At 63.4% G+C, this 57,671-nt stretch carries 43 protein-coding genes (1 of these 43 cut by a window edge); 34 read left to right on the top strand and 9 right to left on the bottom strand.

All coding sequences use genetic code 11. The annotated features are described in order from the left end of the window. From DH08_RS29715 to DH08_RS29705, 3 genes are all read left to right on the top strand, one after another. The coding region annotated (locus DH08_RS29715; RefSeq protein ID WP_192182819.1) for a VCBS domain-containing protein crosses the window boundary (this coding region is incomplete at its 5' end): on the top strand, positions 1 to 773 show 773 of its 1,946 nt. The annotated region extends 1,173 nt beyond the left edge of the window. 193 nt (positions 774 to 966) lie between these two features. After that, positions 967 to 2,640 (top strand): type I secretion system permease/ATPase, encoded by a 1,674-nt coding sequence (locus tag DH08_RS29710; RefSeq protein ID WP_345892461.1) that lies wholly within the window; start codon positions 967 to 969, stop codon positions 2,638 to 2,640. 19 nt (positions 2,641 to 2,659) lie between these two features. Next, entirely contained in the window at positions 2,660 to 3,997 is a 1,338-nt protein-coding gene (locus DH08_RS29705) for an HlyD family type I secretion periplasmic adaptor subunit (protein WP_192182817.1), read from the top strand. Between the two features lie 101 nt (positions 3,998 to 4,098). On the opposite strand, the gene DH08_RS36675 is transcribed toward DH08_RS29705, so the two are convergent. Next, entirely contained in the window at positions 4,099 to 4,344 is a 246-nt protein-coding gene (locus DH08_RS36675; protein WP_246801045.1) for an invasion associated locus B family protein, read from the bottom strand. Here DH08_RS36675 and DH08_RS36670 point away from each other — a divergent pair. From DH08_RS36670 to DH08_RS29685, 4 genes are all read left to right on the top strand, one after another. Continuing rightward, on the top strand, positions 4,343 to 4,567 hold the full coding sequence (locus tag DH08_RS36670) for a hypothetical protein (RefSeq protein ID WP_246801044.1): 225 nt from the start codon (positions 4,343 to 4,345) through the stop codon (positions 4,565 to 4,567). The genes DH08_RS36675 and DH08_RS36670 overlap by 2 nt on opposite strands. A gap of 38 nt (positions 4,568 to 4,605) precedes the next feature. Further along, positions 4,606 to 5,412: a SapC family protein gene (locus DH08_RS29695; RefSeq protein WP_192182816.1), complete on the top strand. Its 807-nt coding sequence runs from the start codon at positions 4,606 to 4,608 to the stop codon at positions 5,410 to 5,412. 548 nt (positions 5,413 to 5,960) lie between these two features. Continuing rightward, entirely contained in the window at positions 5,961 to 6,641 is a 681-nt protein-coding gene (locus tag DH08_RS29690; RefSeq protein WP_210328942.1) for a WecB/TagA/CpsF family glycosyltransferase, read from the top strand. Further along, positions 6,638 to 7,870 (top strand): FAD-dependent oxidoreductase, encoded by a 1,233-nt coding sequence (locus DH08_RS29685; RefSeq protein WP_192182815.1) that lies wholly within the window; start codon positions 6,638 to 6,640, stop codon positions 7,868 to 7,870. Before DH08_RS29690 ends, DH08_RS29685 begins: the two co-directional genes overlap by 4 nt. Before the next feature lie 76 nt (positions 7,871 to 7,946). Here DH08_RS29685 and DH08_RS29680 read toward each other — a convergent pair whose 3' ends face one another. Next, complete coding sequence (locus DH08_RS29680; protein WP_192182814.1) at positions 7,947 to 9,101, bottom strand: GNAT family N-acetyltransferase; 1,155 nt, start codon at positions 9,099 to 9,101, stop codon at positions 7,947 to 7,949. A 291-nt stretch (positions 9,102 to 9,392) separates the two neighbouring features. On the opposite strand from DH08_RS29680, the gene DH08_RS29675 reads away from it, so the two are divergent. Next, the gene (locus tag DH08_RS29675) at positions 9,393 to 10,871 is read left to right on the top strand and encodes a glucosamine inositolphosphorylceramide transferase family protein (protein ID WP_192182813.1); all 1,479 of its coding nucleotides are present in this window, start codon (positions 9,393 to 9,395) and stop codon (positions 10,869 to 10,871) included. Here DH08_RS29675 and DH08_RS29670 read toward each other — a convergent pair. Continuing rightward, complete coding sequence (locus DH08_RS29670; RefSeq protein WP_192182812.1) at positions 10,857 to 11,951, bottom strand: glycosyltransferase; 1,095 nt, start codon at positions 11,949 to 11,951, stop codon at positions 10,857 to 10,859. The genes DH08_RS29675 and DH08_RS29670 overlap by 15 nt on opposite strands. Continuing rightward, positions 11,948 to 13,291 (bottom strand): lipopolysaccharide biosynthesis protein, encoded by a 1,344-nt coding sequence (locus DH08_RS29665; RefSeq protein ID WP_246801043.1) that lies wholly within the window; start codon positions 13,289 to 13,291, stop codon positions 11,948 to 11,950. Before DH08_RS29665 ends, DH08_RS29670 begins: the two co-directional genes overlap by 4 nt. Positions 13,292 to 13,603: 312 nt before the next feature. Between DH08_RS29665 and DH08_RS29660 the strand changes: the two genes are divergently transcribed. From DH08_RS29660 to DH08_RS29650, 3 genes are read left to right on the top strand one after another with little or no spacing between them, the layout of a single operon-like run. Then, positions 13,604 to 15,766 carry a GumC family protein gene (locus tag DH08_RS29660; protein ID WP_192182810.1) on the top strand — a complete coding sequence of 721 codons (2,163 nt, stop codon included), beginning with the start codon at positions 13,604 to 13,606 and terminating at the stop codon, positions 15,764 to 15,766. Positions 15,767 to 15,769: 3 nt separating this feature from the next. Next, positions 15,770 to 16,903: a glycoside hydrolase family 5 protein gene (locus tag DH08_RS29655; RefSeq protein WP_192182809.1), complete on the top strand. Its 1,134-nt coding sequence runs from the start codon at positions 15,770 to 15,772 to the stop codon at positions 16,901 to 16,903. Between the two features lie 60 nt (positions 16,904 to 16,963). Then, entirely contained in the window at positions 16,964 to 18,493 is a 1,530-nt protein-coding gene (locus tag DH08_RS29650) for a hypothetical protein (RefSeq protein WP_192182808.1), read from the top strand. A 3-nt stretch (positions 18,494 to 18,496) separates the two neighbouring features. On the opposite strand, the gene DH08_RS29645 is transcribed toward DH08_RS29650, so the two are convergent. After that, positions 18,497 to 19,372 (bottom strand): hypothetical protein, encoded by an 876-nt coding sequence (locus DH08_RS29645; RefSeq protein WP_246801041.1) that lies wholly within the window; start codon positions 19,370 to 19,372, stop codon positions 18,497 to 18,499. Positions 19,373 to 19,702: 330 nt separating this feature from the next. On the opposite strand from DH08_RS29645, the gene ftsZ reads away from it, so the two are divergent. Next, the gene (gene ftsZ / locus DH08_RS29640) at positions 19,703 to 20,710 is read left to right on the top strand and encodes a cell division protein FtsZ (protein WP_192182807.1); all 1,008 of its coding nucleotides are present in this window, start codon (positions 19,703 to 19,705) and stop codon (positions 20,708 to 20,710) included. Between the two features lie 68 nt (positions 20,711 to 20,778). Here the strand turns inward: ftsZ and tssH are convergent, their stop codons facing one another. Further along, positions 20,779 to 23,601 carry a type VI secretion system ATPase TssH gene (gene tssH / locus DH08_RS29635; RefSeq protein ID WP_192182806.1) on the bottom strand — a complete coding sequence of 941 codons (2,823 nt, stop codon included), beginning with the start codon at positions 23,599 to 23,601 and terminating at the stop codon, positions 20,779 to 20,781. A 334-nt stretch (positions 23,602 to 23,935) separates the two neighbouring features. Here tssH and tssA point away from each other — a divergent pair, with 334 nt between their 5' ends. The 17 genes from tssA to DH08_RS29550 all read left to right on the top strand — a co-directional run bounded on the left by tssA (position 23,936) and on the right by DH08_RS29550 (position 43,530). Continuing rightward, positions 23,936 to 25,108 (top strand): type VI secretion system protein TssA, encoded by a 1,173-nt coding sequence (tssA, locus tag DH08_RS29630; RefSeq protein ID WP_192182805.1) that lies wholly within the window; start codon positions 23,936 to 23,938, stop codon positions 25,106 to 25,108. A gap of 6 nt (positions 25,109 to 25,114) precedes the next feature. Beyond that, entirely contained in the window at positions 25,115 to 25,654 is a 540-nt protein-coding gene (tssB, locus tag DH08_RS29625) for a type VI secretion system contractile sheath small subunit (protein ID WP_192182804.1), read from the top strand. A gap of 3 nt (positions 25,655 to 25,657) precedes the next feature. After that, positions 25,658 to 27,163, top strand: coding sequence for a type VI secretion system contractile sheath large subunit (gene tssC, locus DH08_RS29620; protein WP_006204799.1), 1,506 nt, complete (start codon positions 25,658 to 25,660; stop codon positions 27,161 to 27,163). 47 nt (positions 27,164 to 27,210) lie between these two features. Then, complete coding sequence (locus DH08_RS29615) at positions 27,211 to 27,666, top strand: Hcp family type VI secretion system effector (protein ID WP_006204798.1); 456 nt, start codon at positions 27,211 to 27,213, stop codon at positions 27,664 to 27,666. Continuing rightward, positions 27,653 to 28,408: a type VI secretion system baseplate subunit TssE gene (gene tssE / locus DH08_RS29610; RefSeq protein WP_192182803.1), complete on the top strand. Its 756-nt coding sequence runs from the start codon at positions 27,653 to 27,655 to the stop codon at positions 28,406 to 28,408. The genes DH08_RS29615 and tssE overlap by 14 nt, the downstream gene beginning before the upstream one ends. Before the next feature lies 1 nt (position 28,409). After that, positions 28,410 to 30,284 (top strand): type VI secretion system baseplate subunit TssF, encoded by a 1,875-nt coding sequence (gene tssF, locus DH08_RS29605; RefSeq protein ID WP_192182802.1) that lies wholly within the window; start codon positions 28,410 to 28,412, stop codon positions 30,282 to 30,284. Next, the gene (gene tssG, locus DH08_RS29600; protein WP_192182801.1) at positions 30,248 to 31,315 is read left to right on the top strand and encodes a type VI secretion system baseplate subunit TssG; all 1,068 of its coding nucleotides are present in this window, start codon (positions 30,248 to 30,250) and stop codon (positions 31,313 to 31,315) included. Before tssF ends, tssG begins: the two co-directional genes overlap by 37 nt. Next, complete coding sequence (gene tagH / locus DH08_RS29595) at positions 31,312 to 32,697, top strand: type VI secretion system-associated FHA domain protein TagH (RefSeq protein ID WP_192182800.1); 1,386 nt, start codon at positions 31,312 to 31,314, stop codon at positions 32,695 to 32,697. The genes tssG and tagH (DH08_RS29595) overlap by 4 nt, the downstream gene beginning before the upstream one ends. A gap of 3 nt (positions 32,698 to 32,700) precedes the next feature. Next, positions 32,701 to 33,153, top strand: coding sequence for a type VI secretion system lipoprotein TssJ (gene tssJ / locus DH08_RS29590; protein WP_006204793.1), 453 nt, complete (start codon positions 32,701 to 32,703; stop codon positions 33,151 to 33,153). Positions 33,154 to 33,192: 39 nt separating this feature from the next. Then, positions 33,193 to 34,527, top strand: a complete 1,335-nt coding sequence (tssK, locus tag DH08_RS29585) for a type VI secretion system baseplate subunit TssK (protein WP_192182799.1) — start codon at positions 33,193 to 33,195, stop codon at positions 34,525 to 34,527. A gap of 4 nt (positions 34,528 to 34,531) precedes the next feature. Beyond that, positions 34,532 to 35,860 carry a type IVB secretion system protein IcmH/DotU gene (icmH, locus tag DH08_RS29580; RefSeq protein WP_192182798.1) on the top strand — a complete coding sequence of 443 codons (1,329 nt, stop codon included), beginning with the start codon at positions 34,532 to 34,534 and terminating at the stop codon, positions 35,858 to 35,860. A 1-nt stretch (position 35,861) separates the two neighbouring features. Further along, positions 35,862 to 39,401: a type VI secretion system membrane subunit TssM gene (gene tssM, locus DH08_RS29575; RefSeq protein WP_192182797.1), complete on the top strand. Its 3,540-nt coding sequence runs from the start codon at positions 35,862 to 35,864 to the stop codon at positions 39,399 to 39,401. Next, positions 39,398 to 39,925 (top strand): type VI secretion system-associated protein TagF, encoded by a 528-nt coding sequence (tagF, locus tag DH08_RS29570; protein WP_192182823.1) that lies wholly within the window; start codon positions 39,398 to 39,400, stop codon positions 39,923 to 39,925. Before tssM (DH08_RS29575) ends, tagF begins: the two co-directional genes overlap by 4 nt. A gap of 79 nt (positions 39,926 to 40,004) precedes the next feature. Then, a complete protein-coding gene (locus DH08_RS29565; RefSeq protein ID WP_192182796.1) occupies positions 40,005 to 41,051 on the top strand; it encodes a DUF2169 family type VI secretion system accessory protein in 1,047 nt (348 codons plus the stop codon). Continuing rightward, positions 41,048 to 42,097, top strand: a complete 1,050-nt coding sequence (locus DH08_RS29560) for a beta-ketoacyl synthase N-terminal-like domain-containing protein (protein WP_192182795.1) — start codon at positions 41,048 to 41,050, stop codon at positions 42,095 to 42,097. Before DH08_RS29565 ends, DH08_RS29560 begins: the two co-directional genes overlap by 4 nt. Positions 42,098 to 42,100: 3 nt before the next feature. Beyond that, positions 42,101 to 42,985 carry a DUF4150 domain-containing protein gene (locus tag DH08_RS29555; protein WP_192182794.1) on the top strand — a complete coding sequence of 295 codons (885 nt, stop codon included), beginning with the start codon at positions 42,101 to 42,103 and terminating at the stop codon, positions 42,983 to 42,985. Positions 42,986 to 42,987: 2 nt separating this feature from the next. After that, positions 42,988 to 43,530 carry an SMI1/KNR4 family protein gene (locus DH08_RS29550; RefSeq protein WP_192182793.1) on the top strand — a complete coding sequence of 181 codons (543 nt, stop codon included), beginning with the start codon at positions 42,988 to 42,990 and terminating at the stop codon, positions 43,528 to 43,530. A 29-nt stretch (positions 43,531 to 43,559) separates the two neighbouring features. On the opposite strand, the gene DH08_RS29545 is transcribed toward DH08_RS29550, so the two are convergent. The 3 genes from DH08_RS29545 to DH08_RS29535 form a co-directional block, all read right to left on the bottom strand. After that, a complete protein-coding gene (locus tag DH08_RS29545; RefSeq protein ID WP_192182792.1) occupies positions 43,560 to 44,543 on the bottom strand; it encodes a hypothetical protein in 984 nt (327 codons plus the stop codon). An 89-nt stretch (positions 44,544 to 44,632) separates the two neighbouring features. After that, entirely contained in the window at positions 44,633 to 45,052 is a 420-nt protein-coding gene (locus tag DH08_RS29540) for a DUF6484 domain-containing protein (protein WP_192182791.1), read from the bottom strand. A gap of 11 nt (positions 45,053 to 45,063) precedes the next feature. Further along, a complete protein-coding gene (locus DH08_RS29535) occupies positions 45,064 to 47,367 on the bottom strand; it encodes a type VI secretion system Vgr family protein (protein WP_192182790.1) in 2,304 nt (767 codons plus the stop codon). A gap of 290 nt (positions 47,368 to 47,657) precedes the next feature. On the opposite strand from DH08_RS29535, the gene tagH (DH08_RS29530) reads away from it, so the two are divergent. The 5 genes from tagH (DH08_RS29530) to DH08_RS29510 all read left to right on the top strand — a co-directional run bounded on the left by tagH (DH08_RS29530) (position 47,658) and on the right by DH08_RS29510 (position 57,519). After that, positions 47,658 to 48,701: a type VI secretion system-associated FHA domain protein TagH gene (tagH, locus tag DH08_RS29530; RefSeq protein WP_192182789.1), complete on the top strand. Its 1,044-nt coding sequence runs from the start codon at positions 47,658 to 47,660 to the stop codon at positions 48,699 to 48,701. Between the two features lie 315 nt (positions 48,702 to 49,016). Continuing rightward, positions 49,017 to 50,558, top strand: a complete 1,542-nt coding sequence (gene tssL, locus DH08_RS29525; RefSeq protein WP_192182788.1) for a type VI secretion system protein TssL, long form — start codon at positions 49,017 to 49,019, stop codon at positions 50,556 to 50,558. 25 nt (positions 50,559 to 50,583) lie between these two features. Further along, on the top strand, positions 50,584 to 54,132 hold the full coding sequence (gene tssM / locus DH08_RS29520) for a type VI secretion system membrane subunit TssM (protein WP_192182787.1): 3,549 nt from the start codon (positions 50,584 to 50,586) through the stop codon (positions 54,130 to 54,132). Between the two features lie 153 nt (positions 54,133 to 54,285). Continuing rightward, the gene (locus tag DH08_RS29515; protein WP_192182786.1) at positions 54,286 to 55,059 is read left to right on the top strand and encodes a PP2C family protein-serine/threonine phosphatase; all 774 of its coding nucleotides are present in this window, start codon (positions 54,286 to 54,288) and stop codon (positions 55,057 to 55,059) included. Between the two features lie 6 nt (positions 55,060 to 55,065). Further along, a complete protein-coding gene (locus DH08_RS29510; protein ID WP_192182785.1) occupies positions 55,066 to 57,519 on the top strand; it encodes a serine/threonine-protein kinase in 2,454 nt (817 codons plus the stop codon). The last annotated feature ends 152 nt before the right edge of the window (positions 57,520 to 57,671 follow it).

Here is a 57,671-nt window from a genome sequence, read left to right as displayed (position 1 = left end):
GCGCACCGTTGAACAGCACGGCCATCGGAACACTGAACTTCGAGAGAGTGGCCAACGATCTCGTTGTCAATGTCGGAACCACCGAGATCACAATCCGCGATCAATATATCGGAAGCGGCAACGTCGAGAGCATACAATTCACAAACGGCGGCACCGTGTACGGCTATGCGCTGAGCACGACTTCCTACAGACTGCAAACGACCTTGTCGGGCGGCGGCACCGATGACGTCATCGCCTCCACTTCGGCGGGGCAGACTCTGACCGGGGGAAACGGCAACGATCTCCTCTTCGGTAACGGCGGCGACGACAGCACGATCAACGGCGGAGCCGGCAACGACTTGGTTGTCGGCGGTACAGGCAACGATACGCTCTTGGGTGCCGGCGACAATGACACGCTCGTCGGCGGCGACGGCAACGACACGCTGACAGGCGGTGCCGGGGTCGACACGCTCACAGGCGGCATCGGATCCGACACCTTCAACTATGGCGCAGCCTCGGAATCCACGCCGGCAAGTTTCGACACCATCACCGACTTCGTGCACGGCACCGACAAGATCGATCTCTCCTCGATCGACGCCAGTGGAAGCCCCGGCGATCAGGCTTTCCTGTTCGGAGGGCAGAATGCAGCCACCGTCGCCAACAGCATCACCTGGTCGGAAGTCGGCGGCAACACGATCGTCCGTGCCGACGTGAACGGCAACGCAACTCCCGATTTGCAGATCACGCTGACGGGTACCGGGCTCGGACTGACAGCGAGCGACTTCGTGCTTTGAACCCCGGGAAGTGAGCCGCGTTGCGGCTCACTTCCCGTAGCAATTCCTGATCCAGCCTACGCGTTAAGGTTTACGACAAGAATATCGACGGGCTGCGTGGCCGGCTGAAGGATCGGGAGTAGTATCGGCATACAGGTGGACAGGGGGGCGGTTCTCCGCTGGGTATTTGAGTCTCGACAGAAAATCGCAGATCGTGAAGGACGCCCTGCTGGCGTGCCGCCACTATTTCCTGATCGCGGCGGGCTTCAGCCTGGCGATCAACCTGCTCTATCTCGCCTCCCCGCTCTATATGCTGCAGATCTACGACCGGGTGGTGACCAGCGGCAGCGCAACCACGCTGGTGATGCTGACCATCGCATTGCTGGCGGCCTTCCTTGCGCTTGCCGGCCTCGACCTCATGCGCGCCACGATCCTGACGCGCGCCAGCGTGCGCCTCGACCGGCTGCTGTCGGCGAAGATCGTGGCCGCGTCGGTCGAGACCGCGCAGTCGGGCTCCTCGCAGAGCCAGCCGGTGCGTGACTTCGACACGTTCCGGCAGGTCATCACCGGCATGGGCATCAATGCGCTGTTCGACCTGCCATGGTCGCCCATCTACATCGCCATCATCTTCCTGCTGCACCCCTGGCTCGGCTTCTTCGCGCTCGGCTCGTCCCTGCTGCTCGTCGCCATGGCGGTCATCAACGAGTATCTGGTGCGCGCGCCGCTGAAGCAGGCCAACGATCTGGCGACGGCCAACTACAATTTCACCGAGATGAGCCTCAGGAACTCGGAAGTCATTCGCGCCATGGGCATGATCGACGGCCTCATCCGCCGCTGGGGGCGCGACCGCAGCCTGGCGCTCCGGCGTCAGACGCAAGCCAGCGACCGCGCCGCCCTGATGTCGGGGGTGATCCGGTTCCTGCGCCTGACCATGCAGTCGCTGATCCTCGGCCTCGGCGCCTATCTGGTGATCGAACGGCAGACCACGGCCGGTTCTATGTTCGCGGCCAGCATATTGCTGGGCAAAGGCCTCCAGCCCGTCGAACAGATCGTCGGCCTCTGGCGCAACCTGGTCCTGGCGCGGGCGGCGCTGACCAGGGTTCACAAACTGATCGACGGCGGTGCACAGAGCGAAAGGTCGTTCAACCTGCCCAAGCCCACCGGCAAGATTTCGGTCGAGCAGGTCAGCTTTGCCATTCCCAGCCAGCAGAAGGTGCTTCTCAGGGACGTATCGTTCCGGCTGGAGGCAGGCGAGGCGCTGGGGATCGTCGGCCCCTCGGGCGCCGGCAAGTCGACGCTGGCCCGTCACCTCGCCGGCGTCATGCAGCCCAGCCGCGGCACCGTCAGGCTGGACGGCGCCGATCTGTCGCATTGGGGGCGCGACGCGCTCGGCGACCACATCGGCTACCTGCCACAGGACATCGAGCTGTTTTCCGACACCGTCGCCGCCAACATCGGGCGCTTCAAGACCAATGTCGACCAGGAAGTGATCGAGGCCGCGCGGCTCGCCGGCGTGCACGACATGATCATCCGCCTGCCGCAAGGCTACGAGACGCAGATCGGCGAAGGCGGCGCCGTGCTGTCGGGAGGATACCGCCAGCGGATCGCGCTTGCCCGGGCTGTGTTCGGCACGCCGAACCTCATCGTTCTCGATGAGCCGAGCTCCAATCTCGACGCCGATGGCGACCGTGCGCTGAGCGAGTGCGCGATCGAGCTCAAGCGTCGCGGCAGCACGGTGATCATCGTTTCGCATCGGCCGTCGACGCTGGCAAATGTCGACAAGATCCTGCTGTTGCGGGACGGCGCCGTCGAAGCTTTTGGCATGAGGAACGAGATCGTGGCACGGCTCAATCAGCGTGCGACTTCAATTGCGGTGGCAACCCAATGACCTGCCTGAGGAGTGACCGTTGAGCGACAGCGCCCTCATTTACAGAAGCCTGCCCGGCGAAGCCGGCATCCCGGCCCCGGATTCCATCCGGGTGCCGGCCAATATCGGCCTGTTGATCATCATCGCCTTCTTCGGCGTCTTCGGCGGCTGGGCCGCCTTTGCCCCGCTGAACGGCGCAGTGCTGGCCGATGCGGTCGTCAAGGTGGAAGGCAATCGCAAGAGCGTTCAGCACTTCGACGGTGGAACGGTAAAGGAAATCCGGGTCAAGGACGGCGACATCGTCAAGACAGGCCAGGTCATGCTGGTCCTCGACGACACCAGGATCCGTTCCGAGTTCAACCTCTACGCCCAGCAATATGCGCTCCTGCGCGCCACCGACGCCAGGATCAAGGCCGAGCTGGATGGCAGCGGGGCAGTTGCCTTTCCGCAGGACATCCTCAAGGAGCACGAATCCTATCTCAAGGATGCCATGGCAAACCAGATCGCCGATCTGGAAAGCCAGCGCGCCTCGATGGCCGGCGCCACGCAGATCCTGCAGCGGCGGATTGCCGAGCTTGATGAACAGATCCAGGGCAAGCAGGCCCGCGTCGAGTCCTACCGGGCCCAGCTGCAATCGACGATCGATGAAAAGGCCAGCCTGTCCAAGCTCCTCAAGGCCGGCTTGACGACACGGCCGCGCATTCTGGAACTGGACAGATCAGCCTCCGGTCTGCAGGGCCTGATCGACGAGAATCTGGGGGCAATCGCCGGCAGCCGTCAGTCGAAGGCCGAGCTGGAAAGCCAGATCGCCCAGTTGACCAACGAGCGCCGGGCCAAGCTTTCCGCCATGCTGATCGACACGCAATCGGGCCTGGCGGACCTTGTACCCAAGATGTTCGCCGCCCAGGCCGCCATGGACCGTGCCGAAGTTCGCTCGCCCTATGATGGCCAGGTGATGGATCTCAGCGTCTTTTCGATCGGTGCGATCGTCGCTCCGGGCCAGACGATTCTCGACATCGTGCCGACGCAGAATTCGCTGATCGTCCAGGCGCAGGTTCGCGTCGAGGACATATCAAACCTGCGCTCCGACATGACGGCCGAAGTTCGCTTCACCTCCTACAATCAGCGTTCGATACCGATCATCCATGGACGCGTCACCCGCATTTCGGCGGATCGCATCACCGACGCCAAGACCGGCTTCCCTTACTATGTCGCCGACATCGCGGTCGATCCGGCCGAACTGGCCGCGGCACCGCAGATCGCGCTTTATCCTGGCATGCCGGCTTCGGTGATGATCGTCACCGAGGAGCGCACCGCCCTCGACTACATATTGGGCCCGCTGCTCACCTCGTTTCACTCCGCTTTCCGTCAGAAATAGAACCTTGCCCGCGCTGTCGTTCGTGGAGGCCAAGCAATGGCCCTCCCCGGTCGGCTTGAGGCCAGCGGCACGTGACGCCCCGAAGCAGAGGCTCTTCGCAGCTATTTGATTGCTTCGAGCTTGTCGATCGCCCCCGTGAAGCCGGACAATGAAACCGGAATGGTCACCGGCTTGCGCGTCACCGATTTCATGCCGATGTTGAGATTGGTCCCCGCCTTCATCGCCGTGATGGGTTCCGGCGTCAGCGGGACGGCCGCGTAGGCGCCATTCCGGTCGCTGGTCTGGATGGCGACCGTAGTGTCCGGTGTCGATCTGGTAGGAGGCGCCGGAGGGCAGGAACAGGCCATGTGTCAGCGCCAGCAGCATGGCCAGGCCGCCATTGGTTTTCTCGCGACGGACGGTCACGGTGAGCACCCGCTGGCCCGTCTTGGATTCGGTGAGATTCTGCGAAACCTGGCACTGCAGATCGGTAAAACCCGCATTACTTCGATCTTTTTGCATGGTCCTTTGCCAACTGAAGTTTCAGCGAAACAAACGATTTTCGATTTTCGGTATCATGCGTTTAATTGAGCCAACGCGATCGGATGGCGGCAAAAGGGAGACGGACGATGGCTGACAGCGACACAAACACGGCACCGGCAGCGGAAAACGCAGCGGGCGCCGCCTTGCCGCTGTTCTACTCCAGGCCGGAAGCGCTCAACCCGATAAGGCACGGCTCGCTGGGGCTGGCCGCGCGGGCCGACTTTGGCTTCGCCCGCTCGGCGCACGCGATTCCGGTGGTGGCGTCGGAGATGCCGGCGGCGATGCGCTCCTATCCCATCGTCTTCATCGGCGCCGCCAAGGCACCGGTGATCATCACCGGCCTGCGCCAGAACGAGAACCTGTTCGTCGATGCCGACGGCAAATGGACCGAACCGCATTATGTTCCGGCCTATGTCCGCCGCTATCCTTTCGTTCTCGCAGACGAGACGACGACGACCGGTCGTCTGACACTGTGCGTCGACCGGGCGAGCGAGCGCGTCGTCGATCAACTGCTGGCGCCGTTCCGCGAGGACGGCGGCAAGATCGCTCCATTCTTCAACGGGACCGAGGCAGCGGACGCGACGAAACAGGCGCTGACCTTCTGCAACCAATTCCAGGTCGACTTCAACGCGACCCGCGCCATGATTGACAAGATCGATGCGCACGGTCTGTTCGCGCCACGCCAGAGCAAGGTGACGCTGGAGGGCGGCGAGGTGCTCAACCTCACCGATTTCCAGGTGATCGACGAGCCGGCCTTCAACAAATTAAGCGACGAGGCCTTTCTCGACCTCAGGAAATCAGGAGCGCTGGGGCTGGTCTACTGTCACCTCGCCTCCTCCAACAGCTGGACATCGTTGGTCTACCAGGCCTCGATACGCGGCCGGCGCCGCTGAAACTGGCTGATATCGAGTCAGGTGAGACGCACCGGACAGCTTGTTGTCCTTGTAGACATCACGGAAATAGCCGCAGCACACACAGTGCCGCTGCCACTTGGGGCGGTGGTCATTGGATAATTGGCCCAGATCTTCCCACCCATTTTTGATCCTTAAACTTTTAGACAAGATTTACATATTAACTAATTGTTAATCTATCGCTTAACTTTCCGATTTTTTTACTTATGGTGCCAAGCAAGGGGGTAGTTTGGATATACTGGGGATGGGGCAGTTTTTCTATGCGCATAATTTCAGAGACCTCTCCAAGGGATCTTGGAAGAGATGAGGCCACGATCAGTGGATCGGGGCCCCCCGGTTCCGCGCAAGCCGCGATGTCCGCAACCCAGTCTCCCCGTTCGCATCGTCAACTTTCAGCCGGGCTCGCAAGCGCGGCCGATATCGCTCAGCAGGAGGCCGTTGCTTTCCAGGCGAGCCTTCTCGCTCTTCCAACCGTGCAGCTTGGTGGGTTACCGATCACGGTGATCGATCGGCCAAATGCCGCGCGCTTGATGATCGCGGCGGCACGGGGGCACATCCGCAGTAGCCGTCCCTATTATTTCACCTCCGCCAATGGCGACGTCATCGCCCAAGCTCGCGCGAATGTGGACGTAGCCGTGCTTTTCAGCGAAGCCGACCAGATCTTCGCCGATGGTCAGCCGCTGGTCTTCGCCTCACGCTTGCTGTGCAGAACGCATCTGCCGGAGCGGGTAGCCACCACTGACCTCTTTCACGACGTGGCCAAGCTTGCCGAACAGCAAGGCACGACCTTCTACCTGCTCGGGTCGACAGAGGCCGAGAACAGCAAGGCCGTTGCGAGTGTCAAAGCCAGATACCCCGGCCTGCGCATCGTCGGGCATTGCCACGGCTTCCTTGCCGGCCAGGCGCTTGAAAAGAAGCTCGACGAGATCAACGCACTTGCGCCCGACATTTTGTGGCTGGGCCTCGGTGTTCCGCGCGAGCAGATCTTCGTCCGCGACTTTGCATCGCGACTCCAGAATGTCGGGGTGATCAAGACGTCGGGCGGGCTTTTCGACCATATCGCCGGCAAGGTCCGGCGCGCGCCCCTGTGGGTACAGAAGGCCGGATTCGAGTGGCTGTGGCGCGCGCTGATGGAGCCGCGCCGGCTTTTCTGGCGCTATTTCACCACAAGTCCCCAGGCCATCTACGCCATATTGAGGTATTCCAGATGACAGCCGAGCGTCCCCACCGTCCGCTGCCTGCCGGAACCGACACGGAGATCGTCATAGTCGGCGGCGGGCTTTCCGGCACTCTGGCGGCAAACGTGCTCGGGCGGTCCGGTTATCACGTCACGCTGATCGACCGCCATCAGGTCTTTCCGCGCGAATTCCGCGTCGAGAAGATCGCCGGCGACCAGATCGAAAAACTGCGCCGGATCGGCCTTCTGGACGGGCTTTCCGCAGCGGCCGTGGCATTCGACGAAATCGTCAACATTCGCAAGGGGCGCCTGCTCGACCGCACGCACGCCCGGCACTACGGCATTTTCTACGATGACCTCGTCGCCGCCATGCGGGCCGAACTGCCCGACACCGTGCGCTTCATCGCAGGTCGCGTGAGCGGACTGGAGGCAGGCCCGGAACGCCAGCGTGTGTCGATCCTCGGACACGGCGACGTGACGGCGCGGCTTCTCGTTTTGGCCACCGGCATGGGTGACATTCTGCGCCGCGACCTTGGCATCGAGCGCAAATTCGTCCACCAGCGGCAGTCGCTGACCTTCGGCTTCAATCTGCGCCCGGTGGGAGCAAGCGCCTTCCGGCATCCCGCCCTCACCTATTACGGCGAACGGGTTTCCGACGGCATCGACTATTTGAACCTGTTCCCCGCCGCCGAAGTCACCCGTGCCAATCTCTTCGTTTTCCGCGAGCATCGCGACCCTTGGGTCAAGGCGCTGCGCGACAATCCCAGGCAAACGCTCATCGAAACGCTCCCGGGTCTGGTCAAGGCATTCGGTGATTTCGAAGTGATCGACCGGGTCGAGAGCTGGCTCACCGACATCACCGTCGCCGAGAACTGCGTGCGCGACGGGGCCGTCCTGATCGGCGATGCCTACCAGACATCCTGTCCGGCCGCAGGGACAGGTGTCAGCCGGCTGCTCACCGATGTCGAGCGCCTGTGCACGGTGCATGTGCCGCAATGGCTGGCCTCACCCGGCATGGCCGCCGCAAAGATCGCGACCTTCTACGCCGATCCGGTAAAGCAGGCGATGGACGAGCATGGTCTCCAGCTGGCGCATTTTCGCCGCAGCCTGACCATCGACACCGACCTGCGCTGGCGCGCGCGCCGGCAAATTCACTTCAGCCGCCGCCGCATCATGCACGAGATCGACAATCTAAGCCCCGCTTTCGCCGCCAGGCTGCGCAACCTCAGAAAGCCCGCGGTCGAACCCGAACCCGTGGCGTGATCGCAGGCCAATCAGCCGATCTGTCGCCCAAACTGCGCAGTGGATTTGGGAGACGCGCCTTGGGCTCGTTCCGACCTCAAGGCCCAGCCACTTCGTCGGTCGAGGCTGGCGACGTCACCACATGACCAGCGGCGGCCTTCTTCCCGTGCGAACCGAGCACGCGCCGCGCCAACGCTTTGGCCGCCGGCAATTTCTCGACCGTCAGATGCGCCGCCAGGCCGAGCGGGCTGCCGGCTCGGAAGATCTGCCACATAGGTGATGGCCGGCCGCCGAAGATGCGCTTGTAGGGCTCGTCGCCGATGGTGAAATCGAGGGAATGGTCGCCGCGCTCGATACAGTCGCGGGCGATCTGTTCGAACATCAGGCTGCCGATCGACTGCTTCCTGTAGCCGGCCTCGTCGAAGCCGCCGAGAATGACAAGCAGCGAACCGCGATGCTCAAGGCCAAGCGCGCCGGCGATTGCCCGATCGTTCATCCAGAAAGTGTAGATGCGAGCGAAACCGCCGCACCCTTCGGTCGCCACAGCCAGATAGAAATCGAAATAGGACGGCAATTGCAGCAGGTCGGCGGGGCCGTTGCTGCCGTCGAAACGCTTGCCGCGATAGACTTTGAGCGCATCGAAAGTCGTGCGGATGGCAGCGACGTTGTCAGCGCATGCGAAGCGCGCCTCTCCTATTCGGCCAAGCTGCCGGGATTTCTTGTCGAGCTCCTTGCGGTAGGACTGGTCGAGCTGGTGCTCGCGCCAGGCGGCGAATGTCGGCTCCAGCTTGCTGGAGTAAGCGCTCATGCCCATGCTTTCGCGCTTGTCGATGCCAAGGAGCCGCTCGATCGCCAATGAGCGGTCCGCCAGTTTGCCGATGCGCAGGAGATCGTAAGGCTTCAGATGCCTTCGGATCGCGGCAACGGCTCGACTGTCCGCCACGATACGCGAGAAGGTCTCCTCGTCGGCGACTGGCGATACGTAGTCGGAAACGCGCATGTCGGCGAATTCGACCACTTTGAGCAATGTGTACCGGCGCCTGACCAGAGGCAAAACCATCGCGAGCTTTCCACCCGCGCCGTTTCGCACGACGATGACAAGTGGCGTGGCAGCGCCTTGCCGTACGACCCTCTCATAGAGCTGGCTCAGCCATATGGGATGTTGAAAAGCCGTCGCCGCCGAACTGGCGAAGAGTTCGGCATATTCCTTCGAACGGAAATCGAACGAATCCTCGGCAGTGACTTCAAACATGTGATCCGAACCGGCTGGGCCTGATCTATCGACGACGTCTTGCGTTCCGCGTCAAGGCGAATCGCAAGGATTGTTAGAAACTTGGTATATGCGAAAGATCGATCCATGGTTGCAAATCTGTCTTAGAATGTGCCCTCCGTGGCAGGTTCGAGATGGGTCGGTCGACAGTTTATTTTCTCGTGAATCACGCAGTCGGACTTTGAATGTAACTCCAATGTAAGTTTTTTCGGCCAAATCATTTCTTTTCAAGTGTCTAGAACCCGAGCACCATTACAGCCGGACGGGAATGACATGCTGTCGATCGAGGTGATTGTTCCGCAATCGAGCCCCCGCCTGTGGCAGAAGGTCGTCATAGAGCGGCTTCGGGCGGACGGCCATGATGTGGCTGTGCGCCATCAGCCCGGAGCAGCAAACTGGCCGATGGCGGCAAAAGCCGCCTTTGCCTTTGAACAGCGCCTGTTTCGACGGCGCCGCCCCAACCTTGCCGCCTCGCCGCATGAGATCGAGGCACGAAGCGGGCACCGGTCCGCCGCGCTAAGACTGGACCTCGCCGGCAACGCAGCCCCATCGGATGTCCCGACTGTTGGCCTCCTGTTCGACGGATCCCCATCTGATCTCTCGGCGGCAATCGCGGTCGCGGCCGGAAGGCTGCCTTTGATCGAAGCCGTCCTCGACAAGAAGACGCTGGTGGGCTGGGCACGGCCGATGGTGGACAAGCGGGAATCGGCGGCACTCGGCACCGAGGACGTGCTTGCCCGCGCCATCACCTTGCTCGTCTCGGTGGTTCGGGCATTTGCTGAAGGCCGGCTTCTCAATAACGAACGCATGTCTGAAGTCCGCGGTGGCGGCACGGCGATGCAGTTCGTGTCAGCCTATCTGGGCTCGGCGCTGCCGCGGCTTGGCCGGGAGATCATCCGGCGCATAGGTTTCCGTCATGCGCATTGGCGCGTCGGCTACCGCTTTACCGATGCGCCAGGCATCGCGAATACGGGCGGGCTTGGCCCCGGTTGGTCGGTCCTGCCCGACCCGGGCGACCACTTCTATGCCGATCCGTTCCCGTTCCAGTGGCAGGGCCGGTCGTTCCTCTTCGTCGAGGACTATCCCCATGCGACCGGCAAGGCCGTCATCTCCGTCGTTCCGTTTGACGCAGCCGGCGCTCCCGAGGCGCCACGCGTCGTTCTGGAAGAGCCGCACCACCTCTCCTATCCGCAGGTGTTCGAGCGCGACGGCGAGATCTGGATGCTTCCCGAGGCGAGCGCCAGCGGCAGGCTCACGCTCTACCGTGCCTCGGCCTTCCCGGACCGCTGGATCGCCGAGACCGTGCTGGTCGAAGGCGAGATTTCCGACGCGACGCTGCTCGAGCATGGCGGGCTGCTTTGGCTGTTCGCCACCGATCGCGATGGCTATGGCAGCACCTCCGACACGCTGGTGGTTTTCTGCGCTCCCGCACTCGCCGGTCCGTGGAAACCCCACCCTATGAACCCTGTCATGATCGACCATCGCATGGCTCGTCCAGGTGGTGCTTTCGTTCGCATCGATGAGGGCCATATGTTGCTCCCGGTCCAGGACGGAACGCTCGGCTATGGCGGCGGGCTCGGCCTATGCGAACTGTTGGAACTCGACCAGCAGACGGTGCGGCTTTCGGCGCCCCGGCCGATCGACACCGATGGCGACTGGCCCTATCCGAAAATCCACACGCTCAATCGATCGGGCGTGTTGGAAGCGATCGACGGCATAGCGGTGGTGCGAAGACGTTCAGGAAAGAAGTAGCGCCTCGTAGCCCGCGCACATCCTGGCCGGCGCGTACTTGTCCTTGAGCCGCCGCCCTGCCGCTGAAAGCCTGGCCATGATTTCCGGCCCGGCCATCAAGTCGGCCAGCCCCTTGGCCATGCCGGTGGCGTCGTCCTCGACGAAGATCGCCGCGGTCTCGCCATCCTCGGTAGCAAGCACCTCCCGCATGACGGCGAGGTCGTTCGCCACGACAGGCAAACCGGAAATTGCCGCTTCGACGCAGGCAAGACCGAAGGTCTCATTCAACGACGGAAACGCGTAGATGTCGCCTGCCGCCAGGAACTCGAAAATACGCGACGGGGGGACTTCGCCGACCAGATGCAGCCGGTCCGCCACATCCCGGCTTTTGGCCAAGGCGACAAGCGTGTCGCGCTCCGGCCCGACACCGGCAATCGCGACATGGATATCGGGCAGCTGATCGAGCGCCCCAACGAGCGCAATCTGGTTCTTCTGTTGCGTCAGCCGGCCGGACGAGACGGCAAGCCATGCATTCCGAGGCAAGCCAAAGGAAGCGCGTGCCGCCGCCTTGTCGAAGTCTTCATGCGGCGCGGCAACGCCATGATCGATGCGCCGCAAGCGCCGCCGATAGGCTTGCGGATAGTGACTGAATTGCGCTTCCGTCCAGGCCGAGTTGACGACATTCGTCCGGTAGAGGCCAACCACGCCCATCAGCCTGTCGATCTGGGACAGGACGCCCATCACCCCTTTGGTGTGCGGCGAACCGCTCTGGTTGGCGATGATCCGGCTTACGCCCGCCAGGCGGGCGCCGATCGTGCCGAAGATGTTGCCGTAGTGCTGATAGGTGATGACGGCGTCTGGCCGCGACTTGCGCAGATATGTCGCGAGACCAATGGCCGCCCGGATCTGCCCAGGCAATCCCTTTGGACTCTCGGTGAGGATGAAATCCGCATAAGGATCGGCATCGAAGGCGTCCGTCTTGCGGTACATGAAGACGGTGCGCACCTCGTGCCCGCGCGCCCGCAAGCCTTCGCCCACCATGTCGGAAATACGCTGCGCGCCCGCGGCCTCCGCCTGGGTCTGTACCTGAATGATCTTCACGTACGACCTTTCAGCATCACCCTGGGAACGGGCGCAACTCTTGCCATCGTGAAGCCGAAGACAGATGGATTTATGCCTATCCTGCGCCGTGCGATCGACACGGCAATGGCGGTCCAGGCGATGACCGTTCCGGCGATGCTGACTGCCGCGCCAATGGGTCCAAAGAAATACGTCGTCACCGCCGTCGCGCCGAGCCCCAGTATGTTGACGACAACCAGAACCTTGAACAGCGCATGCTGCAGGCCGGTCAACTGCAGGAGGATCTCGATCGGGCCACAAGCCGTGGCAAAGGTTGCGCCTATGCCGAAGATGACGAGTGTTGCCCGCATGGTGGGCGTGTCGTAGGTCGGATTGAACATGGACAGGATAAAGCCGCCGAAAATCCAGAACGCTGCAAGCACGCAGAGTGCAATGGCAAAGCTGCCAAGCGCGGCGAGATTGGTGATGCGCTGAACATGCGCCCTGTCGCCGCTGTAGAAGGCGCTCGAAATCTGTGGCGCGAGCGCCTGATTGATTCCATTGAGCGCAAGCGCCACGAACCGCGTGGTCCGATCGGCGACGAAGATCGCGCCGGCCGCCTCAGGTCCCAGGATCACCGCCACAAGCAGCGTGCTTACCTGGCCGAGCGCCGGCGGCAGCGAGGTGACGCCCCACAGGCCAAGCGTCACGGTCTTGAATTCCCTCTTTTGCCCCTCGGTGAGTGGGCCGCGCTTGGCGCGCGCCGTGTCGCGCACGAGAAGCAGCGTCTGCGGAACAACCGAAAGGATGAGCAGCAAGGCGGTCAGATGGGTCGCCGCAACCGCGCTCATCTCGATATGCATGAAGTGGCAAGCGGCAATGGCGGCAATCGTGCCCGCACGCCAGATGATGTCGCGCGGCAACAGGCCGGATATGAGCGCGTTCTTGGCGCGGAAAGCGCCGGACGTGAATTCCGACCAGCCGAGTGCGAACGACAGGACCGCAGCCGCCACGCACAACGAAAGCCATTCCGGCGTGCCTTTCCCGATGAACGGCAAGAATCCGACCATGAGAATGAGCAGGCTGGAGCCAACGAGCCCGGCAAGCGCGACGAGAATGGCGCGAGCCATCATGCCATGCGCCGAGCTATGGTCGCCGAGGCCGACATATTGCGGCCAGAACCTCAGCACGGTGCTTTGCTGACCCACCGAGGCGAAGAAAGAGACCAGACTGGCGCCGGCATAGGCTGCGCTATAGAGGCCGAACTGCCTTCCGTCCATGACCATCGCCACGGCCACGAACATCAGGAAGGACAGGCCGGCACTGGCGAGCTTGATCACGCCCGCCACGGCGCCGTTCCTGGCGAGCGTAGCGATGGACATGCGCATATCGTCGGCTGCAGGACGGGTGTCGGCGCCCGATATCGCGCTGCGATTGCTTATATTTTCATCCAACGTCGGCCCCTGTGGCGTTCGGCGATGCCCTACCCCCGCGGCAGGCGAGCCGACGCTGAAACCTGCCTCTCAATAGAGCAAAAGCCTGCGATCGCGCCAGCGCGAACGCTCCGCATGGTTACCGTCACCAGTTTGTTAATTTGAGCAGCGGGCGGGGTAACCTTAACGGAAGACTAACGATAATTCTGAATACTGGCGGTGTAGAGTAAGGCCGGAAGGCGCGCTCTGCAGAGGAAACCGATGACGCCAGCCAGAACCGACGATCGCACGCTTCCACCTTTGTTCGACATAGGACCGCTATGGGCAGTCCTGTGGGGGCGACGCGTCATGGTTCTTGCCATCGCCGGCGCGGCGCTGCTGCTTGCACTGCTTTATCTCGCCGTGACGAGCCCGAGCTATACGGCGACCGCCTCGATATTGATCGACCCGCGCGATTCGCGCGCGACCAATTTCAACGACGTTCTTCCCGGCATCGGCGCCGACAGCGCCGCCATCGCAAGCCAGGTCTTCGTCATCGAATCGCAGGACTTGCTGGGGGCAGTGTTCGACAAAGAGGGGCTTCAAAACGATCCGGAATTTTCAGGCAAAGGCCTGGTCTCGCGTGTCTTGTCGATGTTTGGAGCGGGCCGCGGCCCCTCACCGGACGCGGCCTTCAAGCGCTTTCAAAAAGCGGTATCGGTGGACCGTGAAGGACTGACCTATGTCATCAATGTCTCCTTCACGTCGCCATCGCCGGACAAGGCCGCGCGCATCGCCAACGCCATCGTCAATCGCTACAGAACAGGCCTCGCCGGAGAACGCGAAACCGCCAACAGCGACGTGAATTCTCTCCTCAACGACAGGATCAAGGGTCTTCAGAAGGACGTCAGCGACGCCGAGCGCGCGGTCGAGGATTTCAAGTCGGAGCACGAGATCCTGGGGTCGGCCGATGGCGGCACGTTGCAGTCGCAGCTCGACCAGCTCACGGCGCAGTTGATAACCGCACAGGGCGACGCCGATCAGGCGCGGGACCGATACAATCAGGCGCTGGCCGCGGGCACCTCGCCGGCCGGCCTGGCCAAGCTGGCGGAAATCCTTTTCTCCAATTCCGCCGTCAAATTGCGCGACGACTATAACCAGCGCGCGGCAGAGCTCGCCAATCTCGAAACCATGTATGGGCCTCGTCATCCGGCCATTGCGCGGCTCAGGTCGGAGCTCGATCGCATGAACCGGCTGATGGCCGCCGAGGCGGAGCGGATAAGACAGCAGCTGAAGGCCAGCTACGATCTCGCCGCCCAGAATGTGGCGAAGCTGCAGGCCAAGCTCGAGGCCCTGCGCCAGCAGTCCACGAACTCGAATATCGCACAGGTGCAACTGCGGCAACTGGACTCCAAGGCCCAGGCTGCCCGCACCGTGCTCGACGATTTCCTGAAACGCGCGCAGGAAACGTCGCAGATGCAGGGCGTCCAGACATCCGAGGCGCGCACGATCAGCGCCGCCTCCGCCCCGCTGCAGCCGACCTGGCCGAAGCCGGCCCTGCTCCTGCCGGTCAGCGCCTTTCTGGGCCTCATCGCCGGATGCGGTATCGCCCTCGCGCTGGGGCCGGTCCGCAAGCCCGAGGATGACCCGCGAAGCCCTCGCGAAGAGGTGCCGCAGGCGACCCAGCCAAAAGAGCCGAAAAAGGACGGCGCACCTGCCATGTCTCGTCCATTGCCAGCCAATTTCGGCGAGTACCGCCTGCCGGGGGTCGCCGGCGGTGCGGCGCATTCAAGCATCAAGGCGCTGAGGAAGTCACTGTTTCAAGCCGGCAGCGACGCGCTTTCGCTGGGCGTGCTGAAGCTTATGCGGCAAATACTCCTGCGCCTTAGCGACCACCCCAAACCCTTCGTGCTTCTGGTCTCCTCCACGCGCAGCAATGTTGACGCAAGGCTTGCGGGCGCGATGGTCGGGATTGGTCTCCAGCAAGCCGAGCAGAATGTGCTTGTGGTTGAAATCGGAGGCCAGCCGCACCGTGCTGGCTACGGACCCGGCCTGTTCATCGATGGCGCGAGCGGCCTGCGCACGGTCGTATGCAGTCCGGCCGTGGAGAAGGGGGCAGAATTCCGGGATCGCAACACCTTGCGCGGCATTCTGGCCGAAGCCGGGAGCGCATTCGATTTCGTGCTCGTGATTGCCCCATCCCTTGGTGAGAACGGTTGGGATCGGGAGATCTTTGCAAGCGTCGATCTGATGCTTTTCGCGCTAAGCCCATCCGAATCTGCGTCCGGGACCGCCGCCCTGCTGGAGCAGCATCTCGGCACCGGCCAGATCGAACGCAGCGCCACTCTTGTGATCGACAGCGCACAGCCCGCCGGGGCAAAGGCAATGCCCGATGTCGCGTCTGGGGCCGGCGGATTGCGCCGCAGTTCCCTCGCAAGGAGTTGATCCATGCGGGCGGTTGAGCTGGTATCGCCGCTGACAGTGTCACGGCGGCATGCGCTTGCACTTGCTGGCGGGGCTTTGCTTACGACCCTCCCCTTCTCCGTCTCGACCGCGCTGCCGGCAACGGCCGCTCGTCCCGTTCCTTCGCGTGGCTTCAATCTTCCCGGATGGTTCGAACGCGAGGAAGGTATTGCTCCCGCTGCGGCGACGCTGCAAAAGCTGCGGCAAGCCGGGTTCGAAACGATCCGCTTGCCAGTGAACGGCGATCTTGTCTCGGCAGGCGACCGGGCGGTGCTCCGCCGCATTCGCGACGGGATCGCAGAGCTTGTCGGGCTGGGCTTCGCCGTTCTGGTGGACATGCATCCGTCCGGCGATCTTCGTGCGGCTTTCGAGCATGATCCGGCAAATGCGGCCAGGCGGGTGGTCCTGGCCTGGACGGCCCTGCGCGCCGTCATCGCCGACCTGCCGACGAATTCGGTCTATCCGGAACTGTTGAACGAGCCGCTGATGGAGCGTGCCGCGTGGCTTGAACTTCGCCAACAGCTCGCCGAGACGTTGCGGGCCAAATGTCCGCTCCACACGCTGGTTTGGGGCCCGGCACGCTTCCAGGGCATATGGGAAATAGCCGACACGCCGCCCTTGGTCGACGACAGGCAGATTGCAGCCATCCACTACTACGCGCCCATGGCGTTCACCCATCAATGCGAGAACTGGGATACATCGCCGCTCGCCCGCATCGCCAACCTGCCCTTTCCCGCGACAAGGGACATGCCGCAGGTGCGCGCGCTTGTCTCCAGATTGCGGGCTGCGGGCGACGAAGAGGCTGCCTCCCTGGTGGAGAAGGAATTGTCAGATCCTTGGACAGAGGCGCGGATCGCTGCGGACTTTGCCAAGCTCGGACGCTGGTCCAGTGCCCATGACTGCCCGGTCATCCTGAACGAGTTCGGCGTGCTCAATTTCTGCGTGGATCCAGCAAGCCGCACGGCCTGGACCCGTGCCGTGCGCAAGGCGGCCGAGGCAAACCACATCGGCTGGGCTCATTGGGAGCTCGATCAGGGTTTTGGCATTATCGCCAGCAGGCAAAGCACCGAGGGGTTCGATCCTCAGATGATTGCCGCCCTGCTGGGAGACGGCGACTGAAATGGACAGCAGACGTCAAGGCTGCAGGCTGGCGCAGGCGAGGATCAAAGCGGACCGGCAATGAGCATCACAGGGACATATCCGCATGTCGGGCTAAGCGCGCGGGCTCCGGACGCATCGAGCGCCGAGGCCCTGCTGCATGTCTCGATGGCGCTCATCGTCGTTGCGCTCGGCGTTTCGGCCTTTGCGGTGTGGACGCCGTTCGGGATTGTCGCGACGTTCATACTGACGCTGATCGTTTCGAACGCGGTGCCGGCGGGCATTCCTGTCGTGATCATCTGCGCCTTTCTCTACCAGAACATGATGGTGGCGTGGTACACGCCTTACATACCCGACAACGATACGTTCGACGCGCTGCGCGGTACGAACTTCATCATCCTGATGACCGCCTTCTGCATCTTCCTGGCGGCGTCGTTTCAGCACCGCGTGCGCGCCTTGCCCGAATTGCGCGCCTGGCTGCTGCTGAGCATCGTGCTGTGCGGGACGATCTGTTTCTATTTCGCCCTGGGGGTCGTGCATGGCGGCCCCAAGGACGCGGTCGTCTACTTCCGCAACACGATCACGCCCCTCGCCTGCTTCCACATCGCGGTCCTGGCGGCCAGCCTCTATCCCATCGACCTGCGCAAGAGCATGCTCTGGCTAGGCACTGGCGCGGTCATCTACGGCTATGTGGAACTGACCTTCACGATGAACTTCCTCGGCCTCTTTCATGGCGACCTCTACATCGAACGCAACATCGCGCGGCAGATCGAGACCGGCGTGTGGGAGAAGGCGCTCAAGGAAACCGGCTTCGTTTTCCGCGGACTTGAGGACGTGATGACGACGACCTTCTTCAACACGCCGTTCTTCAACGACATCCTGCCCAGCGTCTTTCGCATAGGCGGTCCGAACTTTCATTCGATCAGCTATGCCTATGCGCTGAGCATCATATCGGCCTGGCTGCTCTTCAAGGGTCGCTGGCTGCTGCCCATCGCCGCTCTGCCGCTGCTGCTTGTCATCGGCTCCAAGGGCGCGACATTCATGCTGCTCGTCGCGCTCTGCGTACGGCTGTTCCATAGCCCTTCCCGCACCGGCCTGACGCTTTCCGGTGTCGTCGCCCTGGCCTTGGTCTGGACAACCGCGGCAATTGCCTATGGCGCCACGCATGGCGACTATCACGTGCTCGGCCTGGCGGCGGGCATACGCGACTTCATGGCCAACCCGCTTGGCCAGGGACTGGGGCTGGGCGGCAATCTGTCGAGCACCAGCATCAATCTCAGTTGGTCGACCGCCCAGGCGGAAGGCGCCGCGTCGATCCCGGTCGAAAGCGCCGTCGGCGTCATGCTGTACCAGATGGGAATTGGCAGCCTGGTTTTCTTCGGCTTCCTGGCGGCGCTCGCCGTGGCGACCAGGCGGCAGCTGATCGAAACCGGCGACCTGAATTTCCTGTTTGGTTTCGTCGGCATTGTCACCATCTCGGCCAATGCCGTGTTGCAGGAAGAGGCATTCTACTCGCCTCTCGCTCTCAGTTTCTGCCTGCTGCTCGTCGGTGTCTCGCTGGGAACGCGCTGGCGTGAGATGGCGGCGGCAAGGGCCGGGCTGCAAGGCTAACTTTCAGGGACCGAATATCACCAGTTCGGTGAACGTCAGGTCGCCGGGCGAAGGCGGTTTCGGCCCTTTGAAGTACTTCAGCCCCTTCCTCGGAAAATACCGGCCGAGCAGACCCGGGACAGGCTCATTGGCGTCGACGAGGCAAAGCAGGGTTCCGCGTCGCAGGATGAAGCGCCCCATCGCGCCGGCGCAGCGGCTCAGATCCGTGAGAGATCGGCAATAGACGATCTGGGAGCAAGGGACGAGACCGTGCAATATCCGGCGCGACCTCAGCACCAACGGAACGGCCATTCCGTCGCGAATGCAGATCAGCGAGAGACAACCCAGCGCGGCGTGCTCCAGGAGGATATATCTCTCGCTGTCGGACAGCATCACCATTTCGGCGAGGTCAGGGCGGACTTCGAGCACGCGGCATGTCGGTTGTGCCGGGCTCAAGGCGGGCAGGAAGGCGAACTGGCCGCTGGCAAACAGGCGAAATCCGAGCGCCTTGTTGGCGTTCAAGGTCGAGGGTGCCGGCGAAATGTTCGTGTAGGTCACATCCCTGCGTTTGAGAACCGGCCAGATCAGCTTCATGGCATAAGGACGGAATGCTGCGTCCACGGACCAGCTTGAAATGTTGCAGCGGATTTCGTCGCCTTGGTAGCGGGCATAGAGGGTGAGCACGACCCCCACGATCCGCTCGGACGTCTCCAGGGCAAAACCGTAGCGCGGGAAATCGTCAACCGCGGGCCGCTGCGACAAACGGGTCAGCGCTTGCTTCCAGTAATTTCGGCTGCGCATCGGAAAGCCCCTGCGCAGGCAATCGACCACTTTGTCCCAATCGCTTTCCTGGATTGGGCGACACTTAAGGTCGGGAGGGGGCGCGCCAAGTACGGCCATAATCAACTCAAGAATACTGCCAAGTTAATTAGATATATTTCACCCCGAAGCCATAATAGTATACAACCCTTAACAATCCCTGCCTCCCTTTCGGGAAAAAATCACCCATCCGCCCCTCAAACGCCGATCGGTCGCCCTGCCGGCCAACGGCCCGTCGGATCGATCAGGCCACATCGAGAGGCACATCGGACTTGCGGTGGTGTCCAGCCTCTGATTCCCTGTCTCATGGCCATCGGGTTCTGATTCGCCCACCAGCAAGTTTTCGTCCCCGTGCCGCCAATAGATATCTGTCGACCCCTGCGCCGGGTCCGTTCCAGGGAGAAACGGCAAATGAACACCGCGACAAGGCCCGTAATCTCCGAGATGCGGCCGAAGATAACCGTCGTCGGCGTCGGCGGTGGCGGCGGCAACGCGGTCAACAACATGATTGCCGAGGGCCTGCAGGGCGCGGAGTTCATCGTCGCCAACACCGACGCCCAGGCCCTCACCATGTCTAAGTCGTCGAGGTTGATCCAGTTGGGGGCCCATATCACCGAAGGCCTGGGCGCCGGCTCCCTGCCCGAGGTGGGCCGCGCGGCAGCCGAAGAATCGATCGACGAGATCATGGACCACCTTGCGGGAACGCATATGTGCTTCGTGACCGCGGGCATGGGCGGTGGAACCGGAACGGGTGCGGCGCCGATCATAGCGCATGCCGCGCGCAAGGCCGGCATCCTGACCGTCGCCGTCGTCACCAAGCCTTTCACCTTCGAGGGAAAGCGCCGCATGCAATCGGCAGAAGAAGGCATTGAGCGGCTTCGCGAGTGCGCCGACACGGTGATCGTCATTCCGAACCAGAACCTGTTCCGGATCGCCGATGCCAAGACGACCTTCGCCGACGCTTTCGCCATGGCCGATCGCGTCCTCTATGCGGGCGTCGGCTGCATCACCGACCTCATCGTCAAGGAAGGGCTGATCAACCTCGACTTCGCCGATGTGAAATCAGTGATGCGCGACATGGGCCGCGCCATGATGGGAACCGGCGAAGCCGCCGGAGAAGACCGCGCCAAGAAGGCCGCCGAAGCGGCAATCGCCAACCCGCTTCTCGACGAAGCCTCCATGATCGGCGCCAAGGGCGTTCTGGTCTCGATCTCGGGCGGCATGGACATGACGCTGTTCGAAGTCGACGAAGCCGCCACCCGCATCCGCGAGGAGGTCGACGCCGACGCCGACATCATCGTCGGCGCCATATTCGACCGGGCGCTCGCCGGAAAATTCCGGGTCTCGGTCGTCGCCACGGGCCTGCGCCACGGGCTTGAGATACCGTCCTTTGCGGGATCAGAAATCCATACGAACTGAACGTGGCTCGTAGTCTTTGGTGACAGCCACACCCATTTCCTACGGTAGGAAGATTCCAGAAGCAATGCCTACTCGAAAGAGTAAGTAAACCCTTCCGCTGAAGCGCCAACCGTCACTTTCGTCAGCTTCTCACCCTCGAGCGAGCGGTTCAGCACGCCGCGGCTCAGTTCCGGCAGCAGCGTGTTGGTCAGGATGGCATCGATCATCCGCCCGCCGGATTCGATCTCGGTGCAGCGCGCCTTGACCAGGTCCATGACGCCGTCGCCGATCACCAGTTCGGCATCGTTGGTGGCCCGCAGCCGGCGCGCGATCTTGGCGAACTGGTGGCGGGTGATCGCTTCGATCATCGCATCCGAGAGCGGGTAGTAGGGAATGGTCACCACACGGCCAAGGAAGGCCGCCGGAAACACCTTCAGCAGCGGGCTGCGCAGCGCCGTGTCCAGATCGTCGAGCCCAGCCCGCATCGTGCCGTTTTTGGTGCGGTCCATGATGACCTCGGAGCCGACATTGGAGGTGAGCAGGATCAGCGTGTTCTTGAAATCGATCCGCCGGCCTTCGCTGTCGTCCATCATGCCCTTGTCGAAGACCTGGAAGAAGATCTCGTGCACGTCCGGATGCGCCTTCTCGACCTCGTCGAGCAGGATCACCGAATAGGGTTTGCGCCGCACCGCCTCGGTCAGGATGCCACCCTTGCCGTAGCCGACATAGCCGGGCGGAGCGCCCTTGAGCGTCGAGACGGTATGCGCCTCCTGGAATTCGGACATGTTGATCGAGATCAGGTTCTGCTCGCCACCATAGAGCGTCTCGGCCAGCGCCAGCGCGGTTTCGGTCTTGCCGACGCCAGACGGGCCGCAGAGCAGGAACACGCCGACCGGCTTTTCCGGCGCGCCGAGGCCGGCGCGGCTGGTCTGCACGCGCTTGGCGATCATCTCCATGGCATGGTCCTGGCCGACCACGCGCTCGGACAAGGTGCCGGCCAGCCGCAGTGCCTTTTCGGTCTGACTGGACAGCATCCGTCCGGTCGGGATACCGGTCCAGTCCTGCACCACGGCAGCCACCGCATTGCGGTCGACCGACGGCAGGATCAGCGGTGTCTCGCCTTGCGCTTCGGCGAGTTCCGCCATCAGTTCGCGCAGCCGCGCGAGATCTGCAACCGGATCGGGCGCTGGCGACCCGGCTGTCGCCGTCGCCTCCGGCTCGGCCTCAGCCGTTTCGGTGTCGGACGCCTTGGCCTTGGATGCCTTAGCCCCGTCCGGCTTGGTCCCGGGTGCCTTGGCCTCGGACACCGCTGCTGAGTCCGCAGCCGCCATTTCGCCGGCGGCCTCCCCCGCCGCCACCGCATCGAGCGGCACGCCCTCGCCGCGCAGCCTGGCGCGCAGGTCGAGGATCTCGGCGACCAGCGCCTTTTCCCGATCCCAGCGTGCCTGCGCGGCGGCAAGCGTGCCTTCGGTCTCGGCCAGTCCGGCGTCGACCCGTGCCTGCCGCTCGGTCACCTCGATGCCGATCGCAGCCTCGCGGCCGATGATGCCGTTCTCGACCTCCAGCGCCTGACGGCGGCGCAGAATGTCCTCGACCTCGGCCGGCGTGGCGTGCTGCGATATCGCAACGCGGGCGCAGGCGGTGTCGAGCAGGCTCACTGCCTTGTCCGGCAGTTGCCTGGCCGGGATGTAGCGGTGCGACAGGCCGACCGCCGCCTCGATCGCCTCGTCCAGTATCTGCACCTTGTGGTGCTGCTCCAGAACGCCCGCCACGCCGCGCAGCATGAGAACCGCCACCGCCTCCGATGGTTCGTCGATCTTGACCACCTGGAAACGGCGCGTCAGCGCCGGATCCTTCTCGATGTGCTGCTTGTATTCGGCCCAGGTCGTTGCCGCGATGGTGCGAAGCTCGCCGCGCGCCAGCGCCGGCTTAAGCAGGTTGGCCGCGTCGCCGGTTCCGGCCGCACCACCCGCGCCGATCAACGTATGGGCTTCGTCGATGAACAGGATGATCGGCTTTTCGGAGGACTGCACCTCGTCGATGACCGCCTTCAGCCGTTTCTCGAATTCGCCCTTCACGCTGGCGCCCGCCTGCATCAGGCCGACGTCGAGCATATGCACGCTGACATTCTGCAGCGTTGGCGGCACATCGCCCTGGGAGATGCGCAGCGCAAAGCCCTCGACGACGGCCGTCTTGCCGACCCCTGCCTCGCCGGTGAGGATCGGGTTGTTCTGCCGACGCCGCATCAGGATGTCGACGATCTGTCTGATCTCCGGATCGCGGCCGACGACCGGGTCGATCTTGCCGTCGCCGGCACGCTGGGTCAGGTTGGTCGCATATTTGGCCAGCGCAGAGTCTCCGCCCGGACCCCGTTTCATCGGCGCCTCGGCATCGGGTGCCGTCGGAGCGTCGCCCGCTTCGAGCGACCCTTCCGTCACCTCGGCAAAGCGCTTGATGACGGCGTCGGCATCGATCTTGTCGAATTCGGCGCTGATTTTCGACACAAGGCCTTCCAGCACCGGCGTCTTCAGGCAAGCAAGCAGGATATGCGAACTGCGCACCTCTTCGACACCGAATTCCAGAGCCGCCAGGTTCCAGCCTTCCTGGATGGCGTGAAAGATATGGTCGGAAAACTCCTCCACCGAGGTCGCGCCATAGGGAAGCTTATCTACAGCGCGCGTCATGTCGGCCGTTAGCCGGCTGACATCCATCTCTGCGTCGGCGACGATCATTTGCACGTCCGAGCGCTCCGAAAGCACCAATTGCTGGACGAAATGGACGAGTTCGACATAGGGATTGCCGCGCATCTTGGCCGTGTCGGCCGCAGCCTTGAAGGCGCGGACGCCGACAGGGTTGAGCTTAGCGACCAGTTCCTTGCGCTTGAAGCTCTGCGATGACCGGCGCTGTTCCATCGAACCTGCTCCTGAAACCTGCCCGCCGATACCCTGCCACATAAGCAGCATCTTGACAAAGCACGCGACGAATGAACCGCCCGGACGTCGAGTCGGCCGACGTCTGGCATTTCACGAAACGCCCCGCATCTCCGCGAAAACAAACATGAAATTGCCCCCGCCTATGCGATGCATTTCACATACGGATTTCGGTAACCACGCCAGGTTCCCGCAAGCGAGAATGGTCGCGTTTAGCTTCCGTTAGTTTTTGAGCAGCTGTTGAATTGTGATAAAGTGACGCAGTGTGATAGATGTTTGATCACGCAGGTCTCAGGGCCGCTTGCTGGGGGTTCGTGTGATTGATCTCGCACTCTGGCTGAATCCTTTGGACGGTGAAAACCCGTCTGGGGGAGATTTGCGCAACGATCCGGCCTTTCACGAGATCGAGCGGCTCACCGAACCCCAGGTCAAGGTCGTCCAGGAGGGTCACAACAAGCCGGTCGAATCCACCATTCCGGTCGACTGGCCTGCCGTGCTCGACAAGGCGGAAGAACTGCGCAGCCATGGCCGTGACCTGCGCCTGCTTGTCGTTGTCGCGCGGGCGCTGGCCAATGAAGAGAAACTGGCCGGGCTGACGCTTGGACTGAGCCTTATTGCACAAAGCATCGACCAGTATTGGGACACGATGCATCCGGCGTTGCGGCCGGGCGCTTCGCCACGCGATGCCGCCTTGCGCCGTCTCAACGCCTTGGCCGACTTGCAAAACGGTCAGGACGGTTTGCTGGCGGATTTGCGTCAGATGACGCTTTTTGCGCCTCGCGGCATCGGGCCGATCAGCGGACGCGACCTGGAACAGGCAGCACTTGACGAGCGCGTCATGCTTCAGGAAGCCGCCTCGGGATTGAATACGGCCGAAAAGGCGGCGCTGGCCGGTGCCCACAGCCAACTCCTCAACCGGGTGCGCAGCGGCTGTGCGGCGCAAGTGGATCAAGCCGGTGCCGAGATGACGTCACTCGTCGCCGACGCCCGCGCCGCGATCGCGGCCCTCGACGCGGTCGAGGCCGCACTCAACGCCCGTCTCGAAGGCGGTGCCCCCGTCCCGGAGTTAAAGCGGTATCTGCAGCGTTTGCTGACGACGCTCGAACGCAACGCGGCCGCCGGGGCCGCTGCGAATGGCGCGGCAAAGCCGGCCCCGGCGCCGGCCGAACCGGCAATGCCTGCTCGAAACGGTCATGGAGCCGATACGATGGCAAGTGTGGCAAGCTACGCGGAGCCCGGCAGCACTGGCCTGCCTGACCGGATCTCCTCGCGCGACGACGTCGTGAAATGCCTCGACCTCGTGGTCGCCTTCTACGACCGCACCGAACCGTCGAGCCCGATCCCGCATCTGGCCCGCCGCGTGCGCCGCATGGTGCACATGGATTTTGTTGAACTGATGGAAGATCTCGCCCCTTCGGGGCTGAAGGAATTCCGGCTCCTGGCCGGCGTTCCCGACGCCAAGAAGGCCGCTCAGAAGGATGAAAGGTAGCAACACATGCCAGCCGAAAGCAAAGCGAAGGTCATCGAACGAAATCGCGCGCCGCGGGTGCAGATCGCCTACGACGTGGAAACCTACGGCAGCCCTACGACGATCGAACTGCCGTTTGTCATGGGCGTGGTGGCCGACCTTTCCGGCGCCTCGCAAACCAAGGAAGCCTCGAAGTCGGTGCTCGACCGCGCCTTCGTCGAGACCGACGCCAACCGCTTCCCCAAATTCATGGAAGCGCTCGGGCCCCGCGTGAAGGCACGCGTGAAGAACACGCTGCCGCAGGTCGAAGGCCAGGAGCGCGACGAGGAACTGGCGCTCGATCTCACCTTCACCAAGATGGGCGATTTCGCGCCGGACAAGATCGCCGCGCAGGTTCCGCAATTGGCCGAGATCCTCAAGATGCGGCGTCAGCTCGAGGAACTGCTCGGCTTCATGGACGGCCGCGTCGATGCCGAAAAGCGCATCGCGCAATTGCTGAACAATGAGCCGCTTCTGAGCAAGATCGCCGGCCAGGCAATGTCCGACGACGACAAGGCTGGAGAGTAAATCATGGCCGAACAGCAAAAAACCGCACCAGCCGTCGCCGAGGCGGAAGGCATCGACCTCGGAGAATTCAGCGGCCTCCTCGAGAAGGACTTCAAGGTCAAGAAAGACGACAGCGAAAAGCTGCAGCAACTCGTGCGCAACCTCGCGCTCGCGGCGCAGTCGCGCTCCGAGACCACGACCATTTCGTCCAACGCGATCAAGTCGATCAAGTCGCTAATCGCCGGCATCGACAAGATGCTGACCGAGCAGGTCAACGAGATCCTGCACGCACCGGAAGTGCGCGAAATGGAAGGCACGTGGCGTGGCCTCTGGTATCTCATCAACAACACCGAGACGGATCAGAAGCTGAAGATCCGGGTGATGAACATTTCCAAGGAACAGCTGGCCGACACGCTCGAAGACTATGAAGGCCAGATGTGGGACCAGAGCCCGATCTTCAAGAAAGTCTATACGGACGAGTATTCGATGCTTGGTGGCGAGCCGATCGGCTGCATTATCGGCGCCTACGAATTCTCGAACCATCCGCGTGACGTCGGCCTGCTGCGCAACATATCGGGCATCTGCGCCTCCGCGCATACGCCGTTCATCGCCGCCGCCTCGCCGCGCCTGTTCCGCATGGACAGCTGGCAGGAACTGCCTAACCCGCAGGACCTGCAGATGATCGTGTCGAACCCGGCCTATGCCTCGTGGCAATCGCTGCGCGAGAGCGAGGACGCGCGCTACATCGGCCTCACCATGCCGCGTGTGCTCGCGCGCCTTCCCTATGGCACCGACACCGTTCCGGTGAAGGGCTTCACCTTCGAGGAAGAGGTGCAGGCCGATCACAACAAATATGTCTGGATGAACGCCGCCTTCCCGATGGGCGTCAACATCAACCGCAGCCACAAGCTCTATGGCTGGGGCACGCAGATCCGCGGCGTCGAGAACGGCGGCACGGTGCTCAACCTGCCAGTGCACTCCTTCCCGACCGACGACGGCTCGATCGCGATGAAATGCCCGACAGAGGTCGCCATCGACGACCGGCGCGAGGCGGAACTGGCCAAGCTCGGCCTGATGCCCATCCTGCACCGCAAAAACACCGATCTCGCTGCCTTCATCGGTGCGCATTCACTGCAGGACGACGAGACGCGTGCCGGACGTCTGGTCGATCCCGATGCCCAGTCGAACGAGCGGCTGAGCGCCAACCTGCCCTATCTTTTCCCGGTTTCGCGCTTTGCGCACTACCTCAAGGCGATTGCGCGCGACAAGATCGGATCGTTCAAGGAACGCTCCGACATGCAGATCTGGTTGACCGAGTGGATCAACCGCTACGTGCTGGCCAACCCGGCCTTCGCCGACGACAAGGCGCGCGCCAAGCGCCCGCTTGCCGCGGCCGAGGTCCAGGTCGACAGCGTGGAGGGGCGGCCGGGCTATTACAATGCCCGCTTCTATCTGCGTCCGCACTACCAGCTTGAAGGCATCAACGCCTCGCTCAGGCTGGTGTCGGAACTACCGTCCGTGAAGACGTGATTGCAGCAACCACATCTTGTTTTGTTTGAAAGCGGTGGAGAAAGACAATGGCAGTGAAAATCGATGGCTTTCTTAAGGTTCCGGATATCAAGGGCCCAAGCGTTCGTGACGGCCATGAGGACGAAATCGAAATCCATGGCGTCGATTACAAGATCGTCGCTCCGTACGATCCGAATTCGCTCTCGCGCCGTGGCCGCGTGTCCCTGGGCATGATCAAGTTCACCAAACACTATGACAAGGCCTCGCCCTATCTGAAAAAGGCGCTGTTCGACAACAAGGCGCTGGACGAAGTCGTGTTCTCCGCCCGCCGGACGATCGACGGAGAGACCAGCGACTACCTGGTCGTTACCCTGACCGACGCCTCGATCATGGAATACGACATGAAGCAGGCCGAGGACGAGGAAGACCTGATCGAGGAGGAGGTCAGCTTCGCCTACAAGAAGATCAAGTTCGTCTATGACAAGGATGACGAAATCGAAATGGATGTCTATGTCGGCAAGTGAGGCCCGGCGGCCCGGCGCGAACAAGCTGCAGCTTACCGGCAGTTCGCGCGCGAAACGCGAGGCGGTCCAACCCTCTCTTTGGGACCGCCTCGTCAACGACCTGCCGGGCCTGACCTCCGAAATAGACGGGCTGCGCCAGCTGTTGCAGGACGAGCTTGGCGCGGACCGGCTGGAAACCCTCGTTGCGGGCAGCGCGCGGCACATCGACGCCGACGCTGAGCTGACGCCGGACCAGAAGCGGCGCCTGCACCGGCTGATCTTCCAGAGCCAGCACCGCGCGGAGATCGAAAGCCGCGGCGTGGTGGTATCGGCCCGCGTGCTGAGAGAAGCCGTGCGGCGCGATATCGAGGCCTTGTTCAACACCGAACGGTTCGAAGCCACGCCGCTTCTTTCCGACCTCGAAAACGAACAGACAGCGGACAACCCGCCATCGCTCGCCGATTTTCCGGAGGTGCGCCGCAGCGTGGTCAACTATGGCGTGCCCTCTTTCTCGGGCCGTTCGTCGCGGGACTTCGACCGCGATGTGCTGGCCCGCGAGATCCGCGCCGTCCTTGCCACGTTCGAGCCGCGCCTGAAGGAGAGCGCGACAACGGTGACGGTCACCCTCGGCGACAAGACCGTGGGCCTGAAGATCGAGATAGACGCCGTGCTGATCATGACGCCGACACCGGAACGGATGCGGCTGCGCACGACGATCAATCTCGACAACGGCCTGGCGCGGACCGAGCTTAGGGAAAGCTGAGATGGATCGGGTCTTCGTAGAATATTACGAGGAGGAACTGACCCATATCCGTGCGCTCGCGGCGGAATTCGCCGACATGCATCCGGCGGTGGCGCGCAATCTTTCGCTGGATACGGTCCCCTGCCCCGACCCCTATGTCGAGCGGTTGCTGGATGGCGTTGCCTTCCTTGCCGCGCGCACCCGGCTCAAGGTCGATGCGGAACGCTCGCGCTTCTCGCGCAGCGTGCTCGACGTCCTCTATCCGGATCTGGTCACGCCGGCGCCGGCAACCGCGATGGCGGTGCTGAAACCCGGCCAGCAGGTCCAGTCGATGATTGCCGGCCATGTCGTCAAGCGGGGCACGCGGCTGGTCTCCAGCCTGCAACCCGGCCTGTCGACGCGCTGCACCTTCACCACCGGGCAGGAGGTCACGCTGTGGCCGATCGCGGTCACTTCGGTCAGCTATTTCCAGGATCGCAGCGGGCTGGCGGCAGCCGGCATCGGGCCGGTCGGCGGTGTTGCCGGCGTGGCGGCGCTGCGCATCGCACTGGCGCGGACCGGAAAGGGCAAGCTCAACGAACTGGCGCTCGACCGGCTCGATCTTTATTTCGCCGGGCGCACCAAGGCGCCGCTGATCTTTGACGCCATTTTCGGCGCCTGTTCGGCGGTCGGCGCACGTGCGGAAGGCAAGACCAATCCGATATCGCCCCTGCCCGAGCCCGAAATGGTCGGCATCGGCGACGACGAAGCCCTGATGCCGCGCACCCGTCCGACCTTCGAAGGTTACCGTCTGCTGCGCGAATATTTCATGATGCCCGAGCGCTTCCACTATGTGCGCGTTTCAGGGCTGCAGCCGGTCGTGCGCAAATGCGAGGCCGGGATCGAGATCATCTTCCTGTTCCGGCGCCCGGTGCCTGAACTTGCCGACCTGGCACCCGCGGATTTCGAACTCTTCGCGACGCCGATCATCAATCTCTTCGAACGGGAGTGCAACGTCATCGAGCTCGATGCGCGCAAGACGCGGCAAGTGCTGCATGCCGACCGCACAAGGGCGCGGGATTTCGAAATCTATCGGGTCACCCGTGTCGAGGACGCCGATACGGAAGGCAACGACGCCGAGATCCCCGAACTGTTCAGCCTGGGGCAGAATCGCGGCAGCGGCTGGGTCTATTCCACCGAACGTCGCCCTCGCCGGGCGACCGAGGATGAACGGCGCGACGGCCTGACCCGCACCTCCTACACAGGCGACGACGTATTCCTGGCGGTTTCGCGCCCAGTCGCAAGCCCGGCGAACCGGCCGCTCAAGCGTCTCGATATCATGGCCCTTTGCACCAATCGCGATCTGCCGATCCTGGACGACAACCCCACCTTGACCCTGGAGACAGCCGATCCGGTCGAAACGGTCAGGCTTCTCGGTGCGTTGCGTCCGCCGCAGCCGGCGATCCCAGCGGCGCTGCCGGTCGGCGCCGAAGGAGAATCCCGGACCGACAATCTTGCCTGGCGGCTCGTGGCGCAGCTCGCACTCAACTTCCTCAGCCTTGCCAAGGAAGGTCGTGGCGTCGACCCGCTGCACGCTTTGCTTGATCTCTATGCCGACCGCGGCGATCCGAGCCTCGCCCGCAACGTGCACTCGATCGTCCGCATCGACTCGCGCCCGGTCATCGAACGGCTGCAGATCGACGGGCCGATGTGCTTTGGACGCGGCACGGAAGTGACGTTGCATGTGGACCAGTCGGTCCTGGCGGGGCAAAGCACGCTGCTGCTTTCGGGCCTGCTTGCCCGGCTGTTTGCCCGCCACGCCGGCATAAACGGCTTCGTGCGGACCCGCACGCGGCTGTTGCAGAAGCAGGAGGATGTGCCATGGCCGATGACGCCCGGCAATCGCTACCTGATCTAGGCAAGGTCGAGCTGGACCAGGCCGGGAGGCTGTCCGAGGCGTTCGACTTCTTCGAGCTGTTGCGCCGGCTCGAGCAGAAGGGCGGGTTGTTCGGCTATTCCGGCCAGCCGGCCCGCGAGCCGGCAAGGCTGGGGCAGCATGTGCGTCTCAGCTTCTCGGCCCGGGACGTCGTAGGTTTCCGCGAGGCAGACGACAAGACGCCGGCGCGGGTCACGGTGGCAAATCTCGGCCTGCTGGGACCTGAGGGGCCAATGCCGCTGCATTTGACGCGCTGGGTGCTCGATCGTCTGTCGCAGCGCTGGTTCACCGGCGCCGAGGCGCAGCAGACCAGCGACACGACGTTTGTGGACTTCGTCAACATTCTTCAGCACCGCATGATCGCCCTCTACTATCGGGCATGGGCGGATGCGCATCCGGCGGTGCAGGTCGAACGCGCTGTCGGTGGCCGCGTCCGCGCGATGCTCCAGGCGATGGCGGGTATCGGCCTTCCCGGCACCCAGGATCCCGATCTCGACACGGTGAAGCTTCGCCAGGCCGGATCGCTGGCCAGCCAGGTCGACGGCCCGGAGCGGCTGACGCTGTTCCTGGCGGAAGCGTTCAAGGTGCCGGTCCAGATCAAGGAGTTCGTCGCTGTCTGGATCACCATACCGGCGACATTCCAGACCCGTGTGGCCAAGGCCTACGCGGCGCTGGGCCGTGGGGCGACGATCGGCCCTCGCGTTTTCAGCCGCCAAAGCCGGATCGAATTGCGCGTCGGCCCGCTCGGATTTGAGGACTTCAAGGCGTTCCTGCCGGGCGGCCAGCGTCTGAAATTGTTCAAACAGGCGGTTCGCGAGATGATCGGGGAAACGCTCGACGTCGATCTGCGCATCGTGCTGGCACGCGAAGCTGTACCGCCGCCGCGTATCGGAACCGTCCAGCTCGCCCGGACCGCCTGGCTTGCGCGGCCCGCCGAAAGGGGAGATGCTGACGATCTGCGGCTGCGGACGATCGTTGGATGGCGGCCGGACATGGCGGAGGTCGCGGCATGAGTCTGCTGCTGACGCTGGAGCAAGGCCCACGCACCCAGGCGGTGCGGCAGACCCGGCTGGACGAGGGTGAGCTGGTGATCGGACGCAGTGCGGACGCGGGCTGGCAGATCGACGATCCCGACATGTTCGTCTCGCGTGCCCATTGCAAGATCTCGGGCGGGCAGGATGGGTACTTCGTCACCGATACGTCGAGCAGCGGGCTGTTCATAAACGATTCCGAAAGCCCGCTCGGCGCCGGCAAATCGACCCGTCTGCAAAGCGGCATGCGGCTGCGGCTGGGCGACTATGTCTTGCATGTCGATCTGCAGACGCCGACCGCCCCCTCGCCCGCCGCCAGCCGCGCCATGCCGGAGCGATCGCCGCCTCCGTCGCGCGGGCCGGTGAGCATCGGCCGCGACGATTTCTTCTCGGCCAGGACCGAAGAGGAGCCGCGACGGCCGCGGCCGGCCGATCTGCCGAACCCGTTTGAGCAGCCTGTGCCGGGCGCCTTCGAGCGCGCCAACGCGGACCAGCACAATTCTCCGGCCTTCGACGACCCGTTTAGCCTCGACCCGGTGCCATCGCTCAACGGCGCGGCCGAGCCTGTTTCGCCGAAGCCGCCTTCATTCGCGGACGATTTCGGCTTCGGGCCGGCCGAGCCGCCCGCTTCGACGAACGGCGCCCCGCCAGGCGGCCAGCGAGAGCGCGCCGCCGAACGGCCGCAACCGACGAACCCGTGGGATTTGCCGGTGCAGGCGCCGGAGCCACCTCCCCCGCCACGCCCGGCCGCCGCTTCCCGGCCTGCCCGCCCGCCGGCAGCGGCGCCTCAGGAGGACATGGCGCTTCGCAGCGCATTCCTGCGCGGAATGGGCGTCGAGGAAGCCGATTTCCCCGGACGCGACACCATCGCCGAAATGGAGAAATTCGGTCGCGAATACCGGCTGATGATGGAAGGCCTGATGCAGCTTCTGCGCAAGCGCGCCGAGGAAAAGGGCAACGCCCGCGTCGCCCAGACGATGGTCGGGGCCTCCGAGGTCAATCCGCTCAAATTCCTGCCGACGGTCGACGACGCGATCGTGACCATCATCGCCGAACGCAGTCCCGGATTTCTTGCCGGCGAAGCGGCGATCGCCGATGCGGTCCGCGATCTTGCGCAGCATCACGTGCGCGCCTGGCGCGGCGTGCAGGCAGCGCTGCGCCAGATGATCGACCGCTTCGACCCGGCGATGATCGAGGAAGAGCTGAAATCGAATTCCGCGATCGGCACCCTGCTTTCGGGCGGGCGTGGCGCCAAGCTGTGGGAACTTTACCAGAAACGCCATCGTGAAATCGCCGAGAGCGCGGAGAAGAGCTTCCTTGGCGAAATCGGCGCCGATTTTCGTGACGCATATGAGGAGGAGTGAAACATGATCGACCGACGCGAATTTGTCATTGCCCTGGGTGCGACCGGGCTGCTTGCGGCTTGCCAGAGCGGCCCGCCGAAACCGTCCGTGATCACGGTCAACCTGACCGGCGCGGCCGGCATGAACCCGGGACCAGGCGGCGGCGATCGGCCGGTGACGGTCCTGATCATGCGGCTGCGCAGTACCGGCAAGTTCAATTCGGCCGATTATTTCGCCCTGCAGGGCGATGCCGGCTCGGCGCTGGGGGGCGACCTCATCGGCTCCGACCAGGTCTCCGTCGGACCGGGAAAGTCCGCGTCCAAAACCATCACCGTCGAGCCGGACGCGGCTGCATTGGGCTTCGTCGCCCTCATTCGCGAGCCTGGCGGGCGAAACTGGCGGACGACCAAGTCGGTCTCTGCCGGCTCGACATTCACCGTCAACGTCACGCTTGGCAGCGGCGGCATATCCGCCTAGCAGCCAGGGCAAGGGGTGCTCGATGCAGGAAGTAGCGGCATGAGCGATGCAAACAGGGTGCTGTGGTCCGAAGGGCTGTTTCTGCGGACCCAGCATTTCCAGCAGCAGGACCGGTTCTTCGAGGCGACCGTGCGCGGCGCGTTGCAAGCCGGGCAACTGCATACGTTCGGCTTCACCCAGCTGACGCTGGACCAGGCCTTGCTCGATGCCGGCCAGGTGTCGATCCTGTCGGCGCGGGGCATCTTCCCGGACGGCACCCCTTTTTCCATTCCGGATCTCATGGACGCGCCGCGACCGCTGCCGGTCACCGCCGACACCGGTGCCGGAGCCGTACTCGTCGCCCTGCCGCTCGAGCCTGCCGGCGGTGTCGGCTTCGACCCGGCGCACGCGCCTTCGGCCGGAGCGCGCTACCATGGGCGGATCGTTTCGGTCCGCGATGCCGTGCAGGGTGGGTCGGACGCGGAAGAAATCGAAATCGCCCGCCCGCAGGCGCTGCTGCTTGCGCCCGGCAAATCGGTCGGTGGTTACACCGCTCTGCCGATAGCCGACGTCAAGGGGGTGCGGGCCGATGGCGGCGTCTCGCTGGACGAGACATTCCTGCCGCCGACGCTGATAACAGGTGCCATTGCCTGGTACCGGCAATTGCTTCTCGAAGTCGTCACCGGGCTAGACCAGATCGCCGAGGCGCATGGCAAGATGGTGCTGGGCGGACCGGGGCGCAGCGTCGAAGACCTCTTGATGCTCAACCTCGCCAATGCGGCCCGCCCGCGGCTGGCGCACATGCTGGCGCAGGATGTCTTCCATCCGGCCGAGCTTTACCTGGAGCTCGCCGGTCTCGCCGGTTCGATGGCGACCTATGGCTCGAGCGCACGACGGCTGGGTGAATTGCCCGCCTACGATCACATGGCGCCCGGCCCTGCCTATTCGGCGCTGGCGGATGCGTTGCGTTCGCTCATCCTCAGCCTGCGCTACATCGAGCCGAAATCGCGCGCCCTGCCCGTCATGCGGCATTCGACCAATGTCTGGAAAATCCGCATCGACAACCCGAAGCTGCTGGTCGCCAGCCGCATCGTCATCCGGGTCGGCTCGGAGCTGTCGGAGGATGCGTTGCGCAAGATATTCGTCAATCAGGCCACCGTCGGTTCGGCCGACCAGTTCGAGGGCCTCTGGAAATCGCGCCTGCCGGGCATTCCGCTGAAGCCGCTGCATTCGCAGCCCCGCGAAATCCCTTATGACGGCGACCGGCTGTGCCTGGAGCTCGACCAGAAGAGCGAGCATTGGGCCTCGCTGCTCGACGCTCCCGGCTTCGTCATCGGCGTCTCCGGCGTATTGCCGAGCGAACCGCAGGTGGACTGCTATTCGGTGAACAGGTGAGATCATGAGCCGGGATGATCCTTTCGGACTGTCGGAGGATCGCGAACGCACCCGCATACGGCTGACCGGCTCGCCGATGCCGCGGCCGATGGCGCCGCTGCTGCCAGGTGCGCCGGTCAAGCGCTCCCGAGCGCACCCTAATGCGCTCGTCAACGCCTTCGCACCCTTGCTCGAATTCGCGCCCGAGCTTGAAAGCGCGCTGCCGCCGGAAAACCCGGAAGCGCTGCGCACCCGGCTGCTCGACGAACTGGTTCGCGCCCGCGACACGGCAATGGCGGCGGGGTCCTCGATGGAGCGGGCCGATCAGGCGGCGTGGGTGGTCGCGGCCTTGCTCGACGACCTTGCCCTGAACACGCCGTGGGGCGGCGCCAGCGTCTGGCCGCGCCAGCCGCTTGTGGTCATGCTGCGCGGCGACGTCGATGCCGGCACGCAGTTCTTCACCCGTCTCGACGAACTGGAGCGCCATCCGAACCGGGATCGCGAACTCCTGGAGCTGCAATACCATTGCCTGGCGCTCGGCTTCCGCGGCAAATATCGCGTGCCGGGCCGCTCGGGCGACCGCTCGATCAATGCCGTGCGCGTGGCGGCGGCACGCTTCCTGCGCGACGCCGATGCCGAAGGCGCACCGCTGTCGCCAAACTGGAAAGGCGTGATCGCATCCGACGAGCCGCAGCGCTTCATCGTCCCGATCTGGGTGATGGCGCTCGGCGCCGTAGTCATCGCCACCGCGGTCCATGTCGGGCTGTCGATGGGGCTGAGCAGCCAGGCGGTCGAGCTTTCCGCGCTGGTTCGCGCACTGCCGCCGCCCAGCCGCGCCGACATCACCCGCGCCTTGCCGAAGCTCGAAGAGCCGCCACCGGAGGCGGTCACCGTGGATTTCGCGTTGCTGCCTGAATTCGAGGCCGGCGCGCCGGCCGACCTCAAGAAGGCACTCAGCGGCACCGAGAGCGTCTCGCTGGCCAGACTGGTCATCCAGGCCTCCAATCCCGAACTGTTCCAGTCGTCGCGGGCGACGTTGACGGAAGGCTTTGAACCGCTGATCGGGTCGATCGCCAAGGTAATCCTCGCCAATCAGGAACTGATCGGCAAGATCACCGTGGTCGGCCACACCGACAGCATTCCCCTGCAAAGGTCGAACCCGCTGTCCACCAACCAGCGACTGTCGGAAGAGCGTGCGGCGACCATTGCCGAGATGCTGGTGCAGAACGGCATACCGCAGGACCGCGTCCATTCCGAAGGCCGCGCAGCCACCGATCCGGTTGCCGACGACAGCACGCGCGAGGGCCGGGCCTTGAACCGCCGCGTCGAGGTGCTGGTCGAGAAGAGGCTGTGAGATGTTCATCCTGCGCTTCCTCTGGGCGGTCCTGACATCGCGCTGGTTGTGGACGCTGATCGGCATCACGCTGCTTTCGGCGGTCATCTGGATCTTCGGCCCGATCGTCCAGGTCGGTCCCTATTCGCCTTTCGATTCCGACAATGTGCGCATCGCCATCATCGCGGGGCTGATCATCCTGTGGCTGATCTGGCTGATTATCGCCCAGCGCCGCGCCATCCGCGCCAACCGCCTGTTCGTGGCCGAGATCGCCGCGCCGGTCGCGGAAAAACCGCTCGGCCCCGGCGAAGAGAACGTCGCCGCCGTCGGCGCCAAGTTCGCCGAGGTGATGGCCGAGCTGAAACGTCGCAAGCTGGGCGGGCGCAAGTTCCTGCGCGAGATGCCGTGGTATGTGATCGTCGGGCCGCCGGCCACGGGCAAGACCACGGCCTTGCGGCAGTCCGGTCTGACCTTTCCCATCGACCTGACCGACGATCTGCAAGGCGTTGGCGGCACCCGCAATTGCGACTGGTTCTTCTCGGAGAACGCGGTTCTGATCGACACCGCCGGCCGCTATGTCCAGCAGGAAAGCCAGCCCGACGTCGATGCGGCGGAATGGCTGGGCTTCCTCGACCTGTTGAAGAAGCACCGCGGGCGCCGGGCGCTGAACGGCGTGATCGTCGCGCTGTCGATCGACACGCTTTCCGAGGGTGACGAAGCCATCAAGGCGCATGGCCGCAAGATCCGCCGCCGGCTGGCCGAACTCAACGACCGGCTCGAGATCCGGCTGCCGGTCTATCTGATGCTGACCAAGGCCGACCTGATCAAGGGCTTCGAGCCTTTCTTCGGCGGCCTGTCGACGGCTTCGCGCGAGCAGGTGTGGGGGACGACCTTCGCGCTCGATGCGCGCGTCGACGCCAAGACCATCGAACGGGAAATCACGACGCTCGCGGCCGAACTCGAACGGCGTCTGGTGCCGCGCCTGGAGGACGAGGACAAGCTCGCCTCGCGCGCCGAGATATTCCGGTTTCCTGCCCAGCTGGCGAGCCTCTCCGAACCGATCCAGGTGCTGATCGAAGCGATGTTCGGCGAAAGCCGCTACGAGGAGGCCGCCTGGCTGCGCGGCCTCTATCTGACATCGGCGACCCAGGAAGGCGCGCCCATCGACCGGCTGACCGCGGCATTGTCGTCCTCGTTCGGTCTGCCGCCGCGACGCGCCATGCCGGCGCCAAGGATTGAAAAGCGCAGCTTCTTCCTGAAGAACCTTTTGACCGAGGTCATCTTCAAGGAGGCCGGTCTCGGAACCTTCGACCCGCTGGCGCAGCGCCGTCGCACCTGGATCTGGCGCGGCGCAGCCGCCGCATGCACGGCGGCGGCCTTGCTTGCCGGCGGCCTGTTCACCTGGTCCTACTTTGACAACCGCAACGCGATCACGGCGCAGGCCGGCCAGTTCGAGGCGCTGCAGGCGCCGCTGACCACGGCCGGCGAGAACCCGCCATCGGTGGAGCAGCCCGCCATCGACGGCGCCCTCGGCGCCATGGACGAGGTGGCGGTCGCGCGCACGGCGCCGCCCGATGCAGTCCAGGATCTGCTTGGCCCTTCGGCGTCGGCGGAACTGTTGCGCGCCCAGGCCGACACTTACGACCACGCGCTGCGCAATGTTCTCGAGCCGCACATGGTGGCGCTGCTCGAGGCGACGATGTGGCGGCAGATCCGCGATCCGGATTTCATGCTCGGCGCGCTGAAGACCTATCGCATGATGACCGGCCTGTCGCAGATGGATGCCGACTTCGCGCAGAGCTGGTGGGTGAACAGCCTGCCCGAATTCGCGCCCGCGCCGCCCTTCCCAACCACTGACGCGGAGGAGCATCAGCTTGCCGCGATCCGCCGCATGGCGGTCGACGACAACTACATAGCGCCCGACAAGGCGCTGGTCGCCGAGGCGCTGAAGACGGTATGCACGATTTCGTTGCCACAGCGCGCCTACAAGCAGCTTCTGGCCGACCCGGAAGTGGCCGCGGTCAAGGAATGGATCCCCGCCAATTTCGCCGGCCCCAACGGCGCCAAGGTCTTTGCCCGCCGTTCCGACAAGACACTTCGCGTCGGCGTTTCAGGCGCCTTCACCTATGCCGGCTTCCACGATGCCGTTCTCGACCGGGTCGAGGATGTGGCGGCACAGGCGGCACTGGATCGCGCGGTGTTTGCCGGCGGCTGCTCGGAGAATTCCGAAACCTCGGTCTCGGCACTGTCCGAGGACATTCTGAAGCTCTACTACGACGACTACATCGCGCAATGGGACAGTTTTCTGCGCGACATGAGGCTGGCGCCACTGAGCGACCTGAATGTCGCCAGCGAAAACCTCAAGGACCTTTCCAGCGCCGACTCCGCGCTGAAACGGCTGCTGACGGCGGTGATCCAGGAGACGGATCTGACCCGGTCGGATGAGGCGCCCGCGGGAGACAACAAGGCGGCGGCGAAGGGCGGCTCGAAACTGCTCAGCAAGCTCGGCAAGCTCGGCAAGGTCGTGAAGACCGGGGCAAAGCTGCTGCCGCGCGCCGGCTCCGCCGACCAGGTGGACCTGACCGGCAGCCTGGTGGCCGAACACTTCAAGCCGCTCAAGGGCGCGATCGCCGAGGTCGACGGCCAGCCGCCGGCGCTCGACGCTGCCGTTGTGGCGCTGACGGCACTCTCCAACGTGCTGCAGACGGTCACCGCCAATCCGGATCCGCAGGACGCCATCAAGAAACAGGGCGGGCTTGCCGAATTGACCGGCGCCGTCGCCAGGCAGGCGCAGATCCTGCCCGATCCGATCGACGACTGGCTGGGCGGCATCGCCGGCGACACCAGCGGCCTGACTCAGAAGGCGGTCACCTCGGAGCTCAACGCCATCTGGCGCGCCGACATCCTGCCGTTCTGCCAAGCGGCGCTCAACGACCGCTATCCGTTCAGCCCGGAGAGTGCGGTGGACGTCAATGTCCGCGATTTCGCCCGCCTGTTCGGACCGGCCGGCCTGATCGACGCCTTCACCAACGATCATTTGATCAGCTATGTCGACACCGCCAGCCAGCCCTGGAAATGGCGCGCCGATTTCGGCCTCGACCCTGCGGCGCTGGCGGCATTCGAACAGGCAAGGCGCATCCGCGACGATCTTTTCCCCGGCGGTACTGGCCCAGTGATGAGCTTCACGCTCGAACCGAAGGACCTGTCTCCCAACGTCACGCGCGTGACACTCAATCTCGATGGCCAGAGCCTCGTCTACTACAACAACGCGACGCGGCCGCAACCGATGACCTGGCCCGGCAAGGACGGCACCGGCGTGATTTCGCTCGCCTTCCAGCCGATCGACGGCTCGCCCGAAATCATGCTCAACGAAACCGGCAGCTGGGCCTGGCTAAGGATGCTGAAGGGCGGCCGCTTCACCGGAACCTCGCTCTCCGACGTCTACAGCCTGCGGCTCGGCACGAAAGGCATGTACGCCGATTTCGAGCTCAAGGCCGCCAGCGTCGAGAACCCCTACAATCTGGAGATGTTCAAGAAATTCACATGTCCGCCACAGATATGATCCTGCCCGGCCTCTACGGCAAAATGCCAGCCACCGGCGATTTCGTATCGCGGCGGCTGACGGCGGATTTTGTTCGCGTCTGGGACCGCTGGCTGGCGCAGCATCTCGTCCCGCTGATCGGCTCGGACTCCTGGCCGCGCGGCACCGCGCTGCGCTTTCTGGCCGGCCCAGCCACTTTCGGCGCATCGGCAGGTATTGTTCTGCAGAGCGCCGACAGGGTCGGCAGGCAATTCCCATTGAGTGTTGTCGCGCAGCTCTCCGAAGCTTCCTTGCAACTGGCTCATGCCGATGCATGGTTCGCCAGGATCGAGGAAACGGCGGCCGCCGCCCAACAGGGCGAGCTGACGCCGGACGAACTGGATAGCGCACTGTCCGCATTGCCGGTGCCGCCTGTCGAGGCAGGCGACGAGATCATCAGCGACCTGGTGATGTGGACCAGCCGTTCGGACATTTTCGACATCGACCCGCAGTCGCCGCAAGCGACGCTGGAGCAGGTCTTCGCTGCCAGCCTGGAGACCAGCTGATGCAAATCTGGAACCAGATGGGGTATCCGCATCAATTCACCATGGGCATGGACAAGGCCGGCCATGAGTGGAGCTCAACATGTGGGCGTTGAACAACTCCACGCCCTATAAAGCGAACCGAGCCTGGGTACGCGATATGGACGGGCGCGAGGTCTGGCTCGTTGCGTTGCGGGGCCGCTTCCTCATCGCCGAAGACGGCAGTCTCACCTTGCAGGATCAGAAGCTTCAACCCGACGTCAAACTTGCACCGGAGTTTGCCGGCGAAGGCGCTGCGATGTATTTGCGCGCGGACAGCGACCTGCCTCATCTCAAGCTCGCCACCGACGTCCTTGTCGAGGGGCATGCCTGCGCTCCAAGCGGTCATGTGGCCGAACGACTGCATGTCGCGATCCAGGTCGGCCCACTGCGCAAAGACCTGGTTGTCTTCGGAAATCGCGCGTGGCAGGGCGGACGACCCGGGACTCCCGAGCCTTTTGTGCGTATGCCAATCACCTGGACCCGCGCCTTTGGGGGTATGGATGCCGCCGGAAAAGCCGGGCCGAATGGCCCGGTCTGGTACGAGCCGAATCCGGTCGGCGTGGGCTTTAGCACGTCGACCAGTGCCCTGACCGGTACGCCGATCCCGAACATTGAGGATCCTCGCGCGTTTATTTCGTCGCGCAGTGATCGGCCGCAGCCCGCCGGGTTCGGTGCTATTGCTGGACATTGGCCGCAGCGCCGTCGCTACGCCGGCACCTATGACAAGACTTGGGAGGACGAAAGGCTGCCGCTGTTGCCCCTGGATTTCGATCCGCGGTACCACCAGCAGGCGCCCGCCGATCAACAAGTCCCGGGCTATCTGCGCGGCGGCGAACCCGTTTTGCTGCAGGGTCTACATCCGTCCGGGCTGCTTCGATTCAGTTTGCCACAGATTTCATTTGTCATGGAAACCGAGTTCGATGACCTGACCGAAATGCGGCACGACGCAAAACTCCACACAGTCTTCTTCGAGCCAGACCTGCCGGCGGTGTCTCTGGTCTGGCACTCGCATCTGGAATGCCATAGCCGCGTTACGCAATTGCGCGAGACTCGTATTTGGGAGCGCCAGCGCATCCGCGCGACTACAGAAATGGCCACCGCAAAATGAGAGGAGACGATCGCATATGTGTCCTATCTACCGGCGCGTGCACGGCGGTCGGCCTGACTGCAGCAGCATCCGCCGCGGCAGTGCGGGCCGGTATTGCACGTTTCCTTGAGCATCCGACTTTTCTTGATCAACACAACGAACCGGCGATCGTCGCCCACCCTCCCGTTTCGCGACCGGATTTGTCACTGGAAGAGCGCCTTGTCGAGTTTGCCATTGCGGCTTTTGCGGACGCCATCAAAGCCATTCCAAATGCAGTCGAGTTTGGACCCTTGCCAATGGTCATTGCCCTGCCCGAGCCACGCCCCGGCCTTGATCAGCAATTGAGTGAGCGGATCATGGCGCGGCTGTCGGAAAATTTGCGCGGCCTTGGTGTTCTGTCTGCCGTGATGCATGGTCATGCCTCTGGCGGCGCGGCAATTCACCATGCCGTTCAGATGCTGCGCAACGGCCATGGCCGCTGGGCCGCCGTAGTAGGTTTGGACAGCTGGCTGGCCGCTGAGACGGTGGGCTGGCTGGACAAGAATCGGCAACTTCATGCCACCTACAATGCCTGGGGATTCATCCCTGGCGAAGCCGCCGGCGTGTGCTTGATCTCCAACCTGGCGACGGCGCGTGAGCGTACGGTGCGCCCATGTGCGCTGATCGAAGCCGTGGCGCTTGACCGCGAGGAGGTTCCCATCAAAGTGGATGGCGTTTGTCTTGGCTGGGGCCTCAGCCGGGCCGTGAAATCTGCTCTTTCGGCACTGCCGGAAGGTGAACAGGTTGACATGATTTATTGCGACCAGAATGGCGAAAGTTACAGAGCTGATGAGTTCGGCTTCATGCTCGCGCGGATGGGGCAGAGGTTTCGCGCTCCCGCTGATTTCATTGCTCCGGCCGACTGCTGGGGAGATACAGGCGCCGCAACAATTCCACTGCTGGTGACGCTGGCCACGCAGGCGGCCGAACGTGCCTATGCGGTCGGCACACTAAACCTGATCCTGGCTGGTTCCGAATCCGGCCACCGGGCCGCGATCCTTCTACGCACACCGAACTCGAGCAATTGACGCATGTCAGTCACCATACATATCAACGGGACCTCGAACTCGCTGGCGCACAAGGGATCGATGGGCATTTCCAAGTCCACGTTGCCGGATGTGTGCAAGACGCCCTCGCCTGGGGGCCCAGTGCCTATCCCCTATCCAATCATTATCTCCATGTCCTCGGATCTGACGGGAGGCACTACCACCGTCAAAGTCGATGGCGGCAATATGGCTGCCATCAAGGGTTCCGAACTCTCACGCTGCACCGGCGACGAGCCAGGCACGGCTGGCGGTGTCAAATCCAGCACCAACATGAAAGAGGCTGCATGGATCCTCTATTCCTTCGACGTCAAGCTCGATGGGAAGAATGCCTGCCGACTGTCCGACAAGTTGCAGATGAACCACGGAAACACTGTTTGTCTCGGCGGTTTCATCCAAGGGCCAGTGGCGGGCGAGGGCGAAATCTACCTCGAATGCGACCCTAATTGGAGTGACTGCCAGAAAAAACAGATGCGCGCCAAAGCCCGGGAAATGAACAAAAGCTGTCCAACCAAGCTGCGCAAGCCGTCACCAGCAGCCAATGCAGCCGGCGGCCGTGCGCAACGAAGGTACGCGAACAACTGGGAGAAGACGACTGTTACCGGGAAGTTCTCTCATCCAGACCAAGAACCTTGCAATCAACCGACGCAATTCTATCATTCCTGCGCTGAGAAACAGGCCAAAGGCGATCCGCTGGCTGCTGGCATGCAAGCCGATCACATCACCGAAAAGCAGTTGGTGGGCGGCCGGGCCGACGGTCCCTTCCGTTGGCTCGATGGCTCGGTGAACGGATCGAGCGGTTCACAGATCAAAGCCGTACGGAAAGATAAGGGAAATGTCACTGTGACTAAGTTCACCACACGAGGGTGCTAGCCATGGCCGAAATCGACGCCAAACGTCTGAAGGAAATGCTTGATCGCGGGGTCGCGATTCGCAATCGCTATTTCAACGATGAGGATGACCCGGTGTCGGCCTTGTGCGAACGTGCTTCCGAACAAGCGATTCAAGCGCTTGAGAGCCAACTGGGATTTAGGTTACCCAATGCCTATCGTTTATTCTTGTCCCTTTCTAACGGATGGGATTTCGTAGACGCCCATGTCTCGTTGATGAGTTGCGAAGACATCGGCAACGCCTACAAAAACAACGCATTTGCACAATGGTATCATGACGTCTGGCTGGAAGAGCTTGAATACCCAGAACATACACTGGTTATCGGCACCTCCGACATCACACCAGCCAAATATCTGCTAGTGCTGCCTGATCCGGACGATGGCAACAAGAAAGCCGAGCCAAAGGACACCGACTGGAAGATCATGTATGTCGACGACGACAGCGAATTTTACTACGACGATTTCGTCGACTATCTGCAACAAAGCGAGCAGACCTACCGTGATTTGGTGGATGGTGAATCAGGATGAGGGGCTTGATAACTTCTGCTTGAGACCGATTAGTGGGAATCGGCGCGAATTGTCCTGCGAGGTAGGAGCCCCCTCTCATCCGCCCAATGCTTGATCCGAGCGGCGACCGGCAGTTCACCCCACAGGCCATCGTCCTGTTGAAAAGCCTCCCCCAGCACGTCCAGATCGGTAGCGAAAAGACCTTCCTCTCTGGACGCCTCCGGAAAAAGTTGCAGGAATGCAGCTCCTGCCGCTGGCGCGAGCGTTGGGACACCCATTTGACGGATGAGCCATGTCAGCACGCCGCGATCGCCCAGCATACCTGCGCCACGCACCGCAATCGCCCGCGTCGGCTCGGCCTCGAAAAGACCGCCTAGCCAAGCCCGCACGGTTGTTTCCGGTCCCGCCTCAACCACGGCCCGCAATGCTTCCAACGATCCCTCGATTGCAGCGGGCTTCAGGCGCTCCGCCGCTTCAGTGCCGAGTCCCAGTTTAACCCCAGCCCAGCCCGACCAGAACCGCACCGGTTCAGCAACGTCGTCAAATCGAGCTTGGATCTGTTCAGCCAAATCTCGTCGCCCGACGGTTCCAGCCAATCGACAGGCTTGCGCCCGCACATAGGCACTATCGTCATCGATCAGCCGCGGTAATCGATCACCGGGATCGACCCCGTACTCTGTCAAGATCGCCGCCGCCAAGCCACGCTTCGTCGGGTCCGCTCCACCTAGCCAGGATCGGACTAGGGCGGCGTTCGGGGCAGGCGGCAACCAGCGAAATGCGCCGATCAAGCCGCGATCGGCATCTGGTTGGCTCCGCGCAAAACCGACCGCCTGTTCGATGAGGTCGGCATCCCGATTCTCAAGTGCCAGGAAGCCGATGACGAACAATTCGCCTTTCTCGGGATAGGCGCCCCATTGTTCGATCGCAAAAGGCCACGCATCGCCGCCTGCTATACGAAGTGCATCGAGATTGCTTTCGAGCCGTGCGTCAATCCCAGCCACAACATCACCGGCGGGAGGATCGGCCGCAGCCAAGCTGTCACGTTGCGCCCATTGAAAAGCAGCCAGCGCCGCATGCTCACGCAGGACATCCGGAATTATTCGGACGCGTATTGATGGGCTGGTCAATTCAAGTGTACCGAGCCGCCGCGGATACGATTGCCAACCGACGCGTGGCTGACGAGGTTGGAGCCTCGGATGGTGATCCGACCGTCAGGCAGCATCACAATTGAGGCCTTGCCGCATCGCAATTCGATCCCGCCAACCGCTTCGACGAGGACCTTGCCTTCCCTATGCGATATCTCAGGTCGTAACTTGCCCGACCCCACGATCCGCCCAATGATCAAGGGCTTACCCGGATCGCCCTGCTCGAAGAGCAACGCCACTTCGGCGCCAATGCCGGCGTCTTCAAGCGCCACCAAGCTGCGAGCCGCCACAGCAACGTCCCGCAGGTTGCCTGCGAATATGACTAACGGCGTTTCACCATCGAAACCCATCAGCTGCCCAATAACGACACCGTCGATCCGATCTATGACTTTCGCCATTGCCTCTTCCCTCAGTTTTCGATGATTTTGGAGCCCTTCAGCACAATATCGCTTGATGCCTTTGCGGTTATCTTTCCGGACGCCTTGAACCCGATGTCCTTGCCATTTAGGAAAATCGTGCCGTCCTTTTTCAAAACCATTGTCGACGAGCCGCATTTCAAGGTTATAGAATCGCCAGCCTCAAGAACAAAGTTCTTGCCGACCTTGGTCCCGCTGTCCTTCGCAACGGTAAGCAGATGCCCCGCACCGACATCTGTGGCATCGTCCTCGCCTATTTTGGCACTTCGACCCTTGCCGATCTGCGACGACTGGCCGCCGCCTACGGCGAGGCTTTGATCGGCGCTGATTTGAATGCTCTGGCTGGCGCCAACCGACCAACTGTCGTCCGCGCCGATCGTATGGCTCTGCGCAGCGCCGACAGTGACGTCGCGCGTCGCGCCGATCGTATTCGTCTGCGGTCCGCCGACGCTTCGGGTCTCGGATGCTCCGACACTGTCGACCCTAGCCGCGCCGACAGTGATCGTTTGTACTGCGCCCACCGTCTGCGTGTGCGCGATGCCGATCGTCTCGGTGGAATTCGACCCGATACCGATCGTCTCGTTCGAGCCGACCGTCAGCGAGCGATTGACACCCACCGTCTCGGTATCATTGTTGCCGATGTTCGTGGTCTGGTCGACGCCGACCTTGACCGTTTTGTTGTTGCCGACGTCCTCGTCGAGATTGTGGCCGACGGAGTGCTTGGCGTCGTGGTCGATGCGGTCGGACTGATCGTGCTGCACCAACTTGGTGCGGTCGTTCTTGATGAGGAGCTTGTGGTCCTTCTGCGCCTGGAAGTTGACCAGTTCGGAGCCGGCCTTGTCCTCGAACATCAGTTCGTTGTAGCCGCCGCCACCGAGCGAGGAGTCTGACTTCCAGCCCGACTGCGTCGCGTTGCCCGGCAGCCCGTAGGGCGGCATCTGCGAGGCGTTGTAGACCCGGCCGGTGATGATCGGCAGGTCGGGATCGCCTTCGATGAAGTCGACGATGACCTCCTGGCCGATGCGCGGTATCTGGATGAAGCCCCAGTTGCTGCCGGCCCAGGTCTGCGAGACCCGCACGAAGCAAGAGCTGTTCTCGTCCTTCTTCCCCAGGCGGTCCCAGTGGAACTGCACCTTCACCCTTGCATATTTGTCGGTGAAGATTTCTTGGCCCGACGGGCCGACCACGGTCGCCGTCTGCGGCCCGCGCATGATCGGCCGCGGCGTGATGCGTGGCGGGCGATAGGGCAAGGCGGTCGGCGCCAGGCCGAGGATCACCTTGAAGTTCTCGCTGCCGACGTCGGCAAGGGCCCTGTAGCCGGGATCGAACAGCCTGTATTCGGCGCTGACCACCAGATATTCCTGGTTCTGGTCCTCGCGCGGAAAGCCTTCCAGGTTGAACGTGCAGCCCGAAAACAGGCCGCGCACCGTTCCGACCGCCGAAATGCGCTGGTGAACGGCCTGAATTTCCTCGCGCCGGATCGCAGCTAAAGTGTCGCCCCGCCCCAATTCGAGATGCGCGCCGGGGTTGCGGTAATTCTCGCCCGCAGCCTGCTTGTGACCGAACGGCTGGGCGGACTTGGCCATGAGGCTGGCGCCCGGCTTCTCGAAATCATAGTCGGTGTGGACGTAGGCGCCTGGCCGTACCGAACTGCCCGGAATCCATTCCGTGATGTATTCGACGTCGCGCCGCGAGCCCTGGCCTTCGAAATGATACGGCACCTTGTCGTAGCCCGGCGCCGGCTTCAGCTTGCTCATCGCATCGGTGAGCACAAGCGTGTGCTTGCCGTCGTCGTGCTCGAAGAAATACAGGATGCCTTCATGCTCGAGCAGGCGCTGAACGAAATCCAGATCGGTCTCGTCATATTGCACGCAATATTCGCGCGGCGGATAAGACCCTTGCAGGCGCAGATTGAAATCCGCGATGCCGGATTCGTTGAAGACCTCCTTGACGATGTCGGGGACGCTTTTCTTCTGGAAAATACGGCAATCCGTGGTGTTGCCGAGAAACCAGAGCCACGGCCTGACGATGGCTTCGTAGTAGGCCAGCCGGTCCTCGATGCGGGTCAGCCGAAACTCGGAGATCAGCCCGCTGAACCAGCGTTTCGGATCGGATTCGCCTTCTACAGAAACAGCGCCTCCCAGCATTTTCAGCGGGTCGACATCGTGGCTGGTGCTGACGAAACCCACCGTATAGGCGAAACAGCGGCTGATCTCGTCGCGCCCGACAAGATGGGTAAACGTCAACAGCTCGGCGCCAACCGGCGTTTGCACAACCGTGGCACGTTCGTTCGGCATGGGTCGTGCCCCTCCAGGACGCGGCCGCCAGTGTGAAGGATATGAAGTTCCCGCTATGTTAACCGCGTCACGTTCGGAAGCTTCTTGGGCCGCCACACAAGGCCTTATTCAGCCTAGCATATGTTTTCCCGCCGGCCAAAAAGAACAAGCGGCGACCGAACCTTACCCTGAAGTGAGGTTAAAACCGGTAACAGGCTCGAGCGATCGGCGGGCTGAAACGCGGCTGTCCCGCCATGCTCACAAGCTGCTAGAATGGCGAAGTTTCGATCAGCGGTCTGCGGCTATTCCAGATGTTCATCAATCTCCAGATCAACAACGTCGACGCCCTGCCCGCCGACATTTCGACCGGCTACGCTGCCCGTGATCGCAGCTTCGAGATCGGCCGCGAAAATTGCGACTGGACCTTGTCCGACCCGGACAAGTTCATCTCCGGCCGGCACTGCGAAGTGCGCTACCAGGCAGGCGCGTTCTGGCTTTACGACGTCTCGCGCAACGGGACCTTCATCAACGGTTCGAGCCAGCGTATGGCCGCCCCGCATCGGCTCGCTCATGGCGACCGGCTGCTGATCGGCCGCTATGTCATTTTCGTATCGATCGACGACGAACGCGCCGCGACCGGTCATCCTCAAGGCCATGGCTCGACGCAACGGGAAATGCCGAGCCCAACAGGCCGGCCGCTGGATTTCGCGGACAGGCCTTCTTTCAGCCCGGCGGACCGAGCGCCGGTGTCGGCTCCGTCGCTGCAGCCCGTGTCCCTTCCCTCGACCAGAGACGAGCTGCTGCGCGAAATCGCTATCGCGGCCGGCATCTCGCCGGACTTGCTTCAAGCGCGTGACTCGCATGAGGTTGCCGCCGAGATCGGCGCGGTGCTGCGCACGGTGGTCGAGGAACTGGCGATGCTGCTGAAAGCCCGTGCCGCCGCGAAAATCCTGGCCAAGAGCACGCACCGCACGATGATCAGCGCCACGGACAACAATCCCCTGAAGTTCGTGCCTGGAACCGACGATATCCTTGAAATCATGTTCGCGCGGCGCAGGGCCGGCTATCTCGACGCCAGGCACAGCGTCGAGGACGCCTTCCGCGATCTGAAGACGCATGAATTCGCCACCTATGCCGCCATGCAGGCCGCACTCTCCCGGCTGCTCGACGACCTGTCGCCTGAAGCGGTAGCCAGGAAGCTGCCGCCTGCCTCGTTCACGTCGAAGAAAAGCCAGGCCTGGGATGCCCTTGTCGCAACGTGGCGGAGCATGGAGGAAGCCCACGAAAACGGCATGCTGGATGTGTTCCTGGCCTATTTCAGCGAGGCCTATGCCAAGGCCGACAAGCAGAAATAGACTGGCAATTTGAAGCCCGCCGCAAGAACCCGGAAACCATGCCTGATGCATGGCCCGCTAAGAAGGCCTACTGCATCCTTCCCATCGGCGATCTCTGAGATTACGATCACATACGACAGTTCGCCAAGCGGGTACGGCTGATTGACCTGGGGGTCTGCGGCAAATGTCATGTTACGGCAGGATAGCGTTCTGTAGCCAGTCTTCCTCCGGACACTGCCCTCGTCAGCGGAGCGCGCATTTCCTGCACCTGACCAGGGATCGTTTTTCGCCACTCTGGCGCGAACGCAGGCGCCGCACGTGGACTGCGGATCGGCAATGAGTTCGAAGGACGATCCTTTCGGCCCCGCGGGCAAGACCGTCATTCGCGCGCCGCGGCGCGAGCGCAAACCCGCGCCGGTTCCCCAGGAAACCGGCGCCGATGGCGGGCAGCCGGCGCAGGTCAAGCAATCAACGGTCTTCGATCCTGGCGTCGGCAGCCATGCGCCGGTGGGCTGGACCTCCGGAACCGTGATCTATCAAGGAGCGCCACCCGGAACCGCAGGCGCACGCAGTGTCGCAGGCGCACGCAGTGTCGCCGGCGCTCCCCCGGTCCAGCCGGCGCCCGCCGTGCAGCAGGCTGTGCTGATCGATGCCGCCGACAGCGTCAAATATGCGGCTCAAAACCCGATCCTCGCCGCGGCGGCACCCTTGCTGATGCTGCTTGGCCAGCTCAGGCTTATCCCGGTCGAAAGAGAGGCGGAGCCGCTTGCCGAACACATCGCCGAAGCGGTCGAAAAATTCGGCCGGACAATAGAGAAATCCGGCGTTGCCGATGAGGATGCGCGGATCGCGAAATTTGCTCTTTGCGAAACCGTCGACGATCTCGTCGGCAACCTGCCCTGGCCCAAAGAGGAGACCTGGGCGCGGCACGGCATGGTGTTGCGTTTCTTCCATGTCGAACCCACCGGTACCGGCTTCTACGAGGCGCTGAACAAGATCCTGGCCAAGCCGGAAACGCATTACGACTTGCTCGAACTGATGCATGCCTGCCTGTCGCTCGGCTTCGAAGGCCAGTATCGGGGCTTGCCGCGCGAGGACAACAATCTCGAACGCGTCCGGCGCGACGTCTATGAGACGCTTCGCTACTTCAAGCCGCGGGACGGCGAGGATATTTCGCCCCATTGGCAAGGCCTGGCGGCAACGATGGCGCAGCCTTCGGCCCGGCTGCCGCTATGGGCCGTCGCCGCCGCCGCGACAGCGCTGCTGACGGCGGCATTCTTCGCCTTGCGGGTCGTCATCACCGATGAGGGCGACGCGCTCGCCGGCGATTTGCTGGCGCTCAGTCCGTCGACGCCGATCACCATAGAGCGCGCCAGTGTGGCGCCGCTGGCCAAGCCGGTGAAACCCGCCCCGCCCGCCCCCGCCGCAGCCACCCAGTTCGACCGCATCCGCTCGGCACTGGCCAAGGAGATCGAGGGCGGCGGCTTGAGCGTCGGCACGAAGGGCGATTTCATCGTCGTGGAAATCAACAATCTTGTGTTGTTCCAGCCCGGCAAGGCCGAAGTGAAGCCCGAATTCAACGCGATTGCCGCGGACATCGCCGCGGCACTGGACCCCGAACCGGGACCAATCAGGATTGTTGGCCATACCGACAATGTGAAGCCGAAAAAATCGAGTGCGTTCAAATCCAACTTCGACCTCTCCGTCGCCCGGGCCAAGGCCGTCGAAACCATCATCGCACCGCAATTCAAGGACGCTTCGCGCATCGCGGTCGACGGCAAGGGCGAAGACGAGCCGATCGCCGACAATGCGACGCCGGAAGGCCGCGCCAGGAACCGCCGCGTCGACGTGATGATCCCGCGCGAGGAAACACTGTGAGTGCGCCCCGCTGGAGGCGCCGCTGATGGGCTGGCTGCTGCGGATAGTCAGCATCCTCGCGCTGGCCGGCTTTTCGGCCGCCGTGTGGTTTGCCGGGCCCCTGATCCGTTTCGCCGACTCGCGGCCGCTGGGACCCGTCTGGCTGCGCGCGACAATCATTGGCGTGATCGTGGCGATCGCGGCGTTCTCTTGGGGCTGGCGTTTCTGGAAAAGGCGAAAGGCGCAAAAGGCGCTCGAAACCGCAATTGCCGGCAACCGCGACAGGATTGACGACGCGCAGGTGCTCGAAGCACGTATGACCGAGGCGATCGCGACGCTCAAGCGCTCGAGTGGCAGGCGCAATTTCCTCTATGAGATCCCCTGGTACATCATCATCGGCCCGCCAGGCGCCGGCAAGACGACGGCGCTGGTCAATTCGGGCCTGAAGTTTCCGCTTGCCGGTTCGGGCGATGCCCAGCCGGTGGCCGGCGTTGGCGGCACGCGGTCCTGCGACTGGTGGTTCACCGACGAGGCCGTGCTGATCGACACCGCCGGGCGCTACACGATGCAGGAGTCCGACGCGCAACGCGACAGGAGCAGCTGGCTCGCTTTCCTGTCGCTGCTCAAGACACACCGCGCCCGGCAACCGATCAACGGCGTCATTCTGGCAATTAGTCTGGCCGATCTCATCAGCCTCGACGATCAGAAACTCGAGGCCCATGTCACGGAGATCCGCAGTCGTCTGCGCGAAGTCTACGAGACACTGAAGATCCAGTTTCCGGTGTATCTACTTTTCACCAAGGCCGACCTTGTCTCAGGCTTCATGGACTATTTCGGCGATTTCGACGAAGTGCGCCGGCGCAAGGTCTGGGGCGCGACATTCCAGACCGGGGATCGCAACAAGAACATGGCCGGCGAGGCCGCCGCGGAATTCGACGCGCTGGCAACACAGCTGGCGGAAGAGATCCCCGACCGCCTCCAGGAAGAAGCCGATCCGGTCGCGCGCATCGCCATCTTCGGCTTTCCGGCGCAATTCGCCGCGCTGAGGAGCCGAATTGCCGGGTTTGTCACCGGCATATTCGATCCGGCCCGCAGCCAGGTGAACGTCACCCTGCGCGGCCTCTATTTTTCGTCGGGCACGCAGGAGGGAACGCCGATCGATCAATTGCTGGGCACGATCGGCCGCAGCTTCGGCAACGCTTCCCAGGCGCATCTTTCCGGCACCGGCAAGAGCTTCTTTCTGCATGACCTGCTGACCGGCGTCATTTTCGCCGAGTCCGGATGGGTCTCCTACGACAGGGCGGCGGAACGACGTGCGGCGATCGCCAGATATGGCGGCTTTGGCGCGATCGCGTTGACCGCGGCCGCGGTGCTGGGCACGCTGGCGCTGAGCTTCGCCGCCAACAGGTCGCTGATCGGCTCCACCGCGCAGGCCATCAGCCAATATCGCCAGACGGCGGACGCGCTGCTCAAGAGCACGACGGTCACCGACGTCGACCTCGAAAACGTCATCGGCCCGCTCGACCAGCTGCGCAACCTGCCTGCCGGGTATGAAACGGGTGACATGCCGACACCGATCGAGGAAAGCTTCGGCCTCAGCCAGCGCGAAAGACTGCTCTCGGCATCTAAGGCGGCCTACCGGCAGGCGCTGGAGCGAACATTCCGCTCGCGGTTGCTCATCCAGGCCGAGCGGACGATCCAGGCCAAGATGGCCGACCCGGCCGCGCTCTACGAACCGTTGAAAATCTATCTGATGCTGGGCGGCAAGGCGCCGAAGGTCGACGATGAGCTGATCGTTTCCTGGATGAGGCAGGATTGGGAGCAGAACCGGTATCCGGGCGAAAACAACCGCGAGGGACGGGCGCAGCTCGAAAAGCATCTGCGCGCCATGCTTGCGCTGGACGATGCCTATGATCCGGTCTTCCAACTCAACCAGCCGCTCGTCGAAGCCGCGCAGCGCTCGCTCGGACGCATGAGCCTTGCCGATCGTGCCACGGCGTTGATCAAGTCGGCGGTCTACGCGGCGGCGCTGCAGGATTTTTCCGCTGCCGCGAAAGCCGGCCCGGAAGCGCAGCTGCTGTTCGAGCGCATCGATGGCAGCGAGCTGTCGGATCTTCGCGTTCCCGGTCTCTACACGCATGCCGGCTTCACCGACTTCTACCTCGGGCAGCTCTCGCGCATGGGGCAGATGCTGGTCGACGACCAGTGGGTCCTGGGCGGCGGCGGCGAGCAAGGGGGCATCGACCAGGAATTGCCCAAGCTCGGCCCCGAATTGCTTGACCGATACGGCAAGGAATTCGCCGCGGCATGGAACGCCATTCTCGACCAACTGAGATTCAAGGCGATGCTGAAGGACAAGCCGAACTACATCGCGCTGTCCGCCGCCTCGTCGCCAGGCTCGCCGATCGACCGGCTTTTTACCGCGATCGCCGACGAAACGGCGCTAACGCGAGATCCTGGCCCAGGCAGCGAGGCCGACGCCGGCACGGCTCGAAACCAGCCGCAGGACGCTGCGGATTTCGCCAGGGGCCTGGCTCGCATCGGCCTGCAGATCGGCAGCGGAAAATCGCAAAGCCGCGCCGGCACGGGGGCCGCGGGCACACAGGGCCAGCATCCCGGCGCCAACATCGAGGCGCAGTTCAGGTCGTTCCAGGCGCTGGTGAGCGGTCCTCTCGGGCGCCGGCCGATCGATGCGCTGACCCAGAATTTCCGCGACATCCACCAGAGCCTGAAACTGGCGGCCGACGTCCCTTCGCAGACGGAGCGCATCAACGCGAATCTGCAGCTGCAGATCGCCACGCTGCGCGCCAATGTCTCGCGTCTGCCAAAACAGCTTGCCCGCATGGTCAATGCGACGGCCGACGAGTTCGAGGGCAACGTCACCGAGACCTCGGTGGCGAATTTGAACCAAGCGCTCGACCAGACGGTCACGCAGCCCTGCGAGGAGGCTGTCAACGGCCGCTATCCCTTTGCCAGCAATGGCACCGAGGACATTGCGATGGCCGATTTCGCCAAACTGTTCGCGCCGGGCGGCGTGATGGACCGGTTCTTCGCACAGAATCTCGCATCGCTGATCGACATGACCGGCCAGGACTGGAACTGGAAACAGGATGCGCGCTTCGGACGCGACCTCTCGAAGTCGACCTTGAAGGACTTCCAGCTGGCGGCGGAAATCCGCGCCGCCTTTTTTCCGCTGGGCGGATCGGTGCCCTCGATCAGCCTCACCTTCACGCCGTTTTCACTGCATGGCGACGCCGATCAAGCGGTGCTCGACGTCGACGGACAGAGCGTCCAGAGCAGCCAGGCGGGCAACACGCCGAGCACGGTGTCCTGGCCGAACGGCACGGCGTCTTCGTCTGCCAGCCTCAGCCTCACGCCGGAAATGCCGGGCCGCGAATCCGCCATCACGTTCGATGGTCCGTGGGCGCTGAAGCGGCTGCTGGACAAGGCGGCCATCACCGGCAGCGAAGACAACATGGAGGCGCGCTTTGTCATTGGCGGACGCGATGTCGCCTATACGTTGCAGGCCGGCTCAGGCCCCGTTCCCTTCCTTCTTCCCGCACTTTCCGCGTTCAGCTGTCCGAAAGCGTTTTGAGATGACCTTCCAGCTTGTGACGACACCCTGCCCGGCCCGCGAACCTCCGGGCCTTGATTTCGATACTCTAATGTTCGTGCTTGTGGCAGACTGGCACGAGCGAGCGCCCGACGGTGCGCCACAGAGGACGCCTGAGAAGCGCTTGGTGGCAAATTGAACAATGTCGCCCTTCCCTTTGAAAGCTTCGGCGTCAGTCACAAGGGCTGTGTGCGCGAGCACAATGAGGACAACTATCTGGTCGAGCCGCAAACCGGGCTCTGGGTGGTGGCCGACGGCATGGGTGGACATGAGGCCGGAGAGGTTGCTTCGGCCAGCATCGTCGATCATCTGGCAACGATCGGCATAGCCAGCTCGGCGCCCGACCTTCGCGCACGCTTCGAGGACAGGCTGAGCCGGGCCAATGCCGAAATCCGCCGGATATCGCGAACGCGCGGCATAACCATCGGCTCGACCTTCGCCGCCCTTCTGGCGATGGATGGACGCTTTGCCTGCCTGTGGGCAGGCGACAGTCGTATCTACCTAATCCGCAACGCGTCGATCTCGCAGGTTTCGAGAGACCATACCGAGGTTCAGGAGCTTCTTGACCGCGGCGTCATCAGTGAAGCCGAAGCGCTGACCTGGCCGCGCCGCAATGTCATCACCCATGCGGTCGGTGTCAGCGATGATGTCGTCATCGATTTCCAGCAAGGCGAGCTCATGCCGGGCGACATTTTCGTGCTGGGCACCGATGGGTTGACGGCGCATGTCAGCGACGCCGAGATAGAGGCTGCGGCGGTGGCGGGCAAACCGCGCGCGGCATGCGAAAGCCTGCTTCAAACGGTGCTGGCGCGCGGCGGAACGGACAATGTCACCATCGTGCTGGTGAAGATCGGAGATGCGCGCAACGGGCAGACGCTGCATCCGGACCGGCCCAGAGCGGGGGAATAGCGGCTGATGAGCCCCGACGACAAGACGCGAATCTCGCCGAACCTGGCCAGCACCGGCGTGGGCACGCAGCTCAGCGGCATCTACGAACTCGATGAGCGCATTGCATTCGGCGGCATGGGCGAGGTCTACCGTGGCCACAACATCCAGACCGGCGACCATGTCGCGATCAAGATCGTCCTACCCGAGTTCGCCCGCGACCAGACGATCCTGTCCCTGTTCAAGAAGGAAGCGTCGATCCTCAATCACCTGTCGCATGACGCAGTGGTTCGCTATCACGTCTTCACCATCGATCCCGGCATCGGCCGCCCGTACCTCGCCATGGAGTTCGTCGACGGTCAATCGCTGTTCGACGTCATGCGGCGCGGCGCCATGGCACTGCAGGATGTGCGCAAGCTGTGCCATCGCCTCGCCTCCGGCCTGAGTGCTGTGCACCAGGCCGGAGCCATACACCGCGACCTCTCTCCCGATAACATCATCCTGCCGGGCGGCCGGGTCGACCGCGCCAAGATCATCGATTTCGGCATAGCGCGCTCGGCGACGGTGGGCGGCGAGACGCTGATCGGCGGAAAATTTGCTGGAAAGTACAATTACGTTTCGCCCGAGCAGCTTGGCCTCTACGGCGGCGATGTCAGCGAGCAGTCCGATATCTACAGCCTGGGATTGGTGCTGGCCGCGGCGCTGCGCGGCAAACCGATCGACATGAGCGGCTCCCAGTTCGAGATCGTGGAAAAGCGCCGGACCGTCCCTGACCTCTCCGACATCGATGCCGATTTCAGGGACATTGTCGAAGCGATGCTGCAGCCGGATCCGCGCGACCGGCCGGCCAGCATGGCTGAAATCGCCAGGATGACGCGCGATGACACCGACAGCGAAGCAACGGCGCCGCCGGCCTCGCTCAAGCCGCGCGAGCGGCCGGGCTTGCCACGAGCTGGAGGAACATTGGCGCCTGCCCCCAGAACCCAGGAGCAGCCTTCAAGGGCCCCCGGAGAACAGCGCTTCGTTCCGCACGTCCGACCGGCGCATCTGTCCGAACCGCGACCTTCGAAGGCCGCCCCACGCGCGGTCGCGCCTCCTGCCGCCGCAAAGCCCAAAACGACCCGAAACATCGCAATCGCCGCCGTGGCGGCGTTGGCCGTGGTATCGGGGGCAGGCATCTATCTCAGCGGCATCCTGACGCCGGCGCCGTCACCGCCTGCCGGCAAGACAACGCTTTCGGTGCCGGAGGCACCAAAACCAGCCCCGACCGATAGCGCGTCCAACGCGCCGGAACCGGCAAAGCCGGTGCCGCCGGAGGAGCCTCAAGCGCAGACAACGGCGCCGCCAGCCGAAAGTCCGGCAGATGCCGCGGCCGACCAAAAGCCGGAGCCTGCACAACCGGCCGAACCTCTCCCACCAGTCGAGGAAACCCCGAAGCCGACGGCAGCCGAGACGCAAGCTCCAACCGAACAAGCGCCGCCCGAACAGGCCCCAACCGAAAAGGCGCCGCCGGCACCCCAGCCGGAGACCGTGACCCGCGACAGCCAGGAGACGGTTGCGCCGCCCAAGATTGCACCAGTCCCACCGCCCGCCAAGACCGCTCCAGCCCCTGCACCGGTCGAGAAAGCTGCGCCCCCGCCCCAGCCTGAGATCGTGGTGACACAGAAGCCCGAGCAACCGGCCAGCCAGCCGACGAAGCCTAAGGCAACGGCGCAAGCACCCGAACCCGAGACAGCCCAGCCGGAAGCCAAGACCGCACCGGCGCAGCCGCCTGAACCACCTGTAGCCAACCCGCCCGACACGGATGTCGCCTTGAACATGCCCAAACCGGAAGTGCCGGCGGCCGTCGGCGCCATGGCGCTGCGCGCCGCCTGGGTGCGCGACTTCAGTGGCGGCGACTGTTTCTATGCGACCCTGACGGCGGCGACCGACAAATCCGCCGCGATCGAGGGATTTGGCACGGAAGTCCAGCCCTTCGAGCGCATGCTGCAAGACTTCCAGGCGAAGTTCCATGTAGAGCCTGACATAAGCGTCCGCCTCATCCAACCGACCCAGTGCGAGATCACCAGTTTCCTGGGCTTTCTGGGCCGGACCGCCACCGACAAGCCGCAGCTCGTTCTCGACCGGACATCGGTCCCGGACGGCTCGCCGATCGGCGGCACGCTGGTGACGCGTGGCGGCCTGGTCTCCAGCGTGCTGCTGATCGACCACAAGGGCATGGCCTTCAACCTCGACGACCGCATGGTCGTGCAATCGGATAGAGCGACCTTCAAAATCCCGATCGGCCTCGGCGCCGCCGACAAGGCGGCCGGCAAGGCCGTGCCGCAGATCATCCTGGTTATCACCGGCCCGCGAGACATCCAGGCGGCGGCCTTCTCCGCGCCGACGCCGGCTTCGGTGGTCCTGCCCAGGATTCTCGAAGAGATCGAGACCAGCGGATCAGAATTCTCCGCCACCGCCAAATATTTCCGGCTCGGCGGGTAGCATGGGCGCCCGATGGAACTCCGCCGAATGCGTTCTTCCTTCCCGCCCGTCCCCTCGCCCACGAAACAGCGTGATTGGGCTAGAGCAATTCCAGGAAAAGTGCATAGCGGTTTTCCGTCCGGAATTGCGTCAAAACAAAGAGATAGAGCGCT

Source organism: Mesorhizobium amorphae, assembly GCF_014843845.1.
GTDB lineage: Bacteria > Pseudomonadota > Alphaproteobacteria > Rhizobiales > Rhizobiaceae > Mesorhizobium > Mesorhizobium amorphae_A.
The sequence above is the reverse complement of the archived record's forward strand: the minus strand, read 5'-3'. Positions and strand labels throughout refer to the sequence as shown.

Excerpts from the sequence above, each read along its gene's own strand:
- DH08_RS36670 (WP_246801044.1), top strand. The coding sequence starts at position 4,343 with ATGTGTCAGCGCCAGCAGCATGGCCAGGCCGCCATTGGTTTTCTCGCG.
- DH08_RS36675 (WP_246801045.1), bottom strand. The coding sequence starts at position 4,344 with ATGGCCTGTTCCTGCCCTCCGGCGCCTCCTACCAGATCGACACCGGAC.
- DH08_RS29695 (WP_192182816.1), top strand. The coding sequence starts at position 4,606 with ATGGCTGACAGCGACACAAACACGGCACCGGCAGCGGAAAACGCAGCG.
- DH08_RS29690 (WP_210328942.1), top strand. The coding sequence starts at position 5,961 with ATGATCGCGGCGGCACGGGGGCACATCCGCAGTAGCCGTCCCTATTAT.
- DH08_RS29685 (WP_192182815.1), top strand. The coding sequence starts at position 6,638 with ATGACAGCCGAGCGTCCCCACCGTCCGCTGCCTGCCGGAACCGACACG.
- DH08_RS29680 (WP_192182814.1), bottom strand. The coding sequence starts at position 9,101 with ATGTTTGAAGTCACTGCCGAGGATTCGTTCGATTTCCGTTCGAAGGAA.
- DH08_RS29675 (WP_192182813.1), top strand. The coding sequence starts at position 9,393 with ATGCTGTCGATCGAGGTGATTGTTCCGCAATCGAGCCCCCGCCTGTGG.
- DH08_RS29665 (WP_246801043.1), bottom strand. The coding sequence starts at position 13,291 with ATGTCCATCGCTACGCTCGCCAGGAACGGCGCCGTGGCGGGCGTGATC.
- DH08_RS29660 (WP_192182810.1), top strand. The coding sequence starts at position 13,604 with ATGACGCCAGCCAGAACCGACGATCGCACGCTTCCACCTTTGTTCGAC.
- DH08_RS29655 (WP_192182809.1), top strand. The coding sequence starts at position 15,770 with ATGCGGGCGGTTGAGCTGGTATCGCCGCTGACAGTGTCACGGCGGCAT.
- DH08_RS29650 (WP_192182808.1), top strand. The coding sequence starts at position 16,964 with ATGAGCATCACAGGGACATATCCGCATGTCGGGCTAAGCGCGCGGGCT.
- DH08_RS29645 (WP_246801041.1), bottom strand. The coding sequence starts at position 19,372 with ATGGCCGTACTTGGCGCGCCCCCTCCCGACCTTAAGTGTCGCCCAATC.
- ftsZ (WP_192182807.1), top strand. The coding sequence starts at position 19,703 with ATGAACACCGCGACAAGGCCCGTAATCTCCGAGATGCGGCCGAAGATA.
- tssH (WP_192182806.1), bottom strand. The coding sequence starts at position 23,601 with ATGGAACAGCGCCGGTCATCGCAGAGCTTCAAGCGCAAGGAACTGGTC.
- tssB (WP_192182804.1), top strand. The coding sequence starts at position 25,115 with ATGCCAGCCGAAAGCAAAGCGAAGGTCATCGAACGAAATCGCGCGCCG.
- tssC (WP_006204799.1), top strand. The coding sequence starts at position 25,658 with ATGGCCGAACAGCAAAAAACCGCACCAGCCGTCGCCGAGGCGGAAGGC.
- DH08_RS29615 (WP_006204798.1), top strand. The coding sequence starts at position 27,211 with ATGGCAGTGAAAATCGATGGCTTTCTTAAGGTTCCGGATATCAAGGGC.
- tssE (WP_192182803.1), top strand. The coding sequence starts at position 27,653 with ATGTCGGCAAGTGAGGCCCGGCGGCCCGGCGCGAACAAGCTGCAGCTT.
- tssF (WP_192182802.1), top strand. The coding sequence starts at position 28,410 with ATGGATCGGGTCTTCGTAGAATATTACGAGGAGGAACTGACCCATATC.
- tssG (WP_192182801.1), top strand. The coding sequence starts at position 30,248 with ATGGCCGATGACGCCCGGCAATCGCTACCTGATCTAGGCAAGGTCGAG.
- tagH (WP_192182800.1), top strand. The coding sequence starts at position 31,312 with ATGAGTCTGCTGCTGACGCTGGAGCAAGGCCCACGCACCCAGGCGGTG.
- tssJ (WP_006204793.1), top strand. The coding sequence starts at position 32,701 with ATGATCGACCGACGCGAATTTGTCATTGCCCTGGGTGCGACCGGGCTG.
- tssK (WP_192182799.1), top strand. The coding sequence starts at position 33,193 with ATGAGCGATGCAAACAGGGTGCTGTGGTCCGAAGGGCTGTTTCTGCGG.
- icmH (WP_192182798.1), top strand. The coding sequence starts at position 34,532 with ATGAGCCGGGATGATCCTTTCGGACTGTCGGAGGATCGCGAACGCACC.
- tssM (WP_192182797.1), top strand. The coding sequence starts at position 35,862 with ATGTTCATCCTGCGCTTCCTCTGGGCGGTCCTGACATCGCGCTGGTTG.
- tagF (WP_192182823.1), top strand. The coding sequence starts at position 39,398 with ATGATCCTGCCCGGCCTCTACGGCAAAATGCCAGCCACCGGCGATTTC.
- DH08_RS29565 (WP_192182796.1), top strand. The coding sequence starts at position 40,005 with ATGTGGGCGTTGAACAACTCCACGCCCTATAAAGCGAACCGAGCCTGG.
- DH08_RS29560 (WP_192182795.1), top strand. The coding sequence starts at position 41,048 with ATGAGAGGAGACGATCGCATATGTGTCCTATCTACCGGCGCGTGCACG.
- DH08_RS29555 (WP_192182794.1), top strand. The coding sequence starts at position 42,101 with ATGTCAGTCACCATACATATCAACGGGACCTCGAACTCGCTGGCGCAC.
- DH08_RS29550 (WP_192182793.1), top strand. The coding sequence starts at position 42,988 with ATGGCCGAAATCGACGCCAAACGTCTGAAGGAAATGCTTGATCGCGGG.
- DH08_RS29540 (WP_192182791.1), bottom strand. The coding sequence starts at position 45,052 with ATGGCGAAAGTCATAGATCGGATCGACGGTGTCGTTATTGGGCAGCTG.
- DH08_RS29535 (WP_192182790.1), bottom strand. The coding sequence starts at position 47,367 with ATGCCGAACGAACGTGCCACGGTTGTGCAAACGCCGGTTGGCGCCGAG.
- tagH (WP_192182789.1), top strand. The coding sequence starts at position 47,658 with ATGTTCATCAATCTCCAGATCAACAACGTCGACGCCCTGCCCGCCGAC.
- tssL (WP_192182788.1), top strand. The coding sequence starts at position 49,017 with ATGAGTTCGAAGGACGATCCTTTCGGCCCCGCGGGCAAGACCGTCATT.
- tssM (WP_192182787.1), top strand. The coding sequence starts at position 50,584 with ATGGGCTGGCTGCTGCGGATAGTCAGCATCCTCGCGCTGGCCGGCTTT.
- DH08_RS29510 (WP_192182785.1), top strand. The coding sequence starts at position 55,066 with ATGAGCCCCGACGACAAGACGCGAATCTCGCCGAACCTGGCCAGCACC.